Annotated in this window: 52 protein-coding genes and 3 tRNA genes (2 of these 55 only partly in view); 28 read left to right on the top strand and 27 right to left on the bottom strand. The window is 71.5% G+C overall.

Annotation, left to right across the window (positions count from 1 at the left end; translation table 11 throughout):
* Positions 1-544, top strand: the 3' portion of a protein-coding gene (locus M2283_RS16360; protein ID WP_280876935.1) for a fumarylacetoacetate hydrolase family protein. 314 nt of this gene lie to the left of the window's left edge; 544 of the gene's 858 nt are visible here — the last part of the coding sequence; its start codon lies beyond the left edge, outside the window; its stop codon occupies positions 542-544.
* Between the two features lie 114 nt (positions 545-658).
* Here the strand turns inward: M2283_RS16360 and M2283_RS16355 are convergent, their stop codons facing one another.
* From M2283_RS16355 to M2283_RS16345, 3 genes are all read right to left on the bottom strand, one after another.
* Positions 659-1,534, bottom strand: a complete 876-nt coding sequence (locus M2283_RS16355; protein WP_280876934.1) for an LLM class F420-dependent oxidoreductase — start codon at positions 1,532-1,534, stop codon at positions 659-661.
* Positions 1,535-1,675: 141 nt separating this feature from the next.
* The gene (locus tag M2283_RS16350) at positions 1,676-2,179 is read right to left on the bottom strand and encodes a heme-degrading domain-containing protein (protein WP_280876933.1); all 504 of its coding nucleotides are present in this window, start codon (positions 2,177-2,179) and stop codon (positions 1,676-1,678) included.
* On the bottom strand, positions 2,176-3,255 hold the full coding sequence (locus M2283_RS16345) for a Gfo/Idh/MocA family protein (protein ID WP_280876932.1): 1,080 nt from the start codon (positions 3,253-3,255) through the stop codon (positions 2,176-2,178). The genes M2283_RS16350 and M2283_RS16345 overlap by 4 nt, the downstream gene beginning before the upstream one ends.
* 131 nt (positions 3,256-3,386) lie before the next feature.
* Here M2283_RS16345 and M2283_RS16340 point away from each other — a divergent pair, with 131 nt between their 5' ends.
* The 9 genes from M2283_RS16340 (at position 3,387) to M2283_RS16300 (ending at position 11,533) form a co-directional block, all read left to right on the top strand.
* Positions 3,387-4,556 (top strand): ROK family transcriptional regulator, encoded by a 1,170-nt coding sequence (locus tag M2283_RS16340; RefSeq protein ID WP_280876931.1) that lies wholly within the window; start codon positions 3,387-3,389, stop codon positions 4,554-4,556.
* Between the two features lie 192 nt (positions 4,557-4,748).
* The gene (locus M2283_RS16335) at positions 4,749-5,531 is read left to right on the top strand and encodes a hypothetical protein (protein WP_280876930.1); all 783 of its coding nucleotides are present in this window, start codon (positions 4,749-4,751) and stop codon (positions 5,529-5,531) included.
* A 123-nt stretch (positions 5,532-5,654) separates the two neighbouring features.
* Positions 5,655-6,410: a GntR family transcriptional regulator gene (locus M2283_RS16330; RefSeq protein ID WP_280876929.1), complete on the top strand. Its 756-nt coding sequence runs from the start codon at positions 5,655-5,657 to the stop codon at positions 6,408-6,410.
* A 151-nt stretch (positions 6,411-6,561) separates the two neighbouring features.
* Entirely contained in the window at positions 6,562-7,686 is a 1,125-nt protein-coding gene (locus M2283_RS16325; protein WP_280876928.1) for a TIGR03364 family FAD-dependent oxidoreductase, read from the top strand.
* An 8-nt stretch (positions 7,687-7,694) separates the two neighbouring features.
* On the top strand, positions 7,695-8,384 hold the full coding sequence (locus M2283_RS16320) for a phosphonatase-like hydrolase (protein ID WP_280876927.1): 690 nt from the start codon (positions 7,695-7,697) through the stop codon (positions 8,382-8,384).
* A complete protein-coding gene (locus M2283_RS16315) occupies positions 8,381-9,271 on the top strand; it encodes a 2-aminoethylphosphonate ABC transporter substrate-binding protein (RefSeq protein ID WP_280876926.1) in 891 nt (296 codons plus the stop codon). The genes M2283_RS16320 and M2283_RS16315 overlap by 4 nt, the downstream gene beginning before the upstream one ends.
* A 131-nt stretch (positions 9,272-9,402) precedes the next feature.
* The gene (locus M2283_RS16310) at positions 9,403-10,182 is read left to right on the top strand and encodes an HAD-IIA family hydrolase (protein ID WP_280876925.1); all 780 of its coding nucleotides are present in this window, start codon (positions 9,403-9,405) and stop codon (positions 10,180-10,182) included.
* Between the two features lie 134 nt (positions 10,183-10,316).
* Positions 10,317-10,865, top strand: a complete 549-nt coding sequence (locus tag M2283_RS16305; RefSeq protein WP_280876924.1) for a hypothetical protein — start codon at positions 10,317-10,319, stop codon at positions 10,863-10,865.
* 2 nt (positions 10,866-10,867) lie between these two features.
* Positions 10,868-11,533 (top strand): class F sortase, encoded by a 666-nt coding sequence (locus M2283_RS16300; RefSeq protein WP_280876923.1) that lies wholly within the window; start codon positions 10,868-10,870, stop codon positions 11,531-11,533.
* A gap of 262 nt (positions 11,534-11,795) precedes the next feature.
* Here M2283_RS16300 and M2283_RS16295 read toward each other — a convergent pair whose 3' ends face one another.
* Positions 11,796-12,593 (bottom strand): GAF and ANTAR domain-containing protein, encoded by a 798-nt coding sequence (locus M2283_RS16295; protein WP_280876922.1) that lies wholly within the window; start codon positions 12,591-12,593, stop codon positions 11,796-11,798.
* A gap of 159 nt (positions 12,594-12,752) precedes the next feature.
* Between M2283_RS16295 and M2283_RS16290 the strand changes: the two genes are divergently transcribed.
* Positions 12,753-13,769, top strand: coding sequence for a glycoside hydrolase family 6 protein (locus M2283_RS16290; protein ID WP_280876921.1), 1,017 nt, complete (start codon positions 12,753-12,755; stop codon positions 13,767-13,769).
* 30 nt (positions 13,770-13,799) lie between these two features.
* On the opposite strand, the gene M2283_RS16285 is transcribed toward M2283_RS16290, so the two are convergent.
* From M2283_RS16285 to M2283_RS16270, 4 genes are all read right to left on the bottom strand, one after another.
* Positions 13,800-15,737, bottom strand: coding sequence for a kelch motif-containing protein (locus M2283_RS16285; protein WP_280876920.1), 1,938 nt, complete (start codon positions 15,735-15,737; stop codon positions 13,800-13,802).
* Positions 15,734-17,701 carry a glycosyltransferase family 2 protein gene (locus tag M2283_RS16280; protein WP_280876919.1) on the bottom strand — a complete coding sequence of 656 codons (1,968 nt, stop codon included), beginning with the start codon at positions 17,699-17,701 and terminating at the stop codon, positions 15,734-15,736. The genes M2283_RS16285 and M2283_RS16280 overlap by 4 nt, the downstream gene beginning before the upstream one ends.
* Positions 17,702-18,018: 317 nt before the next feature.
* Positions 18,019-18,735 (bottom strand): FadR/GntR family transcriptional regulator, encoded by a 717-nt coding sequence (locus M2283_RS16275; protein ID WP_280876918.1) that lies wholly within the window; start codon positions 18,733-18,735, stop codon positions 18,019-18,021.
* A 65-nt stretch (positions 18,736-18,800) separates the two neighbouring features.
* Positions 18,801-18,874: transfer RNA gene (locus M2283_RS16270), tRNA-Lys, on the bottom strand.
* Between the two features lie 188 nt (positions 18,875-19,062).
* Between M2283_RS16270 and M2283_RS16265 the strand changes: the two genes are divergently transcribed.
* The 5 genes from M2283_RS16265 to M2283_RS16245 all read left to right on the top strand — a co-directional run bounded on the left by M2283_RS16265 (position 19,063) and on the right by M2283_RS16245 (position 24,654).
* Entirely contained in the window at positions 19,063-20,406 is a 1,344-nt protein-coding gene (locus tag M2283_RS16265; RefSeq protein ID WP_280876917.1) for a peptidoglycan-binding protein, read from the top strand.
* 42 nt (positions 20,407-20,448) lie between these two features.
* Positions 20,449-21,576 (top strand): SPFH domain-containing protein, encoded by a 1,128-nt coding sequence (locus M2283_RS16260; RefSeq protein WP_280876916.1) that lies wholly within the window; start codon positions 20,449-20,451, stop codon positions 21,574-21,576.
* Between the two features lie 152 nt (positions 21,577-21,728).
* The gene (locus M2283_RS16255) at positions 21,729-22,334 is read left to right on the top strand and encodes a lytic polysaccharide monooxygenase auxiliary activity family 9 protein (RefSeq protein WP_280876915.1); all 606 of its coding nucleotides are present in this window, start codon (positions 21,729-21,731) and stop codon (positions 22,332-22,334) included.
* 160 nt (positions 22,335-22,494) lie between these two features.
* Positions 22,495-22,959, top strand: a complete 465-nt coding sequence (locus M2283_RS16250) for a DUF3592 domain-containing protein (RefSeq protein WP_280876914.1) — start codon at positions 22,495-22,497, stop codon at positions 22,957-22,959.
* 39 nt (positions 22,960-22,998) lie between these two features.
* The gene (locus M2283_RS16245; RefSeq protein WP_280876913.1) at positions 22,999-24,654 is read left to right on the top strand and encodes a long-chain-fatty-acid--CoA ligase; all 1,656 of its coding nucleotides are present in this window, start codon (positions 22,999-23,001) and stop codon (positions 24,652-24,654) included.
* A 111-nt stretch (positions 24,655-24,765) separates the two neighbouring features.
* Here the strand turns inward: M2283_RS16245 and M2283_RS16240 are convergent.
* Positions 24,766-24,839 (bottom strand) — tRNA-Lys (locus M2283_RS16240).
* 244 nt (positions 24,840-25,083) lie between these two features.
* Between M2283_RS16240 and M2283_RS16235 the strand changes: the two genes are divergently transcribed.
* A complete protein-coding gene (locus M2283_RS16235) occupies positions 25,084-25,866 on the top strand; it encodes a DUF899 family protein (protein ID WP_280876912.1) in 783 nt (260 codons plus the stop codon).
* Between the two features lie 55 nt (positions 25,867-25,921).
* Here M2283_RS16235 and M2283_RS16230 read toward each other — a convergent pair whose 3' ends face one another.
* From M2283_RS16230 to ehuB, 5 genes are all read right to left on the bottom strand, one after another.
* Positions 25,922-26,680 (bottom strand): IclR family transcriptional regulator, encoded by a 759-nt coding sequence (locus M2283_RS16230; protein ID WP_280876911.1) that lies wholly within the window; start codon positions 26,678-26,680, stop codon positions 25,922-25,924.
* A gap of 222 nt (positions 26,681-26,902) precedes the next feature.
* Entirely contained in the window at positions 26,903-27,679 is a 777-nt protein-coding gene (gene ehuA / locus M2283_RS16225) for an ectoine/hydroxyectoine ABC transporter ATP-binding protein EhuA (protein WP_280876910.1), read from the bottom strand.
* A gap of 10 nt (positions 27,680-27,689) precedes the next feature.
* Positions 27,690-28,340: an ectoine/hydroxyectoine ABC transporter permease subunit EhuD gene (ehuD, locus tag M2283_RS16220; protein ID WP_280876909.1), complete on the bottom strand. Its 651-nt coding sequence runs from the start codon at positions 28,338-28,340 to the stop codon at positions 27,690-27,692.
* Entirely contained in the window at positions 28,337-29,059 is a 723-nt protein-coding gene (gene ehuC, locus M2283_RS16215) for an ectoine/hydroxyectoine ABC transporter permease subunit EhuC (protein WP_280876908.1), read from the bottom strand. The genes ehuD and ehuC overlap by 4 nt, the downstream gene beginning before the upstream one ends.
* Positions 29,056-30,003, bottom strand: coding sequence for an ectoine/hydroxyectoine ABC transporter substrate-binding protein EhuB (ehuB, locus tag M2283_RS16210; RefSeq protein WP_432423082.1), 948 nt, complete (start codon positions 30,001-30,003; stop codon positions 29,056-29,058). Before ehuB ends, ehuC begins: the two co-directional genes overlap by 4 nt.
* A gap of 47 nt (positions 30,004-30,050) precedes the next feature.
* Here ehuB and M2283_RS16205 point away from each other — a divergent pair, with 47 nt between their 5' ends.
* Positions 30,051-30,545, top strand: a complete 495-nt coding sequence (locus M2283_RS16205) for a DUF3830 family protein (RefSeq protein WP_280876907.1) — start codon at positions 30,051-30,053, stop codon at positions 30,543-30,545.
* Here M2283_RS16205 and M2283_RS16200 read toward each other — a convergent pair.
* Positions 30,526-31,941, bottom strand: coding sequence for an amidase (locus tag M2283_RS16200; protein ID WP_280876906.1), 1,416 nt, complete (start codon positions 31,939-31,941; stop codon positions 30,526-30,528). The two genes, M2283_RS16205 and M2283_RS16200, sit on opposite strands and share 20 nt — an antisense overlap.
* 67 nt (positions 31,942-32,008) lie before the next feature.
* Complete coding sequence (locus tag M2283_RS16195) at positions 32,009-32,998, bottom strand: D-2-hydroxyacid dehydrogenase (RefSeq protein WP_280876905.1); 990 nt, start codon at positions 32,996-32,998, stop codon at positions 32,009-32,011.
* A gap of 216 nt (positions 32,999-33,214) precedes the next feature.
* Between M2283_RS16195 and M2283_RS16190 the strand changes: the two genes are divergently transcribed.
* The 3 genes from M2283_RS16190 to M2283_RS16180 all read left to right on the top strand — a co-directional run bounded on the left by M2283_RS16190 (position 33,215) and on the right by M2283_RS16180 (position 35,906).
* Positions 33,215-34,003: a maleate cis-trans isomerase family protein gene (locus M2283_RS16190; RefSeq protein WP_280876904.1), complete on the top strand. Its 789-nt coding sequence runs from the start codon at positions 33,215-33,217 to the stop codon at positions 34,001-34,003.
* Complete coding sequence (locus M2283_RS16185) at positions 34,000-34,737, top strand: maleate cis-trans isomerase family protein (protein ID WP_280876903.1); 738 nt, start codon at positions 34,000-34,002, stop codon at positions 34,735-34,737. Before M2283_RS16190 ends, M2283_RS16185 begins: the two co-directional genes overlap by 4 nt.
* An 80-nt stretch (positions 34,738-34,817) precedes the next feature.
* Positions 34,818-35,906, top strand: a complete 1,089-nt coding sequence (locus M2283_RS16180; protein WP_280876902.1) for an LLM class flavin-dependent oxidoreductase — start codon at positions 34,818-34,820, stop codon at positions 35,904-35,906.
* On the opposite strand, the gene M2283_RS16175 is transcribed toward M2283_RS16180, so the two are convergent.
* The gene (locus M2283_RS16175; protein ID WP_280876901.1) at positions 35,885-37,702 is read right to left on the bottom strand and encodes a putative bifunctional diguanylate cyclase/phosphodiesterase; all 1,818 of its coding nucleotides are present in this window, start codon (positions 37,700-37,702) and stop codon (positions 35,885-35,887) included. The genes M2283_RS16180 and M2283_RS16175 overlap by 22 nt on opposite strands.
* A gap of 312 nt (positions 37,703-38,014) precedes the next feature.
* On the opposite strand from M2283_RS16175, the gene M2283_RS16170 reads away from it, so the two are divergent.
* On the top strand, positions 38,015-39,292 hold the full coding sequence (locus M2283_RS16170; protein WP_280876900.1) for a M6 family metalloprotease domain-containing protein: 1,278 nt from the start codon (positions 38,015-38,017) through the stop codon (positions 39,290-39,292).
* Positions 39,293-39,384: 92 nt separating this feature from the next.
* Here the strand turns inward: M2283_RS16170 and M2283_RS16165 are convergent.
* From M2283_RS16165 to M2283_RS16135, 7 genes are all read right to left on the bottom strand, one after another.
* Positions 39,385-39,458 (bottom strand) — tRNA-Lys (locus M2283_RS16165).
* Entirely contained in the window at positions 39,449-40,030 is a 582-nt protein-coding gene (locus M2283_RS16160) for a bifunctional DNA primase/polymerase (protein ID WP_280876899.1), read from the bottom strand. The genes M2283_RS16165 and M2283_RS16160 overlap by 10 nt, the downstream gene beginning before the upstream one ends.
* Before the next feature lie 128 nt (positions 40,031-40,158).
* The gene (locus tag M2283_RS16155) at positions 40,159-40,524 is read right to left on the bottom strand and encodes a hypothetical protein (RefSeq protein ID WP_280876898.1); all 366 of its coding nucleotides are present in this window, start codon (positions 40,522-40,524) and stop codon (positions 40,159-40,161) included.
* A gap of 346 nt (positions 40,525-40,870) precedes the next feature.
* Positions 40,871-42,205 (bottom strand): AAA domain-containing protein, encoded by a 1,335-nt coding sequence (locus M2283_RS16150; protein WP_280876897.1) that lies wholly within the window; start codon positions 42,203-42,205, stop codon positions 40,871-40,873.
* The gene (locus M2283_RS16145; RefSeq protein WP_280876896.1) at positions 42,202-43,803 is read right to left on the bottom strand and encodes a hypothetical protein; all 1,602 of its coding nucleotides are present in this window, start codon (positions 43,801-43,803) and stop codon (positions 42,202-42,204) included. The genes M2283_RS16150 and M2283_RS16145 overlap by 4 nt, the downstream gene beginning before the upstream one ends.
* Positions 43,794-44,954 (bottom strand): hypothetical protein, encoded by a 1,161-nt coding sequence (locus M2283_RS16140; RefSeq protein ID WP_280876895.1) that lies wholly within the window; start codon positions 44,952-44,954, stop codon positions 43,794-43,796. Before M2283_RS16140 ends, M2283_RS16145 begins: the two co-directional genes overlap by 10 nt.
* The gene (locus tag M2283_RS16135) at positions 44,920-45,861 is read right to left on the bottom strand and encodes a phosphatase PAP2 family protein (RefSeq protein ID WP_280876894.1); all 942 of its coding nucleotides are present in this window, start codon (positions 45,859-45,861) and stop codon (positions 44,920-44,922) included. The genes M2283_RS16140 and M2283_RS16135 overlap by 35 nt, the downstream gene beginning before the upstream one ends.
* 195 nt (positions 45,862-46,056) lie before the next feature.
* Between M2283_RS16135 and M2283_RS16130 the strand changes: the two genes are divergently transcribed.
* Positions 46,057-46,653 carry a histidine phosphatase family protein gene (locus M2283_RS16130; RefSeq protein ID WP_280876893.1) on the top strand — a complete coding sequence of 199 codons (597 nt, stop codon included), beginning with the start codon at positions 46,057-46,059 and terminating at the stop codon, positions 46,651-46,653.
* Positions 46,654-46,697: 44 nt separating this feature from the next.
* Here M2283_RS16130 and M2283_RS16125 read toward each other — a convergent pair whose 3' ends face one another.
* Positions 46,698-48,239 (bottom strand): tetratricopeptide repeat protein, encoded by a 1,542-nt coding sequence (locus M2283_RS16125; RefSeq protein WP_280876892.1) that lies wholly within the window; start codon positions 48,237-48,239, stop codon positions 46,698-46,700.
* Positions 48,240-48,539: 300 nt separating this feature from the next.
* On the opposite strand from M2283_RS16125, the gene M2283_RS16120 reads away from it, so the two are divergent.
* Entirely contained in the window at positions 48,540-48,977 is a 438-nt protein-coding gene (locus M2283_RS16120; RefSeq protein WP_280876891.1) for a hypothetical protein, read from the top strand.
* Positions 48,978-49,123: 146 nt separating this feature from the next.
* The gene (locus M2283_RS16115) at positions 49,124-49,993 is read left to right on the top strand and encodes a spermidine synthase (RefSeq protein WP_280876890.1); all 870 of its coding nucleotides are present in this window, start codon (positions 49,124-49,126) and stop codon (positions 49,991-49,993) included.
* Between the two features lie 38 nt (positions 49,994-50,031).
* Here M2283_RS16115 and M2283_RS16110 read toward each other — a convergent pair whose 3' ends face one another.
* On the bottom strand, positions 50,032-50,547 hold the full coding sequence (locus tag M2283_RS16110) for a hypothetical protein (protein ID WP_280876889.1): 516 nt from the start codon (positions 50,545-50,547) through the stop codon (positions 50,032-50,034).
* Positions 50,548-50,644: 97 nt separating this feature from the next.
* Between M2283_RS16110 and M2283_RS16105 the strand changes: the two genes are divergently transcribed.
* From M2283_RS16105 to M2283_RS16095, 3 genes are all read left to right on the top strand, one after another.
* Positions 50,645-51,352 carry a response regulator transcription factor gene (locus tag M2283_RS16105; protein ID WP_280876888.1) on the top strand — a complete coding sequence of 236 codons (708 nt, stop codon included), beginning with the start codon at positions 50,645-50,647 and terminating at the stop codon, positions 51,350-51,352.
* Complete coding sequence (locus tag M2283_RS16100) at positions 51,349-52,752, top strand: sensor histidine kinase (protein ID WP_280876887.1); 1,404 nt, start codon at positions 51,349-51,351, stop codon at positions 52,750-52,752. The genes M2283_RS16105 and M2283_RS16100 overlap by 4 nt, the downstream gene beginning before the upstream one ends.
* Positions 52,753-52,857: 105 nt before the next feature.
* Positions 52,858-54,324, top strand: a complete 1,467-nt coding sequence (locus tag M2283_RS16095; RefSeq protein ID WP_280876886.1) for a glycoside hydrolase family 18 protein — start codon at positions 52,858-52,860, stop codon at positions 54,322-54,324.
* A gap of 108 nt (positions 54,325-54,432) precedes the next feature.
* On the opposite strand, the gene M2283_RS16090 is transcribed toward M2283_RS16095, so the two are convergent.
* Positions 54,433-55,661, bottom strand: the 3' portion of a protein-coding gene (locus M2283_RS16090; RefSeq protein ID WP_280876885.1) for a GH1 family beta-glucosidase. Its footprint extends 199 nt past the window's final position; only the last 1,229 of its 1,428 coding nucleotides appear in the window; its start codon lies beyond the right edge, outside the window — the gene reads right to left on this strand; it ends in the stop codon at positions 54,433-54,435.

The following is a 55,661-nucleotide window of genomic DNA, read 5'->3' as shown; positions in this document are numbered from 1 at the left end:
GGACACGGTGGTCGGGCCTTACGACACCGTGCTCGTGCCACGGGGGTCGGTGAAGACCGACTGGGAGGTCGAGCTGGCGGTCGTCATCGGGCGTACGGCCCGGTATCTGGAGTCGGTGGAGGACGGTCTCGCGCATGTCGCCGGGTACGCGGTGGCGCATGACGTGTCCGAGCGGGAGTTCCAGATCGAGCGGGGCGGGACCTGGGACAAGGGGAAGAACTGCGAGACGTTCAATCCGCTCGGGCCGTGGCTCGTGACGGCGGACGAGGTGGCGGATCCGCAGGCCCTGTCGCTGAAGTTGTGGGTCAACGGGGAGTTGAAGCAGGACGGGACCACGGGCGAGCAGATCTTTGCGGTGGGCGAAGTCGTGCGGTACGTCAGTCAGTTCATGACGCTGTATCCCGGGGATGTCATCAACACGGGTACGCCGGCGGGGGTTGCGCTTGGTCAGCCCGAGCCGAAGCCGTTCTTGCGGGCGGGGGATGTGGTGGAGCTGGAGATCGCGGGGCTGGGCAGGCAGCGACAGGAGTTCAAGAACGCGTAGGCGCTCCGCTGGGGAAGCCGGGGAACTGCGGTGGGTGCGGGTGAGTTTGTCGGCCGCGGGCCGTGCGTGGCTGGTCGCGCAGTTCCCCGCGCCCCTAAAAGACAAAAACCCCGCTCACGTCAGGAGGGCTGCCAGGCGGCGCCATGCTCCCCTCGGCAGACTCTGGCGCGCGTTGCCGTCCACCACCTGGAGGGCCACGTGGTCCGCCCCCGCGTCGAGGTAGGCGTCGACACGGGCCCGGATCGTGTCGTCGTCGCCCCATGCGAACACCGCGTCGACCAACCGATCGCTGCCGCCGTTCACGACGTCGGCGTCAGTGAAGCCGTGGCGGAGGAAGTTGTTGGTGTAGTTGGGGAGGTCGAGGTAGGGGGCCAGGCTGCCGCGGGCGAGGTCGCGGGCCCGGGTCGGGTCCGACTCCAGGACGACCTTCAACTCCGGGGCCAGCAGCGGCGCCGCGCCCAGGATCTCGCGGGCGTGGGCCGTGTGCTCGGTGGTGACGAGGTACGGGATCGAGCCGGCCGCCCGCTCGCGGGTCAGCTCAAGGGACTTGGGGCCCAGGGCGGCGATGAGCCGGCGGTCGGCGGGGACGCCGGCCGCGTCGAGGGTGTCGAGGGTGTCGAGGTAGGCGATCAGCGCGGCCAGCGGGCGGTGGTAGCGGTCCGAGAGCCTGGCGTGACTGACCCCGAGGCCCAGGGCGAAGCGGCCGGGGTGGGCCGCCTCCACGTCGGTGAACTCCGCGGCGGCCTCGGTCGCTTCGGCCTGCCAGATGCTCTGGATGCTGGTGCCGACGGTGATCTTCGAGGTGGCCTCGATCAGCGGCACGGCGTTGCCGACGGTGCTGTTGCCGCCCAGCCAGACGGCGCCGTAGCCGAGCTCCTCCAACTCGGCCACGGCCTCGGCGAGTTCGGCCCGTCGGCCGGGCTCCTCCGCACGCAGGCCGATGCTCCAGATGCCGTGGCGGCCGACGCGGTCCTTCAAGAAGTGGGTCATGGTGGCGGTCCCTCCGGTCGGTGTGCTCTATAGCGGTCCCAACCGGAGGGGGACGCGCGATAGTCCCCGGGCCCCGGACCCGACGGATTGCCGACCCGAACCGAGTGACGCCCCGAACGGAGTGACGCCCCGAACGGTGTGTCAGCGCTTGAGGAACTCCTCCAGCGCCTCCACCACGAGCCGGTGGTCCTGGAGTTGGGGCAGTCCGCTCACCGTCACCGAGCCGACGACGCCCACGCCGTCGACGGTGATCGGGAAGGAGCCGCCGTGCGCCGCGTACTCGTCCGGGTCCAGCCGGGAGGAGTCCTCGAACGTCGTGCCCTTGGCGCGGAAACGGGCGCCGACCAGGTAGGAGGCGCTGCCGTAGCGCTCCACGACCCGGCGCTTGCGGGCGATCCACGCGTCGTTGTCCGGGGTCGAGCCCGGCAGCGCCGCGTGGAAGAGCTGCTGGCCGGCGCGGTGGATGTCGATCGCGACCGGCGCGTGGCGCTCTCTGGCAAGGTCGACCAGCAGCGAGCCGAGCGCCCACGCGTCCTCGAAGGTGAACCGGCTGAAGACCAAGTGGCGCTCCTGCGCCTCCAGTTCCTCCAGCGGCGGGGTGATCTCCGGCTGGAACTTCGGCGTGATCCCGGTGTTGTGCGTCACAGCGTCACCGCCACTCCGTCGCGGGCCGAACGACGCGCCGCCTCCAGTACGTCGAGGGCGGCGGCCGCCTCCAGCGCGGTCACCGGGTTGGCGCCGCCGTCGGTGAGGGCCCTGTTCACGGCCGCATAGTACGCGGAGTAGTCGCCCGGAAGGGTCGGTACGGGGGTGCCGCCGCCGGTCAGCGGGGACTCGCCGGCGCCGAGCCGACCCCACAACTCCTCGGGCTCCGTGCCCCAGTCGGCGGTGGTGTCGGGGCGCTTGCCCTCGCGCAGGGCGGCCTCCTGCGGGTCGAGGCCGTACTTGACGTAACCGGCCTTCGAGCCCAGGACCCGGAAGCGCGGGCCGAGTTGGGCGGTGGTCGCGGAGACGTAGAGGTGGGAACGGACGCCGTTCGCGTGGGTCAGCGCGATGAACGTGTCGTCGTCGGCCTCCGCGCCGTCGCGTCGGATGTCCGACTCGGCGTAGACCTGCTTGACCGGGCCGAAGAGGACGAGGGCCTGGTCGACGACGTGACTGCCGAGGTCGTAAAGCAGACCTCCGATCTCTGCCGGGTCGCCGGACTCGCGCCAGCCGCCCTTCAGCTGCGGGCGCCAGCGCTCGAAACGGGACTCGAAGCGCCAGGCGTCACCCAACTCGCCCTCGGCGAGCAGCGCTTGGAGGGTGCGGAAGTCGTTGTCCCAGCGGCGGTTCTGGAAGACGGAGAGCAGCAGACCGCGCGCCTCGGCCCGCGCCGCCAGCTCGCGCGCCTCGGCGGCCGTACCGGCGACCGGCTTGTCGACGACGACCGGGAGGCCGGCGTCGAGGGCGGCGCCGGCGAGCGGGACGTGCGTCTTGTTCGGTGACGCGATCACGACGAGGTCCAGCTCGGCGGCCCGGGCGAACAGCTCGTCGGGCGTGGCCGCGATGCCGACGTCCGGGAACTCGGCGCGGACCTGCTTCTGCCGCTCCGGGTTCGAGGTGACCACCGTGTCGAGCGTGAGGCCCTCGGTGGCGGCGATCAGCGGGGCGTGGAAGACGGATCCCGCGAGCCCGTAGCCGATCAGGCCCACGCGGAGGGGAGTAGCGGTAGCAGTCATGCCCTCCACTTTCACAACGCTGTTGCCAAAGTGCAAGCGCGGGGGAGAATGGGGGTGTGGACGGGTTGAGGGGCGGCGGAGAGGTGCAGGGCTTGGGCGGCGGTGGGGATGGTTCGGGTTCGGTCGGTGGCTTGTCGGGTGCGGGTAATGGGGTCGGTCGTGGTGGCGTGAACCTGCTCGCCCTGCGCAGTCACAACGGCGCGCTCGTGCTGGACCTGCTGCGCACGTCCGGTGCGGACGGCATCAGCCGGCTCGAACTCGCCGAGCGCACCGGGCTGACCCCGCAGGCCGTCAGCAAGATCACGGCCCGGCTGCGGGACGACGGTCTCGTCACCGAGGCGGGCCGCCGCGCCTCCACCGGCGGCAAGCCGCGGACCGTACTGCGGCTGGTACCGGAAGCGGGACGCGCGGTCGGGCTGCATCTGGACCGCGACGAGCTGCGGGCGGTGCTGGTCGACCTGACGGGGGCCGTGGTGGGGGAGCGGCGCGCGTCGCTGGATCTGGGGGCGGGGGCGGAGGCCGTTCTGGCGGCGGTGGCGCGGGAGGCGGAGGCGCTGGTCGGTGGCGGGGACGGTTCTGTACTCGGCGTCGGCACCGACCCCGTACCGGGTACCGGCACCCGCACCCGCACCGCACTCGGCACCGAGACCCGCCCCGTACTGGGCGTCGGCGTAGCCCTCCCCGGCCCTCTCGATCACACCCGCGGGGTTCTGCACCGTGTCACCGGGTTCCCGGAGTGGGACGGGTTCCCCCTGCGGGACGCGCTCGCGCGGCGGCTCGGGGTGGCGGTCGCCGTCGACAAGGACACGAACGCAGCCGCCCTCGGACTCGCCGTCGGCGGTGAGCGCGGGTCCTTCGCCTACCTGCATCTCGGTACGGGGCTCGGGGCCGGCCTCGTCATCGGCGGTGCCGTGCATCGGGGCGCCCGCACCGGCGCGGGGGAGTTCGGGCATCAGGTCGTTCAGCTGGACGGGCCGCTGTGCAGTTGCGGCAACCGCGGTTGCGTCGAGGCGTTGTGCCTGGGCGCGGTGGCGCGCGGCGACCTCGCGGAGGCGGCACGCGTCCTCGGCACCGGCGCCGGCAACCTCGTCGCCCTGCTCGACATCGACCTCGTCCTGCTGGGCGGCCGTACCGTCGCCACCGCCCCGGACCCCTTCGTACGAGGCGTACGTGCCGTCCTCGACGAACGCGCCCGGCGCGTCGGCGAGCCCCCGGTACCGGTACGCGCCGCCGCCGGCGAGGTGGCCGAGGGCGCCGCCCAGCTCGTACTGGCACCGCTCTTCGGCCGCGCCGACGCGTGACGCGTGCCTCCGGCGGTTGGGCAGGTCTCCGGGCGGTCCGGCACCCCCTGCCTCCGGCACCCGCTGACCAAGCGAGCCCCCGCCAACCACTGATCAAACGGCCCCCCGGCATCCGCTGATCGAGCGGAGTTCCACCGCCCCCCGGAGCGCCGCCGCCCCCCACCCGCCCCCACCCGGCAGGGTCACGTGTCCATGCGACTGTGCACGCCTGTTTCCCTCTGCCTTGCAGCAGCCGCCGCTCTCCTCCCCGCCGGGGCGCCGGCCGCCGCGCTCGCTGCCCCACCTCCCACCTGCGCCGAAGCCTCCCGCTTCCCTCTCACCACCCGGATCCACAACGGTCCCGCCACCTACGAAGCCGGTGGTGGATACGGCCTCTGGGACTTGCAGCTCACCAACACCACCGCCCGGACCTGCACGGACGTCCACCCGGTCGTCGTGATCGTCGACGGGGCGCGGTCGTTGAAGCCGGCGCAGGCTCGGCTGGAGTTCTACGAGGGCGAGCGGCCGCATCCCGTGCGGTTCGAGGTGAGCGACGCGGACGAGTTGGTCGGTGCCTTCGACGACGGGTTCGCGGGGTTCACCGTCGGCCCCCGCGGGACCGTCACCGTCAAGGTCAGGCTCGCGTTCACCTCGGACGCGGCGCCCGACGGTGTCACCGTGAACGCGGCCGTCGTCCAGCGGCACGACGAGGACGGCGCCTGGGTCGGGCAGTCGAACGACTACCGGTTCGAGGTCGAGTCCGATCCCGACCCCGCCGCCTCCGAGCCCACGGCCTCCACCGCCGACCCCGCGTCTCCCTCCGCCCCCGCCACCCGCCGCGACGAAGGCCTCCCCTTCGCGCGGGATGCCGAGGAACTCGCCCGCACCGGCCTCGGCACCCCCCACCGAACCCTCGCCACCCTCGCGACCGCCGCCGCCCTCCTCGTCGCCGGCGGCACGCTGCTGCTGGCCCGGAAGACGTGGCGGCGCCGCTGAAGCCGGCCGGGACGCCGTGCGGGACCGCTGAAGGCCGCCGCAAGTCAAAGAAGGCGCTGCTGAAGCCGGCCGCGTGGCATGGGCACCGCTGAAGTCGGGCCGCCCGTCTGCGACGATCCTCGCGTGGACTACCCGAACGACCAGGCTCCCGGCGCCCCCGTCCGCTCCGGCATCCCGGAGCACGGCCGGATCCCGAAGTACTACGCGGTGAAGGCGCAGATCGACCGACTCGTCGGCGAGCTGGGGGAGGGCGGCCTCATCCCCACCGAGCGTGATCTGTCGGAGCGGTACGGGGTCGCCCGCGAGACGGTCCGGCAGGCGCTGCGCGAGCTCGTGCTGGAGGGGAAACTGCGCCGGCAAGGGCGCGGCACGGTCGTCGCGGGGCCCAAGCTCGCCCAGCCGCTGTCCCTCGCCAGCTACACGGAGGGCGTACGGCGACAGGGCCGCACCCCCGGCCGCAGCCTGGTCACCCTCGACCGCTTCCCCTGCCCGGACGCCCTCGCCGCCGAGACCGGCCTGGAGCGCGGCGAACCCGTCTGGCACCTGGAGCGCGTGCTGCTCGCGGACGACGAACGGGTCGGCCTGGAGAGCACCTACGTCTCCGTCGCCCGACTCCCGCACCTGGACACGGAGTTCGAGCCCGACTCCTCTTTCTACGGCTACCTCCACGAGCGCGGCATCGGCTTCGGCGACGCCGACGAACGCATCGAGACCGTGCTGGCCACCCCCCGCGAGGCCCTCCTCGTCGGCACCCCGCCGGCCCTTCCGATGCTGCTGATCCACCGGGTCTCGCGGGACACCGAGGGCCGCCCGCTGGAGCGGGTGCGGTCGCTGTACCGGGGGGACCGGTTCTCCTTCACCACCCACCTGCGCGGCTGAAGCCAACCCCTCACCATCACCCCCTCGCCCGTCATCACTCCGTCGATTATCACGAATTGATAACGGGTCTAGCCCAAATGTGATGGCTCGTTCAGGCTCTCGTTGTCAGCCGGACCCTTCCGGTTCCCCGTGCGCGAGGAGCGTGACCGACGTGAGAGTGACAGTCGTAGGAGCAGGCGTGGTGGGCACCATGCACGCCTGGCAGGCAGTGGAACGTGGCCACGAGGTCGTGCAGATCGAGCGCGAGGCCGAGGCCCGCGGCGCCTCGCTGCGCAACTTCGGGCAGATCTGGGTGAGCGGGCGTGCGGGCGGGGAGGAACTTGAAACCGCCCTGCGCGCACGGGAGTTGTGGGAGGGGATCGGCGAGCGGATACCCGGGCTCGGGTTCCGGGCCAACGGGTCGCTGACCCCGCTGCGCGGTGCGTGCGAACTCGCCGTCGCCGAGGCCGCCGTGGCCCGGGCCGACTCGGCCGCCCGGGGTCACAAGCTGCTCACGCCCGGCGAGGCGCGCGCCCTCAACCCCGCCCTGCGCGGTGCGTTCGACGCCGCCCTGTACTGCGAGCGGGACGCCGCCGTCGAACCCCGTACCGCCCAACTCGCCCTGCGCGCCGAGCTGTCGAAGTCCCCGAACTACACCTTCCTGCCCGGTCGCGAGGTCCGCGAGGTGGTCGGCCCCGGTGCCGTCCGCGACGACCACGGCGACGTGCACACCGCCGACGCGGTGGTGCTGTGCACCGGCGCCTGGCTCAGCGGCCTGGTGCGGGAGCTCGCCGGGCCCGAACTGCCCGTGCGGCGCGTGCGGTTGCAGATGATGCAGACCGAACCACTGGGCGAACCGCTCACCACCTCGGTCGCCGACGCCGACAGCTTCCGCTACTACCCGGCCTACGCCTCACCGGCCCTGGACGAGCTCAACGCCCGCCGCCCGCAGGCCCCGACCGCCGCCGAGCACCGTATGCAACTGCTGATGGTCCAGCGCGCCGACGGCGGCCTCACCATCGGCGACACCCACGAGTACGAGCACCCCTTCGCCTTCGACACCCTCGAAGACCCCTACGACCACCTCGCCGAGGTCGTCGAATCCCTCCTCGGCCGCCCGCTCCCCAGGGTCCGGCGCCGCTGGGCCGGGGTGTACGCGCAGTGCACCGACCCGGGCCGGGTCGTGCACCGCCGGCGGGTGCGCGACGGGGTGTGGCTGGTCACCGGGCCCGGCGGCCGCGGCATGACCTGCTCGCCCGCCATCGCCGAAACGACCGCGAACGAACTGGGCTGGTGACACCCGACATGACCGACATCACCGATGACATCCGTACGCACGACATCCGTCTCGTCGTCCTCGACATGGCCGGCACCACCGTCGCCGACGGCGGGCTCGTCGAGCAGGCCTTCACGGCGGCGGCCCACCACCTGGACGCCGACCCCGACCAGATGATCGACTACGTCCGCGCCACCATGGGCGAGTCCAAGATCTCCGTCTTCCGGCACCTGTTCGGCGAGGAGGCGAAGGCGCGGGAAGCGAACAAGGCCTTTGAAGCGGCGTACGCGCAACTCGTCGACGGTGGCCGGGTCGCGGCCCTGCCCGGCGCCCGCGAGACCATCGAGACGCTCAAGTCCCGGGGCCTGACCGTGGTGTTGACGACCGGCTTCGCGCGCACCACGCAGGACGCGATCCTGGCCGCGCTCGGCTGGCAGGACCTCGTGCCCCTCACGCTGTGCCCCGCCGACGCCGGGGGCCGGGGGCGGCCGTATCCCGACATGGTCCTCGGCGCGTTCCTGCGGACGGGGGCCGCCGATGACGTCCGTCAGATCGCCGTCGTCGGCGACACCTCGTACGACATGCTCAGCGGGGTCCGTGCGGGAGCGGGCGTGGTCGCCGGTGTGCTGACCGGCGCGCACGACGCGGACGCGCTGCGGGCGGCCGGGGCGACCCAAGTGCTGGACGGCGTGGCGCAGTTGCCCGGACTCCTCGCATGACCAGCGGCATCCGCTTCGACTCCGTCACGGTCGAGTACGTGGAGGGCGGCTCCGGCGAGATGGTGCAGCGCGCCGTCCGGGAGAAGAGCAACCCGCAGGCCGATGTGCTGGTCACCCTCCCGCCGTTCGTCCAGCAGGCCGACGGCAAGGGCCTGCTCCAGAAGTACCGGCCTAAGGGCGCCGAGCTGGTCAGCGGCGCGGACAAGGCCGCCGACGGGACGTGGACCTCCGTCGTCAACAACTACTTCGCCTTCGTCTACAACAAGAAGGAGCTGAAGCAGGCGCCGACGACCTGGGACGAGCTGCTCGACGGCAAGTACGAGAACAAGCTCCAGTACTCCACGCCCGGAGTCGTCGGTGACGGAACCGCCGTACTGATCAAGGCGATTCACGACTTCGGCGGCAAGGACGCGGCCCTCGCCTACCTGAAGGACCTCCAGTCCAACAACGTCGGCCCGTCCGCCTCCACCGGCAAGCTCGTGCCCAAGGTCGACAAGGGCGAACTGCTGGTCGCCAACGGCGATGTCCAGATGAACCACGCCCAGTCCAAGACCATGCCCGACCTCGGCATCTGGTTCCCGGCGAAGCAGGGCGGCAAGCCGACCACGTTCGCGCTGCCCTACGCCGCCGGCCTCGTCGCCAAGGCGCCGCACAGCGAGAACGGCAGGAAGCTCCTCGACCACCTGCTCAGCCGCACGGCCCAGCAGCAGGTCAGCGAGATCGGCGGCGGCTTCAGCACCCGCACGGACGTCAAGGCCGTCGACGCCAACGCCGTCGCGCTGACCAAGCTGACGGACGGCGTCGAGATCTTCTCGCCGGACTGGAACGACATCGACGAGAACCTCACGTCGTACGTCGAGGACTGGAAGTCCGCGACCGGCAGCTGACGAGGGCGGCGGCTGACAGGGTCGCCGGGACAGCGTCCCGACGTGCGGCAAGGCCTAGGCTGGGGGCGTCGGCACGGCGCGGTTCCGGCGCCCTCAGCTCACGCCCGTACGCAACGCCAGGAGACACGCACATGGCAGACCGCAGGCCCATCGAGTCCTGGCTCACCGACATGGACGGTGTGCTCATCCACGAGGGCGTGCCGATCCCCGGCGCCGACTCCTTCCTGAAGAAGCTGCGCGAGTCCGGCAAGCCCTTCCTGGTGCTCACCAACAACTCGATCTACACCCCACGCGACCTGCACGCCCGGCTGCGGCGGATGGGCCTGGACGTGCCGGTCGAGTCCATCTGGACCTCGGCCCTGGCCACCGCGCAGTTCCTGGACGACCAGCGGCCGGGCGGCTCGGCGTACGTGATCGGCGAGGCGGGCCTGACCACCGCCCTGCACGACATCGGGTACATCCTCACCGACCACGAGCCGGACTACGTCGTCCTCGGCGAGACCCGCACCTACTCCTTCGAGGCCATGACCAAGGCGGTACGGCTGATCGACGCCGGCGCCCGTTTCATCTGCACCAACCCCGACGAGACCGGCCCCTCCGCCGAGGGCGCGCTGCCCGCGACCGGCGCGGTGGCCGCGCTGATCACCAAGGCGACCGGCAAGCAGCCCTACTTCGCCGGCAAGCCCAACCCGCTGATGATGCGCACCGGGCTCAACGCGATCGGCGCCCACTCCGAGACCAGCGCGATGATCGGCGACCGCATGGACACCGACGTACTGGCCGGCATGGAGGCCGGGATGCAGACCTTCCTCGTGCTCACCGGCCTGACCCGGCCGGAGCAGATCGAGGACTTCCCGTACCGGCCGTCCAAGGTCGTCGACTCGATCGCGGACCTCGTCGACCGGATCTGACGAGAACTGACAGGACACGACCGGATCCGAAACCCCTTCGGGGGCGAAAGCGACCCGTTCGGAGCAGCGAGAGCCTCCTGAGGATGCGGGGGCGGGGCCCGCGGGGGAGTCTCCAGGTATCTGGAGGTTTCACGATGGGTTCACTTCGTCTCACTCTCTGTACGGGATTCCTGGCCGGCGCCGCCCTCTTCCCGGCGGCCCACGCGTACGCGGCGGACGGCGGTGACGTCTCGGTGATCCCGTCGTCCCCCGCGCCGGGCGCCGACGTCGCGCTGCGGGTCACCGGCTGCTCCGGCAAGACGGCCACCGCCGTCTCGGCCGCGTTCGTCGCGGACGCCAGACTGGCCGGCGCCGACGGCACCCTGGCCGGCGACACCCGGATCGCCTCCTCGGTGCGGCCCGGCTCCTACGACGTCAAGATCACCTGCGCCGACTTCCGGGTGAAGGGCAAGATCACCGTCGTGGCGCGGTCGCAGTCGCACCCGTCGCAGGTGCCCACCGCGCCCGCGTCCCCCGTCGCCCCCGTCCACGCGGGCGGTGGCGGTACCGCGCACCTCGCCGCGGTGGACGCCCGTGCCGCCGGGCCCGGTACGGCGCAGGCGGTGACCGGGCTGGTACTGGCCGGCATCGCCGTCGCGGCCGTGGCGCTGCTCGGCGCCCGCCGGAGCCGCGGAACGGGCTGACCATGTCCGACCACGAGCGTTCCTCCGGCTCGGGGCGCCTCCTGATGGGCGTCGCCTGGGCGATGCTGCTCCTCGGGCTGTGGCTGTGGGGACGGCAGGTCACCGACATACGCCAGGGGATATCCGCGCCGACCACCGGCGACATGGCCGCCGTCGGACGGCCGCCGGAGGTCGAACTGCCGCCCCCGGCAAGCCCGTTGGGCGACGCCCTGCCGCAGCGCGTGGACATCCCCGAACTCGGTGTGCAGGCACCGGTCGTGGCCCGCGGCCTCGACGGACAGGGCGCGATCGATCCGCCGCCCTTCGACCAGGCGGGCGTCGTCGGCTGGTACGCGGCCGGGGCGGCACCCGGCGCCAAGGGGGCCGCGCTGCTGGTGGGACACGTCGACACGGAGACCCGGCCCGCCGTCTTCTACAAGCTCAGCGCCCTCAAGCCCGGCGAGACGATCCGGGTGATCCGCGCCGACGGCAAGGTCGCCGAGTTCACCGTCGACGACGTACAGGTGCTGAACCGGACCGGCTTCGACGCCCAACAGGCCTACGGACAGCGGGAGTCGGGCCGCGCCGAGCTACGACTGATCACCTGCGGCGGCACCTTCGACCGGACCAGCCGCAGCTACACGGCCAACGTGATCGTCTCCGCGTATCTCACCGGGACCGGTCTCTGAAGGCACCGGCCCCGGCCTCTGGAAGCACCTGGCCCGGTCGACGACCCGCTCCCCCCGAAAAAGCCGTCGACCGGGCTGGTCCTCGACCGCGTGCGCACGGGCTGCGGGAGTAGCCCGGCGACGCCGCGGGAGGCTTGGACCGACCGGGGGCTGGGGCCGTCTGAGAAGACTCTAGAACGGATGAGCGCCTGGGCCTAGAGGCGATTCGACGCCAAGTCGCCCACCGGTGGCTCTCGGTCATCCACGCAGGTGGTACGAGCTTCTACAACCGCCCCCGCCCGGACGGGCCCCGGGCCTTCGCGCGCAGCTCCGCGTCGTCCACCACTCCGTCGACGACCCCGCTCGCGACCTGGTCCAGCGGCAGCCGCCGGCACCGCGCGTACCGCCGCAGCGCCGTGAACGCTTCCACGGTCCCGGTGCTCCAGCGCTCGGCGAGCATCCCCTTGGCCTGCTCGATCCGGACCCGGCTGGACAGCGCCTCCTGCAACTGCGCCGACAACGTGCGGTATTGCGTGTACCCGCGGTGGTTGGCCAGCCCGACGGCCACGGCGTCGGCGAGCGCCTGCGCGACCGACAGCTCCGGCCCCCAGCCGGCCGACACGCCCTCGCCCCCGTCGCCCCTGTCGTCCCCGTCCGCCGCGAACACGTTGAGCGCGCCGAGCGCCGTCCCGTGCCGGCGCAGCGGTACCGCGAACGTGGTCGTGATGCCGTGGCCGAGCGCGGCGCCGGTGAAGGCGGGCCAGCGGGCCTCTGCATGCGCCGCCCGCACGGAGACCGGCGCGACCGGCCGCCCCGAGCCGTAGCTCTCCAGGCAGGGCCCGCCGTCGGACTGGGCCCGCAGCAGGTCGAGCGCGACCTCCCGGGCCCCGCTGCTGCCCGCCAGCGCCACCGCCCGCTCCCCGTCGACGAACATGATCCCGGCCGCCCGCGCGGCCAGCAGCTCCACGCAGTGGTCCGCGACCCGCCGCAGATGGACCGTCGCCTCGAAGTCCTCGGTGAGCGTGTCCGCGGCCTCCACGAGCGCCGCCGCCAGCCGGAGTTCCCGGGTGGTGTCGTGCATGACCGCGCACTCCCTTTCCCTGAACGTCCGCCCCCATTGCACGACTACCCCACCACGGGTGCTGTAACAGCTCCCCGACAAGGCTCGGGCGATCTCGTGGCCGAGGCGGCCCGTATGTCAGGATTGAGACTTGGAACGGTGCACCCAAGGGGGAGTTGGATGTACGGCAGCAGGGGGGCCGGAGTGAGGGCTTCCGCGACAGTGCTGGGGGCGGCACTGATCATCGCGGGATGTTCCTCCTCATCGGACGGCGGCGGGCAGGACGACGCCGGCGCGACCATCACTCAACAGCCCAAGGAGAGCGACCCGTTCTGGGTCAACCCCGACGGCAACGCGGCCCAGCAGGTGGCCGCCTACGCGAAGTCGGGGAAGGACACGGACGCCGAGCAGATCCGCAAGATCGCCGAGCAGCCGACCGGTGAGTGGATCGGCCCGGAGAACCCGAAGCAGGAGGCCCAGGGCTTCACGGAGGCCGCCGACAAGGCCGGCCGCACCGCGCTTCTGGTCCTCTACAACATCCCGCACCGCGACTGCGGCCAGTACTCACAGGGCGGCGCCGCCGACGGCGACGCCTACCGGGACTGGATCGACGGGGTCGCCGCGGGCATCGGGGACCGCCCGGCGACGGTCGTCCTGGAGCCGGACGCCCTGCTGCACCTGGTCGACGGCTGCACCCCGGAGGAGTTCCACGAGGAGCGCTACGACCTCCTCAAGGGCGCCATCACCAAGCTCAAGTCCCTGAAGTCCACGAAGGTGTACCTGGACGCGGGCAACGCGGGCTGGGGCCACCCCGACCAGATCTTCGAGTCCCTCCAGTGGGCGGGCGTGGACCAGGCCGACGGCTTCGCGGTCAACGTCTCCAACTTCTACTCCACCAAGGACTCCATCGCCTACGGCAAGCAGCTCTCCGCCAAGGTGGGCGACAAGCCCTTCGTCATCGACACCAGCCGCAACGGCAACGGCCCCTACACGGGCGGCGACGAGGACGAACGCTGGTGCAACCCGCCGGGCCGGGCCCTGGGCGAGACACCGACGACGAAGACGACGGACGACTTGGTGGACGCCTACCTCTGGGTGAAGCGCCCGGGGGAGTCGGACGGAGAGTGCAAGGGCGGCCCGAAGGCGGGCCAGTGGTGGGCGAGTTATGCACTCGCCCTTGCCAAGGGCAGTGAGTAGCCGTCCGGTGGTTGAGCAACTACCGGACGGCTACGGAACCTTGACCCACTGTGCTTCGCTCGGCGTTCCCTGATCGTCGTCCACGAACACCATGTACCACCCCGACTGAACAAGGTTCTTGCCCTTGGGGACGGTCACCGTGATCTTGTTCCCGGACGTCTTGAAGTCCAGCGCGATCGACCGCTGATCCACATCGGTCACGTGGGTCGACGCGCTGGGCCTGATCAGCCGCACCTTCTTGATCGCCGAGGCCTGCGGAGACGTGAACGTCCCCGACGCGCCCCGCGCGATCGTCTGCGGACCGCCCGAGAGCGACGGACGGGAGTCCCGGTACAGATACGGCGGCGTATAGATCTCGATCCGCTGCTCGAACTTGCCCGGCTTGGTGTCGGCCTTGTCGGCATACAGCGAGTCCGAGCCGAAGAACATCACGCGCCCGTCGGGCAACAGGAGCGATCCGGAGTGGTAGTTGCGGCCCACCAGCGGGTCGGCGACCCGGTCGAACGTGTTGCTGTCCGGGTGGTACATCCGCGCCTGCAGGATGTTGGAGTTGCCGCGCCCGCGGTAGTCCTGAGAGCCGCCCGACACCAGCACGCTGTCGTCCGGCAGGATCGAGGCCTGCGGATACCGCGTGCCCTTCTCCAGCGTCGGCCCGTCCTTGAACACCGGGTTCTGGTCCTTGAGGTCGATCAGCCGCGTCTTGTTGCTGGACTCCTTGGACTCGCCGACCCCGCCGCCGCCGATCACCATGAACTTCTCGTCCTGCGCCGGCGGCAGCAGCACCGTGCCGGACGTCTCCATCTCCTTGTCGTCGCTCAGCCCCTGCAGCTTCGTGAACTTGTTGGTGTCCACGTCCCAAATGCCCGGCTCACGGCCCACGTTGTCCGGCCCGTACCCCGCGTTGGACCCCGAGTAGAAGATCTTGCCGTTCTGCATCAGGAACAGCGCCGGGTAGGTCGGGAACTGCCGGACCGTCTTCAGATACGTCCACTTCTTGGTGGCCGGATCGAAGGTCTCGTTCTTGCCCGGCACCAACTGCCCGATGTCGTCGAGCCCGGAGACGCTGAGGATCTTGCCGTCGCTCAGCGTGGTGAGCGTCGGGTACCAGCGGGCCTCGTTCATCGGGTCGACCTTGATGTACTTCTCGGCCACCGGGTCGAACTCGTAGGCGTCCCTGATCCCCTGGAAGTCCTTCTTGTCCAGGGCGAGCTTCTGCGCGATGCCGTAGGTGTTGCGGGCCTCGGTGCCGGTCAGGCCCTGGATGCGGTAGTTGTCCTGGGTGCCGGTCTCGTACTTGGTGCCGCTCTGCTTGGCCTCGACGTAGATCCGGCCGAGCCCGGGGTCGTTGCGCAGGAAAGCGCCGGTGTTCTTGTCGAAGACCTTCTTCGCGCGCGGCACGAGCACCGGGTCCTTCGACACGAAGGTCTTGCCGTTCTCCTTGCCGGTGAACTTGGTGCCCGCGGGCAGCGTGATCGGCGCGTCCGGGTTCTCGTTGTGCACCACCATCAGGCCGCCGGCCTTGGTGACATCACCCTTCAGCTTCTCGTACCGCTTGGTGCCGCCGGCGATCAGCAGATTGCCGTTGGAGAGCTGCGTGTGCCCGGTGCAGAACAGGTCGGCCGGGGTGGGCACCTTCTTGATGGTGCCCTTGACCGGGTCCCAGATCCGGGTGTCGAACTTCTTCGCGTCGAAGTTGTCCTGGTTGTTGCCCGAACCGGCGACGAGCAGCACCTTGCCGGTGCGCAGCAGCGCCGCGTGGATGGTGTTCAGGCGGTACTTCTCGGGGAAGTCGACGATCTGCCAGTGGCCGTTGTCTGCCTTGTACTCGGGTCTGTTGATCTTGTACTGGTGGTATTTCTCGGTCCCGAAGCGGTACAGCCACGGCCCGTTCATCCCGGCCAGCGCGAGCACCACCACCGTGCCGATCGCCAGTCGACGGGCCCGGCGGTGGCCTGCACGGTCGTTCATTCCTTACGTCCCCCGAGTCCACCGAGTGCGATCTGCATGGTCTGGTCGTTGCCACTGCCGGAGGCGGCCCAGCTGGGCTTCTGCCCGGTGCCGTGCGGCGCGTGCTGCGCGGGCAACGGCTGTGGCTGGTACGGCTCCGGGGGCGCCGGCTGCACTGGCGCGGGCGGCCGCTTCTTCGTCTGCCGCAGCTCGTACCGCCACGCGATGATCGGCGAGGCGGTGATCAGCAGCGCGAAGGTGGCCCAGACGAGCATCGCCGGGTGGCCGTGCCCGAGGGTGAGGCCGGCGGCGATCGAGGCGCCGAAGACCAGGATGAAGAACAGGTGGATGCGGAAGGTCCCGAACAGCGTGTCCGGGCTGGCCGAGTCGCCCTTGGGCGTCACCACGAACTTGCTCTTGCGGCGCAGTACGGCGTCCATCAGCGAGCGCGCGTATATCGGCGCGGACAGCGCCGACATCACCATGCCCGCCACTCCGCCGGAGCCCTCCGGCTCGTGCGGGGAGACGTTGTGCCGCCGGTTCCAGACGTACAGGCCGATCTGCAGCGCGGACGCGTTGCCGTACAGCATCAGCCAGACCGTCGGGTCGATGTTCACGCCCGAGGCGCCCAGGCCCAGGAACAGCGCACAACTCAGCGCCGCCAGGATCCAGTTGAGGGCCGACATCGGGTAGAAGATGATCATCATCGTGTAGTTGAAGAGCTTGCTCGGCGGAAGCGAGTACCAGCCCTTCCAGTACTGCTTGAGAATCGTCTCGTACGTGCCCCGCGACCAGCGCAGCTGCTGGGTGAAGAAGTCCGTCCAGGCGCCCGGGCCCTCACCGACCGCGAGCACGTCCGGCGTATAGACCGACCGCCACTTCCTGCCGGTGACCGGGTTCTTGGCCCGGTGCATCTCGAAACCGGTCGCCATGTCCTCGGTGATCGAGTCGTACAGGCCGCCGATCTGCTTGAGGGCCCTGATGCGTACGGCGTTCGACGTGCCCACGAACATGGGTGAGCCGTACCGGTTGCCCGCCCGCTGGATGAGGGCGTGGAAGAGGAACTGCTGGGACTCGGCGGCCTTGGTGATGGGGTTGTCGTAGTTGCCGTACACCTGCGGGCCGATGACGAAGCCGACATCCGGGTCGCGGAAGAAACCGAGCATCCGCTCCAGGTAGTTGGGCAGCGGCACGTGGTCGGTGTCGACGGAGGCGAAGAAGTCGTACGCGTCGCCGTGCGCGTCCAGCCAGGCGTTGTAGTTGCCGTGCTTGGTCTTGGCGCGGTGCGGGCCCTTGGCCTGGTTCCACTGCGCGACGCCCTTGCGGGAGAAGTGGTGCACACCGAGCCGGGCGCAGACCGCCTTGACCTCGGCGTCGTCGCCCTCGTCCAGGAGCCAGATGTGCAGCAGACCCCGGTGCCGCAGCCGGACGGCCGCTTCCAGGGTCTTGGTCACCATCTCCAGGGGTTCCTTGCCGGGCACGTAGGTCGTGATGAACGCCACTCTCGTGCCGGTCTCGGGCACCACCGGGATGGGGTCGCGGGCGACCAGGGTGGCGTGCGCGTTCGACAGCACGTTCATGCAGCGGAAGAACTCGATCAGGCCGATCGAGACGAGCATCACTATGTCCAGGGCCGGCAGGAAGGCGAAGGCCGGGTAGTCGCGCTCCGTCCAGTGCTCCGGCTGCAGCAGCCAGCCGAGCAGGACCAGGGACAGCAGCGGCGCGGCGCCCAGCATGAGCGCGGCCCGCAGCCGGTGCGGCTCCTGCGACAGCAGCGAGCGGTACTGCACCTTGTACGGCTTGCTCGGGTCGGGCTGAGTGAGGGGACCGGCCAGCCGGCTGTAGTGCTCGTAGTCGTATCGCGGCAGTGTCTTCTTGATCCGGCGGAACTGGCCTGTCTGGCTGTTTCGGTGCGAAGGCACCCTGAGCTGGGTGGTTTCTGACGGGTCGAAGTTCTGCCGGGCGCCCGTCGGCGTCGACGTCATGAGTCATCCCCCCACACGCAGGTAACCGCGTGTTGTGTTGGTTCCTTACCGTCCGCGGCGAGTCCCCCTCGACCCTTCGCGCACGTGTCAGTGGCGGGCCACAGTCACCACACTTTGCACACTCTCAGACATGGAACTGTGCCCTTCCGGTTGCATGATGCCCCCCTCGGCATCGCCTCGTGAACGGGGCCCCTCTCCCCGCAGACCCGGCAACCGGTTACTTGTTCCCCCAACTGCCGCGTATCCGCAGCATCTTGAAAAACAGGGTTCTACGGCGTCCATCATGATCGCAAGATGCGAAACGCGGTGTTTACCGGTCATACGCGTTCATTGTGGCGCCTGTGAGGGTCTTGTGGATCGGTTGTGGACAGCCGGGCGCGGATGTTCCCGAAGTGCTCCCTTATCGCCTCCTCCGCCCGTATCGCACCGCCCGACCGCACCGCGTCGAGGATGTCCCGGTGCTGCCGACAGGTCACCTTCGGGTCCTGCGGCGCGCCCCCGAGGTCCGTGTGCACCCGGTGGAAGGCGTCCCAGAACGCCTCCAGGACCTCTCCGAGCAGCACGTTGTCCAACCCCCGGTAGAGAGTGGCGTGAAAGGCCCGGTCGGTCTCGGCGAGGCCGTCGCCTCCGGCGGCGGCCTGCTGATCCATACGTGCCACGAGCGCGTCCAGTTCAGCCAGGTCCCGCTCGGGCAGCCGGCCCGCGAGCCGCGAGATCAGTCCCGTCTCCACCGCCTCGCGCAGTTCCAGCAGCTGGAGCAGGGTGTCCTCGCCGCGGTAGTGCCCGGCGACCGTGCGGAAGGCGAGGCCCTCGATCATCGGGGCCAGGGACATCGCGCCGACATAGGTGCCGTAGCCGTGCCGGATCTCCACGATGCCCATCGCCTGCAGCGCCTTGAGCGCCTCGCGCACCGAGTTCCGGCTCGCGCCCAGGTACGCCATCAGTTCGGGCTCGGTCGGCAGCGGGGCTCCGGACACAAGCCTGCCCTCGATGATGAGCTTCTTGATCCGTTCCTGCAGGTCGCGCGCTGCCATGGCGAGAGGGTATCCGGCCATACGAAGAAGGTCCCCCATGTGTATGGGGGACCTTCTTCCGTCCGTGCGCCGCCAGGGACTCGAACCCCGGACCCGCTGATTAAGAGTCAGCTGCTCTAACCAACTGAGCTAGCGGCGCGCGCTGACGGGCCAACTCTACCGGACCTCGGGGGGTGCTCCGGACCACCGGAGCGGCCCGCCGGGTCCACTCCCCGGGGCGCCTTGTACATCATTCGGACCGTCAACATGCGAGTCGGGAAGACAGTTGGGAAACTGATCAACGTGTACACGCGCGGCTATTTCCATCTGGAGTGTGAGGGGCATCGCATGGAGACTCCGGTATTCGAGGAATTCGATCCCGCGAGCGACTGCGACTGCCCCGGATGCGCCCACTGGCGCAGGGTTCTGCCGTATGCGCGAGCGGGCCGGCATCCGGCGGCGCACCGGGTGGTGATCGTGGCGGCCGCCGCGTCCGCTGCCCTCGGCGCGAGCGGTGCGCCGCCCGCGATCGCCGCCCCGCACGCGCCCGCGCGGCCCGGTGTTCCCGCAGGTGACGAGCCCGACACCCCGCAGGGCAGCAAGGCTCCGCTGCACGGCCCGATCGGGCACCCGGCCAAGCCGCCGGCCGCGGTCAAGGCGCCCGCGACCACCCGCTCGGAGATCATCAGGCGGGCCAAGACCTGGGTCGCCGCCCAGGTGCCGTACAGCATGAACGCGTATTGGTCCGACGGTTACCGCCAGGACTGCTCGGGCTTCGTCTCGATGGCCTGGACGCTGCCCGGAAACGAATGGACGGGCAGCCTCGACCAGTACGGCGACCGCATTCCCAAGGAGGATCTGCAGCCCGGCGACATTCTGCTGTTCCACAATCCGTCGAACCCCGAGAAAGGCTCGCACGTCGTCATTTTCGGCGGCTGGACGGACTACACGCACACCTACTACATCGCCTACGAACAGACGCCCCCGCGGGCCCGCCGGCAGGCCACCCCATACGCCTACTGGAGCCACTCGGAGCAGTACGTCGCCTACCGCTACAAGGGCCTCGCGCCGGACACCGCCGGGGCCGAGGCCCCGAGCACGCCGGTCACGCCCGCCAACCCGGCCACTCCCTACCCCGGAGCGGCGTCCTTCGGTCCCGGGGCCAACAACAAGTACGTCACCCAGCTCGGCACGATGCTCGTCGCGCGCGGTGCCGGGCGCTACTACACGACGGGCCCCGGCCCGCGCTGGTCGGACGCGGACCGGCGGGCCACCCAGGCCTTCCAACTGGCCCAGGGCTGGCGGGGCGCCGACGCCGACGGGCTGCCCGGACCGCTGACCTGGCAGCTGCTGGTCGGCGGGAAGGGCAAGAGCGTCACGGCCGGGGCGGCGGGCCCGCCGGCGCCCTCCCCGCACGGGGCGCCCCCCTCGCACGGACCCTCCTCGCGCGAGGTCCCCGCCTATCCGGGCCGGGCGGTGTTCCGGCCCGGCGCGAACAGCGGCTACGTCACCCAGCTCGGGAAGCAGCTGGTGAAGAAGGGGTTCGGCAAGTACTACACGACCGGTCCGGGTCCGCGCTGGGGCGAGGCGGACCGACGCAACGTCGAGGCCTTCCAGCGCGCCCAGGGCTGGCGGGGCGGCGCGGCCGACGGCTACCCGGGCCCGGAGACCTGGCGACGGCTCTTTTCCTGACCATCCGTTGTGACGCATCTGGCGCGGAGGCTGGAGGCACCCATGAGTACGACGACCACTTCACACACGCCCGAGTCCGAGGGACCCGCGGAGGGCCAGCAGGCCCGTAACGCGCGGCTCATCCAGAACGAGGCGACCACCGAGATCCCCGTCCACCTGCTCTTCCGTGACGAGCCCGACCCGGTGGCGGTGCCGCTGAAGCCCGCCGTCGTGGGGCGGCGCCAAGGCACCGGCGAGCAGCCGCGCTTCCGGCGCCCCGCGCCCGTCAAGCCGCGCCCCGCCCCGCAGGTCGACCCCGACCTCGCGGAACGCCCGGCCCACGTCCTGCCCGCGACGGTCGGCGTCCTCGCCGGGACCTGCGGAGCGGCCGGCTGCCTGGCCGCCTCGTGGTGGGCCGGCGTCCTGCCCCCGCTCGCCGTGGAGGCACTGCGGCTGCCCGAGTACGCGGGGGCCGGCCTCGGTCCCCTCCAGTGGGCGGCGTACGCGGGCGCCGGGGCGCTCGCCCTGTTCGGCTACGGCGGTCTTGCCCGCGGGCGGACCGGACGGGCCTGGGTGCTCGGGCTGTTCGGCCGCTACCGGGGGACCGTCCGGCGCACCGGCCTGATGTGGGTCAACCCGCTGCTGCTGCGCCGCCGGGTCGACGTACGGCTGCGGCACTGGCGCAGCGAGCCGATGCAGGCGGCCGACGGCAACGGGGTCGCGCTGCGGGTGGTCGTGCTGGTGGTGTGGCGGGTGCGGGACACCGCGCGGGCCACGCTCGGGGTCGAGGACCACGAGACGTATCTGCGCGAGTGCGTGGAGGCGGCCCTGGCCCGGGTGCCGGTGGAACTGCCGGGCGGCGCGCGGGGGTCGGGCGACGCGGCGGCGGAGGCGCTGACCCGGCTGGTCGCGGCCGACGCGGCGCCGGTCGGCCTGGAGGTGTTCTCGGTCCGTCCGGTGCGCACCGAGTACGCCCCCGAGGTGGCCGCCGCGATGCACCGCCGCCGGATCACCGCGCTGGACGCCCAGCACCGGGCGTCCATGCTGACCTCGGTCGTCGACTCGGTGGAGGACACGGTGACCCGGCTGACCATGCGGGGTCTGGTCGAACTGGACGACTACGAACGCAAGGCACTGGTCAAGGACTTGACGGTGGCGTTCTGCGCGGGACGGGGTGAGACAGGGCAGTGAATCGCCCCGGTATCGGCGAGCACCCCGGTATCGCCCGGAAATTGACCCCCACGGTTGGTATGGACATGTTCAACTAACGGCAATAACCTGACACTTGGTCTAGACCTGCACGCCTCACGGACCTTCCCCCACGTTCTCCAGGGAGCGGCAGCATGCGCAAAAAGACCAAGTTGTCCGCAGTCGCGGTGGGTCTCGCCACCACCGGAGCCCTCGTGCTCTCCTCCGGCGGTGCGAGCGGCCACGGCTACACCGACCTCCCCATCAGCAGGCAGAAGCTCTGTCAGAACGGCACCGTGACCAACTGCGGCGACATCCAGTGGGAGCCGCAGAGCGTCGAGGGCCCCAAGGGCTTCCCGGGCGGCGGCCCGGCCGACGGTCAGATCTGCAACGGCGGTGTCAGCAGGTTCGCCCAGCTCAGCTCGTCGAAGACCCCCTCCGGCGGCGCCTGGCCCACCACCAAGGTGACGGGCGGTCAGACCTACACGTTCCGCTGGCAGTTCACCGCCATGCACGCCACGACCGACTTCAAGTACTACGTCACGAAGTCGGGTTGGAACCAGAACCACAACCTGGCGCGCTCCGACCTCAACACCACACCGTTCCTGACGGTGCCGTACAACAACCAGCGTCCCCCGTCCACGCTCTCCCACAGCGGCACCCTGCCGAGCGGGCTGAGCGGCCACCACGTGATCGTCGCGGTATGGACGATCGCCGACACGGCGAACGCGTTCTACGCCTGCTCCGACGTCACCTTCTGACCCCGGCCCCGCCGGAGCCCGTGTGCGCCGGGAGGCTCGGTCCCGGCGCACGCGTGGCCCCAGATCTCTGAGCCTTACTTGAGCGAAACGGGCCTCACCTGCGGGTACGTTCCCCATCACACCGGCCACTGAGGCGGGTGCGCGGAGTTCGGGGGACCCCATGGAAGCGTTCTTCTACATCGTGCCGTCGCTCATGCTCGCCGTCGTGCTCCTCGGCGCCGCCACGGTGACCGTCCGCGCCCGGCGGGTCGACCGCGCCTGGACCAGCGGCCTCACCGCCGAGGCCCGCTGCCTGCGGACGTACACGACGACCAGCGGCGGCGGTGACAGCATGGTGCGGACGACCCTCCACCACGTCTACGAGTTCACGACCCGTGAGGGCCGCGTCGTCCGCTTCGAGGAGGGCGGCGGACCGGGGACGGTCCTCGACGGAGACATCGTCACCGTGCGCTACCCGGCCGACCGTCCCGACCGCGCCACGGCGAAGCCCCCAGCCCGCGGCAGGCTCGCGGCGGGCACGGGCTGCCTGTTGACGTTCCTGGGCGTCATGGCCGCCTTCTGCATCGCGTTCATGATCGGTGTCCACGAGGCCTTCTCCCTGGCGGGCGACTACCTCCAGCCGTAGTCTCCACATCTGACGGTACGTCAACTACCGTGCGCCCTCATGGAGTCGACAAGGCCTACCGTCGCCGAACTCGTCCAGGCCCGCTGGGGCGACCACCGCCCGGGCCTGTGGTGCGAGGACCTGGTCCTCACCCACCACGAGGTGGCCGCCGGCGCCGCCGCCCGCGCGGCCCTGCTGACCGACCTCCTGCCGCCCGGCGCCGAGCCCCACGTGGGCGTCCTGCTCGACAACACCCCTGAATACCCGCTCTGGTTGGGCGCGGCCGCCCTCGCCGGAGCGGCCCTGGCCGGCATCAACCCCACCCGCCGCGGCCCCGAACTGGCCCGCGACATCCTGCACACCGAGTGCCGCGTCCTGCTCACCGAACAGACCCACCTCCCCCTCCTCGCCGACCTCCAACTCCCCGGCGTTCGCATCCTGGTGACCGACACCGAGGAGTACGAGAACCTGCTCGCGCCGTATACGGAATCCGAGCCGGACGCCTCCCGCGCGACCCCCTCGGACCACCTCCTCCTCTACTTCACCTCCGGTTCCACGGGCGCCCCGAAGGCGGCGATCTGCTCGCAGGGCCGGCTGGCCGCCGCAGGGCGTTCCCTGGTCGACCAGTTCGGGGTGGGCCAGGGCGACGTGCACTACATCTGCATGCCGATGTTCCACGGCAACGCGGTGATCGCCGACTGGGCACCCGCGCTGGCGGCCGGCGCGGGCATCGCGCTCAGGCGGCGCTTCTCGGCCTCCAACTTCCTTGCGGACGTACGCCGTTACGGGGCGACGTACTTCACCTACGTGGGCCGGGCCGTGCAGTACGTCCTGGCCACCGAGGAGCGGCCCGACGACCGCGACAACCCGCTCCGGCTGGGCTTCGGCACGGAGGCGGGGGCGGTGGACGCGGCGGCCTTCGAACGGCGCTTCGGCGTGCGGCTGGTGGAGGGATACGGGTCCTCGGAGGGCGGCGCGGCGGTGCAGTGGTCGCCGGGGACACCGACCGGGGCGGTCGGGCGGACCCGGCCCGGACTCGTCGTACTCGACCCGGAGACCCAGGCCGAGTGCCCTCCCGCCGTCTTCGACTCGGCGGGCCGGCTGCTCAACGGCGACGCGGCGATAGGGGAGTTGGTGAACCGCGCCCCCAACCCCTTCGAGGGGTACTGGCGCAACCCGGAGGCCGACGCCGAGCGCCGCCGCGAGGGCTGGTACTGGACCGGCGACCTCTTCTACCGCGACCGCGACGGCTACCTCTACTTCGCCGGCCGCGCCGACGACCGCCTCCGCGTCGACAGCGAGAACCTGGCCGCCGCCATGATCGAGAACATCCTCGCCCGCTACGGGGGTGCCGACGCCGTCGCCGTGTACGCGGTGCCGGATCCGGTCACCGGTGACCAGGTCATGGCGGCCGTCGCCGGCGAGTTCGAGCCGCTCGACTTCGCGGAGTTCCTGCTGGCCCAGTCCGATCTGGGCACGAAGATGGCGCCTCGGTTCGTGCGGGTGGTGGAGCGGATGCCGGTCACGGCCACGAACAAGATCCACCGGGCCCGGCTGCGCCGCGAGGGCGTCCGCTGCGCCGACCCGGTGTGGTGGCGCCCGCCGGGGGAGTCGTCCTACCGCCGCCTGACCGAGGAGGACGCCGAAGGGCCCCTCGTCGGAACGAGAGGCCCTTCATCGGTGCGCCGCCAGGGACTCGAACCCCGGACCCGCTGATGCTGCATCTCCCGGGGGACAACCCCCGGACCCCCAGCCGCCCGTGCGGAGCCGGCGAGAGTCCGTACCAACGACGAAGGCCCCCCGCGTCTGCGAGAGGCCTTCGATATGTGCGCCGCCAGGGACTCGAACCCCGGACCCGCTGATTAAGAGTCAGCTGCTCTAACCAACTGAGCTAGCGGCGCATGACTCACGCCGACCGCTGGATCTGTGTCTCGCGGTCGGCGACAGGAAAATAGTACCTGGTCCGCGGGGGTGCTCCGGACCACGCGGGGAGCCGCCCCGGGACCATCCCCGGGACGCCTCTCGGGATCTTTCCCGGGACCCTTCTCGGGCGCGATGAGTTCCGGTCGGATCGGGAGTCTGTTCACGTGAGCGTCGGGGCACGTCCTGCGGCGCTGCCCGGCATCCGACAGCACGGAGGACACCATGACGAGCACGCACGGCGACGCGAGCAGTGACCTCACCGGCAAGCCGCCGATCGTCGATCTGGCCACCTGGCAGGCGGCGCGCGAGGAACTGCTGGTCCGCGAGAAGGCGCACACCCATGAGGGCGACGCGATCGCCGCGGCCCGGCGGCGGCTGCCGATGGTCGAGCTGGACGGGAAGGTCGAGGTCACCGGCGCCGAGGGGCCGGTCCCGTTCCTCGACCTGTTCCAGGGGCGCGACGAACTCGTGGTGTACCAGCACATGTGGTACGACGGCGCGCCGCACCAGGGGCAGTGCGAGGGCTGCACCACCACCGCCTGGCACCTGAAGGACGCGGTCTACCTCAACGCCCGCGGTGTCTCTTACGCCGTGCTGACCACCGGCCCGTGGGAGGAGGTGGCGCCCTTCGTCGAGTTCATGGGCTACACCGAGCCCTGGTACTCGGTGCGGGGCCTGGACGCGCCGATCGGCGGGCAGATGGGGCACATCGTCGCCTTCCTGCGCGATGGCGACCGCGTGTTCCTCACCTACTCCACGACCGGCCGCGGCAACGAACCGGTCAACGGCTCCCTCACCCTGCTCGACATGACGCCCTACGGCCGCAGCGAGGAGTGGGAGGACCACCCCGAGGGCCGGACCGTGGCCGGCGCGGCCTGCTGGTACTGGCGCTCGGACGCGGACAGGAACGCCACCTGGGGCCCGACCGGCCGTCCCGTACCGCAGTGGACCCGCCCCGGCGCGACCCCCGTGGACACCCTCGGCCGGCACGGCGACCACCACTGACCCGACCTCGGCCCGGCCGTCGCCGCACCCGCGATCTCGGTGCGCGGACGTCCTCTCAGATCGTCAGCGACAACAGCAGCGGTGTCGCGCTCCGGTTGAGCGTGTCCGCCGCCTGACGCAGTCGGTGGGCGTGCTCCACCGGCAGGGAGAGGGCGAGGCAGCCCACCGCGGAGCCGGCCGTGATGGGGACGGCCGCGCAGACCGTGCCGACCGCGTACTCCTGGAGGTCGAGGTGGGGCACGGTGGGCGGCTGGGTCTCCAGGCGGGAGAGCAGGAGCTTGTCGTTGGTGATGGTGCGCGAGGTGAGGCGGGCCATCCTGTGCCGGGAGAGGTGCTCGCGGCGGCTGTTGTGGTCGAGCTGGCCCAGCAGGCTCTTGCCGATCGCGGTGGCGTGCGCCGAGGAACGGAAGTCGACCCACTCGTGCACCACCGGGGTCGTAGGGCCGTCGGCGTACTGCGAGATCCGCACCTCGCCGTCGACGTACCGGCTGAGGTACACGGCCGCGCCCACCGAGTCGCGCAGTCGGTCCAGGGTGCGCTGGAGCTGCTCGCGCAGCGCCTGTTCGCGGCCCTCGGTGGAGCCGAGCTTGGTGAGGGCGTCGCCGGTGACGTACGCGCCGTCGGTGGTCTGCTCGACGTAGCCCTCGCGGCGCAGCATCCGCAGGAGCGTGGTCAGTCGCTCCGGTTCGAGGCCGGTGTGGCGGGCGAGCTCGGTGTCGGTGACTCCGGAGGTGTGCCGCGCCACCGTCTCCAGGACGCGCAGGGCGTCCTGGGCCGAGTGGTACGGCGCGGTCGGCTCGTGCTTCAGCGCCACGGTATTTCCCCCTGCGCTCGCTTGTTCGCACTGCTACTGGGCCGTAACCGGACAGCGAATCCTCTCCACGATAGCCGCCAAGAGGCCTGTTGTGAGCGGCTGTTGACGAGATTCCGACCCCGCCCGCACCGCTCTCAACAGGGACAAAGGCACTCTGGCATATGCCGCTGTCCTGATCCACCGCCTGGACCTCGCAGATTGAACGTCATTCAATATCCGAGGTCACAGCACCGCGCTCAGAAATTCCCGGGTCCGCTCCTGTTCCGGCTCGCTGAAGATCCGCTCCGGCGGGCCCGCCTCGATGATCCGGCCCGAGTCGAACATCAGGACCTGGTCGGAGATGTCCCGGGCGAAGTTCATCTCGTGGGTCACACAGAGCATCGTGATGTCGGTGGTGCGGGCGATGTCCCGGAGCAGATCCAGGACGCCGGCCACCAGCTCCGGGTCGAGCGCGGAGGTCACCTCGTCCAGGAGCAGCACCTGCGGGCGCATGGCCAGCGCCCGGGCGATCGCGACGCGCTGCTGCTGGCCGCCGGAGAGCTGCGTCGGGCGGGCGTCCCACTTGTCGGCGAGGCCCACCAGCTCCAGCAGTTCGCGGGCCCGCTGCTCCGCCTCCTCCTTGGACAGACCGAGGACCGTCACGGGCGCCTCGGTGATGTTGCGGAGCGCGCTCATGTTCGGGAACAGGTTGAACTGCTGGAACACCATCCCGATGTTCTTGCGCAGCTCGCGGACCTGCTTCTCGGGCGCCGGGAACAGCTTCTCTCCGCCGACCGTGATCGTGCCCTCGTCCGGCTGGGTCAGCGTCATCAGCAGCCGCAGGATCGTGGTCTTGCCGGAGCCGGACGGGCCGATCAGCGTGACGTGCTTGCCGGACTCGACGGAGAAGTCGAGCCGGTCCAGGACCGTGTTGGAGCCGAACCGCTTGGTGACCGTGTCGAACCGGATCAGTTCGCTGCCGTCCACCGGCGGGTTGGCGTGGGAGTCGGGATCTTTCATGAGGGGGGCGTCAGTGGACAAGACGTCGCTCCAGAGCTCGCAGAAGAAGGGAGGCCAGATAGGAGATGACGATGAAGGCGACGCCGATCACCGTCAGGGGCTCGGTGAACTGGAAGTGCTCCTGGGAGTAGAGCCGCGCCTGGCCGAGCATCTCCAGCACGGTGATCGCCATCAGCAGCGGCGTGTCCTTGAGCATCGCGATCACGTAGTTGCCGAGCGCGGGAATCACGCGCCGGATCGCCTGCGGCAGGATCACCACCTGCCAGGTTCGGACCCGCGGCAGGTTCAGCGCCGTCGCCGCCTCCCACTGGCCGGCCGGCACCGCCTCGATGCCGGCCCGGTAGACCTGCATCGTGTACGTCGAGTAGTGCAGCCCGATCGCGAAGACACCGGTGGTCAGCGCCGAGAAGGTCACACCCCACTCGGGCAGCACGTAGAAGAGGAAGAACAGCTGCACCAGCAGCGGGGTGTTGCGCACGAACTCCGTGACCACCCCGACCGGCCAGCGCACCCAGCGCGTCGGCGTCCGCATCAGCAGCGCCCAGACCAGGCCCAGCGCGAACGAGATCAGCGAACCGAGCGCGAGCGCCTGCAGGGTGACGAGCAGGCCGTCCCAGAAGTGCGGCATGAAGTCGCTCACCGCGTTCCAGTCCCACTTCACGCGACACCACCTCCCGAGACGCCGGTCGTCTCGGCGCGCTTGAGCTCATGCGCGGCCACCCCGCGCTGCGGCGCCTTGCCGACACCGGCCTTGAGCTTCTTCTCCAGACCGCGCATCACCCGCGTCAGCAGGAAGGCGATCACGAAGTAGATGAGCAGCAGATACGTGTAGATCTCGGCGCTCTCCTGCAGCGCGAGCCGCACCAGGTTGCCGCTGAACGCCAGGTCGCCCATGCCCATGACGGACACCAGCGCGGTGCCCTTGAGCAGCTCGATCAGCAGGTTGGAGAACGGCGGGATCATCTCCGGCACCGCCTGGGGCAGCAGGATCAGCCGCATCCGCTGCCAGGGCGTGAAGCTGAGCGCGATCCCGCCCTCCTGCTGCGCCGGGTCGACCGCCTTGAGCGCGCCGCGCACGATCTCGGAGCCGTAGGCCCCGTACGTCAGCCCGAGCGCCAGCGTGCCCGCCCACATCGGCACCAGCTGCCAGCCGAAGGCCGGGGGCAGCACGAAGAACACCCAGAAGATCATGACCAGGGCCGAGGTCCCGCGGAACACCTCGGTGTAGAAGCCCGCGAGGAAGCGGACGATCCACCGGCGGTGGGTGCGCGCGACGCCGACCACGAAGCTGACGGTGGCCGCCAACAGGGCGCTGAATACGAGGAGTTGGATCGTGGTCCAGATGCCTTTGAGTACGAGGTCCCACAGTCCCGAGGTCATCCGCTCGCCCCTTCCCCGCACAGCTCCTTCGCGGTCAGGTCGGTCATCTCGGCCTTGGTGAACCCGAAGGGCCGCAGGATGCGGAACAGTTCGCCGCTCTTCTTCAGCGCGTGCAGCTCGACGTTGAACGCGTCGCGCAGCTTGGTCTCGGTCGGGCGGAAGGCGAACGCGCCGCCGTCGACATGCGGTTTGCCGTCGACGAGCGGGGCGAAGGCGTCGGTCGCCTCGGCCTTGCCCGACTTCTTCACCACCTCGCGGGTGGTGAGTGCCGTACCGGCGAACGCGTCGACGCGTCCGGCCTCGACCGCGTTCAATCCCGCGACCTGGTCCGGCACGATCAGGATGTCGCTCTCCTTGTACCCCGCCTCGACGGCGTACTGGATCTCCGCATAACCGGTGCCGGTCGCGAACTTGGCCTTCTTCGCGACGATGTCCTTGTAGTTGTGAAGGTCTTTGGGATTTCCCTTGCGCACGATGAAGGAATCGAGCATCTGATAGTCGGGATCGGCGAAGATCACCTGTTCGCAGCGTTCGGCGTTGACGTACATTCCGGCCGCCACGACGTCGAACTGCTGTGAATTCAGGCCCGGGATCAGCGAACCGAACTCGGTCGGCACGGGCTGCACCTTGTCCACCCCGAGCCGCTTGAAGATGACCCGGGCGAGTTCCGGCGCTTCGCCGGTCAGTTCGCCGTCCTTGTCGATGTAGCCGAACGGGATCTCGCCCGCGATACCCAGCCGTACGACACCCGCCGCCTTGAGCCGGTCGAGGAGGTCGCCGCCGTCCGTGGTCGACGCGGTGGCCACGCGCGTGCAGCCCGCCGCCCCCAGCGCACCGAGCGCCGCCACCCCCGCGAGCAGCGATCGGCGGGTGGTCCCGGCGGTGGACCCGCCGACTGTGTCCGGCTTGTTTGTGCCTCTGTCGTTCCGAAGTGGTGGAGCCATGGCGGCGCGGCTACCCGAGACGATGCGATGTATGCACCATGGAGGGCATGACCGACCGCTATATCGAAGTCTCACTGGTCAAGCGCGGAATCACCGGCACGGCAAAACTGCTGGACGACCGCGCCCCTCTCACCTGCGCGGCGGTGTGGGACGCCCTGCCACTCGGCAGTGACGTCTATCACGCCAAATACGCGCGCAACGAGATCTACGCCCTGTTCCCGCCCTTCGCGGAATCGGAGCCGCCGCTGGAAAATCCGACAGTTACCCCAATTCCCGGAGATCTCTGCTATTTCTCCTTCGCCGGATCGGAACTCGGCACCAAGGCCTACGGCTATGACCGCGAGGTCCGCGCCGGTACGACGGTGGTCGACCTGGCCCTGTTCTACGAGCGCAACAACCTGCTCCTGAACGGTGATGTGGGCTGGGTGCCCGGCATCGTCTGGGGCCAGGTCGTCGAGGGGCTCGCGGAGCTGGCCGAGGGGTGCAACGACCTGTGGCGGACCGGGGCGGCGGGGGAGACGCTCAGCTTCCGGCGGTTGTGAGACCGGACGGGACGGGCGCGGCGATCCCCGCCTCGTAGAGCGCGTGCGCCGCGCGCAGCACCAGATCGTCCCGGTGCCGCGCGGCCACGATCTGCAGCCCGATCGGCAGCCCGGCGCCGTCCGTGCCGATCGGCACGGTCGCCGCCGGCTGCTGGGTCAGGTTGAAGGGGTACGTGAACGGCGTCCACCCCGTCCAGCGGCGCAGCCCGGAGCCCTTCGGCACCTCGACGCCCGCCTCGAACGCCGTGATCGGCAGCGTGGGCGTGACGAGGACGTCGTAGGACTCGTGGAAGCGGCCCATCCGGCGGCCCAGTTCCATCCGGACGTCCACCGCGGCGAGATAGTCGAGCGCGGACAGGCGGGCGCCGGTCCGGCAGATCTCCCTGAGCCCGGGGTCCAGCGACTCCCGCTGCTGCGGGCCCAGTTGCTGGGTCACCCGGGCCGCCCCCGAGAACCACAGGGCGTGGAAGGCGTCCACCGGATCGGTGAAGTCGGGGTCGGCCTCCTCGACGTACGCGCCGAGCCCGGCCAGCCCCTGCACCGCCTGCCGTACCGCGGCGGCGACCGCGGGCCGCACCGCGACCTGCCCGCCCAGCGTCGGCGAGTACGCGACCCTGAGCCCGCGCACCCCCTCGCCGAGCCCCGCCGTGAACGACCCCGGCGGCGGGCCGAGCGCCGACCAGTCGCGGGCGTCCGGCACCCCGATGACGTCGAGCATCAGCGCCGCGTCCGCCGCGTCCCGGGTCATCGGCCCCACGTGCGACAGCGTGCCGAACGCGCTCGCCGGGTACAGCGGCACCCGGCCGTACGTCGGCTTCAGCGCGAAGATCCCGCAGAAGGCCGCCGGGATACGGACACTGCCGCCGCCGTCGGTGCCGAGCGCGAGGGGACCGGCCCCGAGCGCCACGGCCGCCGCCGCGCCGCCGCTGGAGCCGCCCGCGGTGCGCGTGCGGTCGTAGGGATTGCGGGTCACCCCGGACCGCGGTGAGTCCGTGACGCCCTTCCAGCCGAACTCCGGGGTCGTCGTCTTGCCGAGGAAGACCGCGCCGTGCTCGCGCAGCCGGGCCACGGAGGGCGCGTCCTCGTCCCAACTCCCCTGCTCCGAGATCGTCCTGGAGCCCCGCAGGGTGGGCGAGCCGCGCAGCAGCAGGATGTCCTTCACCGTGACCGGCACGCCGTCCAGCAGGCCCGACGGCTCGCCGCGCCGCCATCGCCGGGTCGACTCCCGGGCCCGGGCGAGCGCTTCGTCGGCCAACAGGCGGACGAACGCGTTCACTTCGGGCTGGATCCGCTCGGCCCGTTCCAGGGTCGCGCGGGTGGCTTCCTCGGGGCTGAACTCGCCCTTGCGGTAGCCGTCGAGGAGTTGTGCGGCGGTCAGCTCGGCGAGGTCCGTCATCTGCCCTCCAGCGTCCGGGGGTTGGAAGTCCGGGTGTTCGGAGTCCGGGTGCTCGGCGTCCAGGTCTTCAGCGTCCTGGTACGTACCCGCGTTTCTTGTCGACCACGTTCAGCAGCGGCCGGCCGGCTTCCCAGCGGTCGTACAACTCCACGAACTGCCTGCCCAGTTCGTCCCGCCAGCCGATCGTGTCGCCGCTCATGTGCGGGGACACGATCAGGCCCGGGGCCTGCCACAACGGGCTGTCGGGGGTGAGGGGTTCGTGCTCGAAGACGTCGAGCGCGGCACCGGCGATCCAGCGCTTGGCGAGCGCCCGGGCGAGCGCGTCCTCGACGACCAGCTGTCCGCGTCCGACGTTGATGAAGCGCGCGGAGGGCTGCATCACCCCGAAGCGGCGCTCGTCGAACATGCCGCGCGTCTGCTCGGTGAGCGGGGCGGCGGCGATCACCCAGTCGGCGCGGGCGATCAGCCGGTCCAGGTCGTCGGGGCCGTGGATGCCGGTGTGCGGGGTGCGTCCGACCAGCGCGGTGGTGATGTCGAGCGCCTTGAGCGTGCGGGCGATGGTCCGCCCGATCGGCCCGGAGCCCACCACGCACGCGCGCGTGCCGGCCACCCGCTGCGTCTCGCGGTGCCGCCAGGTCCGCTCCCGCTGGAACTCCAGGGTCCGAGGCAGGTCCTTGGCCATGCCGAGGACGAGCGCGGCGACGTACTCGGCGATCGGCTGGTCGAAGACGCCCCGCGCGTTGGTCACCACGGTGTCGGACGCGGCGAGTTCGGGACACATCAGGTGGTCCACGCCCGCGCTCGCCGTGTGCACCCAGCCAGGCCTTGGCCCCTCGCCCGGCCACGCGGACCGCACCGTACGCGAGGCGAAGTCCCACACCAGCAGCACATCGGCGTGCGGCAGCCGCTCGGCGAGCGTCGACTCGTCGGCGTGCTCGACGCGGGCGCGTCCGGTGAGACTGCCGAGCCGGGGGAGCGGTTCGGTGTCGAGGACCAGGAGGGTGGGTGTGGAGGCCGGGGCGGGGACGGGGGCGCTGGGGTCGCTCAGGTCACGCATACGGAAATTTTTCTCCGGTGACGATCGGCCGACGGGGGTGTCGCACCCGCTGCGACGTGGTGTGACGCGGCAGGTGACATGGGCGGAACGCGGGCTTAACACAGGCGTCGACGGCGGCGGATTGACCACGCTCGCACTCGAACCTACCTTCGTCAACACGGACGTTAAGCACGGTCCGTTGCTGACCCCTTTCTCCTCGTGAGGGCGGTGCCCGCCATGGACCTGTCGTTTCTCGGTGGCCCCGTTCCGCAGCGCGGTGTCGGTGTCGTGGCCCCCTTCGACTTCGCACTCGACCGCGAACTGTGGCGCTGGGTACCCGACGACGTCTCCCTGCATCTGACCAGAACGCCGTTCGTGCCGGTCGAGGTCAGCCTCGACCTGGCCCGCCTCGTCAGCGAGCACGAGACGCTGGAGGACGCGGTCCGCACCCTCAACGCGGTTTCCCCGGAGGTCGTCGGCTACGCCTGCACCTCGGGCAGCTTCGTCGGCGGGATCGCCGGCGAGCGGGCGATGTGCGAGGCGATGACCCGGGCCGGCGCGGTCCCCTCGATCACCACCTCGGGCGCGCTCCTGGAGGCGCTGATCGAGCTGGGCGCCCGCCGGGTGGCCCTCGTGACGCCGTACACGGTGTCGGTGACACGGGCCCTTGAGGAGTACGTGGCCGAGGCGGGCGTCACGGTCGCCGGGTGCTCCTTCATGGGCCTGACCCGGCACATCTGGAAGGTCCCGTACCGCGAGGTGGCCGACATGGCCCGCACGGCCGTCCGCGGCGACGCCGACGTCCTGTTCATCAGCTGCACCAATCTCCCGACGTACGACGTCATCCCCCAACTGGAGGCGGAACTGCGCATACCGGTGATCTCGGCCAACCAGGTGACGATGTGGGCCGCGCTGCGCCGACTGGGTACCCGGGCGGTGGGGCCGTATCAAGCGCTGATCGATCCGTCGGCGCGCACGGGCCCCGTGCTACCGGCCGAAGAACAGCAGCAGGAAGGCTCACCATGACGTCACTCGGATTCCTCTACCCCGGCCACTCCGCCGAGGACGACTATCCGCGCATCGAGCAGTTGCTCGGCAGCGACATCCGCCTGGACGTCGTCCACACCGACATCGGCGAGGACGCGCACCGGGTGGACGCGTTGCTGGAGATGGGCTCGGCCGACCGGCTCGCGGCAGGCGTCGGCGAGCTGCGGATGGGAGGTGCGGACTCGGTCGTCTGGGCCTGCACCAGCGGCAGCTTCGTCTACGGCTGGGAGGGCGCCCACGAGCAGGTCCGCGCCCTCGCCCGAACGGCGGGTCTGCCGGCCTCCTCGACGTCCTTCGCCTTCGTGCACGCGGTCCAGGAACTGGGCCTGCGGCGCGTCGCCGTCGGCGCGACCTACCCGGACGACGTGGCCGAACTCTTCGCGGAGTTCCTGCGCGCCGGCGGCGCGGAGGTCACCGGCGTCCGAGGCGCCGGCATCATCACCGCCGCCGAGGTGGGCACCTGGGACGAGAAGGAGGTCCACGCCCTGGCCCGCGAGGCGGATTCCCCCGACGCGGACGCCGTCCTCCTCCCTGACACGGCCCTGCACACCGCCGCCCACATCGAGACCCTGGAACGAGAACTGGGCAAGCCGGTCCTCACCGCCAACCAGGTCACGGTCTGGGAGGGCCTGCGCCTGGCGGACCGCAGGGTGAACGCGCCGAGGCTGGGTGCGCTGTTCACGAGGGAGCCCCTCGTGCAGGCGTCTTCCTAGCAGCCCCGGGGAATAAAGCGGAGAGTGCCTCCTGTTATCGCCGGACGTACAGCCACGGCCAAAACCAGGAGGCACTCACCGTGACGGCAGACGAGATCCGGGGCACAGCACAGGGCACCGCCCCCGTACCCCTCTCCGTACTGGACCTGGTCACCGTCGGCGCGGGCCGCACAGCCACCGACGCCCTGAAGACCAGCGTCGAGATCTCCCGCCTCGCGGAGCGCCGCGGCTTCCACCGCTACTGGGTCGCCGAGCACCACTCCATGCCCGGCGTCGCCTCCACGTCCCCCGCCGTGATCCTCGCCCACCTCGCCGCCCACACCGACCGCATCCGGCTCGGCTCGGGCGGCGTCATGCTGCCCAACCACGCCCCGCTGGTCATCGCGGAGCAGTTCGGCACGCTGGAGGCGATGGCCCCCGGCCGCGTCGACCTGGGCCTGGGCCGCGCCCCCGGCACGGACGGCGCCACCGCGGCGGCCCTGCGCCGCACGGACCGCCTCAACGAGGGCGCCGACGACTTCCCGGAGCAGCTCGCGGAGCTGACCCGGTTCCTGGACGACGACTTCCCCGACGGCCACCCCTACCGCCGTATCCACGCGGTCCCCGGCCCGATCCAGGCGACCTCGCCCGGCGGCGTGCAGTCCGCGCACCGCCCGCCGATCTGGCTGCTCGGCTCCTCCGGCTTCAGCGCCCGGCTGGCCGGAATGCTCGGCCTGCCCTTCGCCTTCGCGCACCACTTCTCGGCGCAGAACACCGTCCCGGCCCTCGACCTGTACCGCGAGTCCTTCCGCCCGAGCGCGGTCCTGGACGCCCCCTACGCCCTCATCGGCGTCTCCGCCCTCGCCACGGACGACGAGAAGGAGGCCCGCCGTCAGGTGCTGGCCGCCGCGCTCAACATGGTCCGCCTGCGCACCGGCCGCCCGGGACTCGTCCCGACCCCGGAGGAGGCCGAGGCCTACGAGTTCAGCCCGATGGAGCGCGACTTCATCGACTCCTGGAACGCCAACGTCATCCACGGCACCGCCGACGAGGTCCGCGCGGGCCTCGACGACCTGCAGAAGCGCACCGGCGCCGACGAACTGATGATCACGGGCAACGCCCACGGCGGTGACGTACGCCTGCGCAGTTACGAACTCATCGCGGACGCCTACGGGTTGCCGACCACCTGATCCCCGGAGCGGTCCCGGGGGCGCAACAGCTCGGAGATACGATCCGGCGACACCGGCCGTGAGTACAGCCACCCCTGGCCGGTGTCGCAGCCGATCCGACGCAGCCGCGAGGCCTGCGCCGAGGTCTCCACACACTCCGCGGTGACGGTCAGCCCGAGCCGGTGGGCGAGCTGGATCATCGCCTCCACGATCACCTCGTCGGCGGGGTTCGGCGGCGCGGCCGTGTTGTTGTCGCTCTCGTACTGGAAGCCGCGTACGAACGAGCCGTCCAGCTTCAGCACCGACACCGGCAGCCGGCTGAGGTAGGCGAGGTTCGAGTAGCCGGTGCCGAAGTCGTCGATCGCGATCCCGACGCCCATGTCGCTGAGCGCCTGCAGCACCTGGAGGGGCCGGCCGGCCGAGCCCATCACCGCCGACTCGGTCAGCTCCAGCTGGAGCAGATGCGGCGCGAGGCCGGTGTCCGCGAGGGTCTTGGCCACGTCCGCGACCAGGTCGGAGTCCCAGACCTGACGGACCGCCACGTTGACGCTGACGAACAGCGGCGGCTCGTCCGGGTTCTCCAGCTGCCAGCGGCGGGCCTGCCGGCAGGCGGTGACCAGCACCCAGCGGCCGAGCTGCACGATCGAGCCGTCCTCCTCGGCCAGTGTGATGAAGCGATTCGGCGTCAGCATGCCGAACTGCGGGTGGTTCCAGCGGACCAGGGCCTCCACCCCGCGCAGCCGCCCGTCCTCCATCCCCACCAGCGGCTGGTACTCCAGCGCGAACTCGCCCCGCTCGACGGCTGGGCGCAGCGAGGAGGACAGCGCCTGGCGGGTCATGCGGTGGGCGTTGCGCTCCGGGTCGAAGAGCGTCCAGCGGGCCTTCCCGTCGGCCTTCGCCCAGTACAGCGTCGTGTCGGCGGCCTGCATCAGGGCGGTCGCGGTGGTGCCCGCCGCGTGCCGCTCGACGACGCCGATGGACGCCGACACGGACACGCGCTGACCGCCGAGGTCGAACGGGGCCTGGACCGCCTCCAGGACGGACTCGGCGAGGTCGGCCAGTTGCTCGGTGCCGGTCGAGTCCTCCACCAGCAGCGCGAACTCGTCGCCGCCGAGCCGGGCCACCAGCGTGGCGCCCGCCCTGCCCTGCCCGACCTCGTCGGCGCAGCGCGTGAGGCGTTCGGCGACGGCCGACAGCAGCCGGTCGCCGACGCGGTGGCCGAGCGTGTCGTTGACGGCCTTGAAGCCGTCCAGGTCCAGGTAGCACAGCCCGATCCGCCCGGTGCCGCCCTCGGCGTAGGACTCCGCGTCCAGCGCGGCCGTCAGGCGCTCGAAGAACAGGGTGCGGTTGGACAGCCGGGTCACCGGGTCGTGCATCTGCAAGTGCCGCAGCCGGTCCTGGAGTTCGTGCTGGGCGCTGATGTCGGCGACCGACAGCAGGATGCCCTCCCCGGGTGCCGGTAGGGGCGCCACCGCGATCTGCGCCCACACGGACTCCCCGTCCGGCCGCTTCAGCCGGCGGGTGCAGCGCAGTCTGGCCTCGCGGCCGCGCAGCACCTCCCGGTAGGCGTGCCAGGTACGCGCGTCGGACGCCAGGTCGACGAGGTCGGCGGCGACCCGGCCGGTCAACGCGTCGGGCGCGCTGCCGAACAGGGCGCCGAAACCGTCGTTGGCGCTGACGACGAGACCCTCGCGGTCGACGACAGCCATCGCGAGGGAAGCGGTCCTGAAGACGGACCGATAGATGGTGTCACTCTCTGTGACGGCGGACCGATCGAGGTCTGCCGCGGGCGCCGGCCCTTCGGACGTTCCGCTCACCGCTCGCTCCCGCAGTGCGTTCGATCTCTGTCCGTGCAGGAAAGTGTGCCGATCATAGAGGCAGACCCAAGGGCCTTCCAGCCACTGTCCAGTGTCCAGGATCGGGCGACCGTTCTGACAGATCGTTTCTGCCCGCACCTGGACGTGTTCATCTGGCCTCCGACCAGTTGTGACGTTCCGTGAGCGATTCGGGGTGTCGTCTCTGACGGTCTTTCGGCTGACTCACTCTTCTGGTGCAGACAAACAGGGCGTAGTACGACAATCTCCAAGAGGCTGGGTGCGGTGTCCCGTGATCCGCTCCCGGAGGTTCAGTTGCCGCGTCCGTTCCCCCGGCCCCGACTGCGCAGCACCGCCGCCGTGTTCACCACCCTCTCGGCACTCGCGGCGACCTCGCTCTTCACCGGGCCCTCGGTCGCCGAACCGTTCTCGGCGGCACCGTGCGCCCTCCAGCGCACCGACGCCCACCACTCGGAGGGCGTCGACACCTGGAACGCCGCGTATCCGCGCCCGGCCCGCCGACTGGACGCCGTGATGGTCTTTCTGTCCTTCCCGGACGCGGCCCCCCGAACCACGCCGGCCCAGCTCACCGCCGACCACTTCCCGGTCACCAGCCGGTTCTTCGAGCGCGCTTCCTACGGCAGGTTCACGCTCCGCCCGCATCCGCTGAACCACTGGATCCGGATGCCGCGCCCGTCGACGGCGTACGCCATACAGCGCGACTGGAACGCCGCGGACCGGGCCGCCTACCTGCGCGACGCGCTCGTCGCGGCCGATTCCGAGGTCGACTTCTCGCGCTACGACGTCGTGTACTTCGTCGCCGATCCGGACGCGCCCGGTGTGGACTCGGACGCCACGAAGGTCGTCAACATGGACACCCCGCTGCGGGCCGACGGCACGGACATCCGGCGGGTCGTCACGGTCTTCGAGAAGCATCCGCCGGACCGGCTGGTTCTGGCCCACGAGACCGGACACGTCTTCGATCTGCCGGACCTCTACCACCGACCGGTCGACGGCAAGGGCGACTGGGACACGTACGTCGGGGACTGGGACCTGATGGGCAGCCAGTTCGGCATGGCCCCCGACCTCTTCGGCTGGCACAAGTGGAAGCTGGGCTGGCTGGAGCCGCGGCAGGTGGTGTGCGCGCGGGGCCGGGGCGCCACCCGGCTGACGCTGGAGCCGCTGGGCGCCGGGCCGGGGCTGCCGGTGACGGGCGCGGCCGGGTCGCCGGCCTTCGGCCTCGGGCGCGGCACCAAGCTCGCGGTGGTGCGCACCGGTCCCGACAGCGCGCTCGCCTTCGAGGCGCGCGGGCCGGTCGGCAACGACACCGCCGTGTGCCGCTCCGGCATCCTCGTCTACCGCATCAGCAGCGGAGCCCAGTCCGGCGACGGCCCGATCCAGGTCATCGACGCCCACCCGCACACCGAGGCCTGCTGGGAGAACTCGGTCTATCCCCCGCTCGCCGACGCTCCGGTCGCCCTCGGCGAGAGCTTCACCGTGCCGGGCGAGACGGCCCGGGGCGCGAAGGTGCGGGTGGAGGCGGAGGGACGGACGGCTTCGGGGGCGTGGACGGTGAAGATCACGGCCGGGTAGTGCCGATGCCCTTGTGGGCCGGTGTGCTTGTGGGTCGACGCGCTCGGGCATGCGAAAAGCCCCTCGCGATCGCGAGGGGCTTTCACTGTCTGTGCGCCGCCAGGGACTCGAACCCCGGACCCGCTGATTAAGAGTCAGCTGCTCTAACCAACTGAGCTAGCGGCGCCTGCTGACGTCGTAGACCTTAGCATCCTGATCGGCGGGAGGAAAAATCGATATCCGCACCGCTGACCGGGCCGCACGGACGGCCGCCCAGAGCACGATCTCGGGGCCCGGGAGCCACGGGTGACGGGTGTCCGGGGCGACGAGCCAGCGGGAGGTCGGGGCGCCGGCCAGCGGGGCGGGCACGGTCACCGCGTCGCCGTTGCCGTGGCACAGCAGGGGCGGGATGGCGCCCGTGCGGCCGAACTCCTCCCAGCGCAGCAGCGACGGCAGCCGCTGGGCCGTACCGGGCGCGGAGAACAGCAGCATCCGGCCGCGGAACACCGCCACCGGCCCCGACCCGGGCCCCTCCTCCCACAGCCGGTCGAGCATCCGGCGCCCGAAGACGGCGGGCACGCTGACGACGTCGAAGACCGGGCCGCACGGTAGGACGACAGGGGCGTCCGGCCGCTCCTCCCAGAGGGCGAGCGTGCTCCGCGGATACGTTCCTGCCGAGGCGAGCCAGGCCGCGCCGTCCCGGGTGAGTCCGTAGACGTCGCAGCGGTCGGAGAAGGGCTGGTCGGGTTCGCTGCTCATGGCATCTACATCTACCGGCTGTGAGCGTTCCGTTTCTGAGGGTTGCCGGAAACCGGGACAGGAGGGGGTGGGACGGGGTATCTTGCCCGCCTGGCATATGCCGCGGCGAGCGGGCGGGGACCCTCGCCTCAGACCGGGTCGGGGCCTCCGGCGCCCTCCGCGCCGCGCATCAGGCGCTGCCCGTACTCGACCATCTTCTTGGCATAGTCCTCGGTCCACTCGGCCCGCTCCGCGATGTCCGCGGGCGTCAGCCGGTCGAACCGCCGCGGGTCGGCGAGCTGCGCGGCCGCCATCGCCTGGTACTCCACCGCCCGGTCCGCCGCCGCGCGGAACGCCTGCGCCAGCTCCGTCGAGCGGGCCAGCAGCGCGCCCGGGTCGTCGATCGACTCCAGGTCGAAGAAGTGCTCCGGATCGGCGGCCGCCTCCGCGGGCTCGAAGAGCAGGGGCGCGGGGCGTAGCCGCGGTTCGTTCCGACGCGGCGTGGGCTCCGCCATGTCTTCTCCTCCTCGTTCATACGTCGCGGGCGACCCGTTCTGTGACCGGGCCACCGTCCATTGTCTCGTGCCCGCGCAAGACCACCCGCGGTATCAGGGTGACCGGGGTGCGTGATGTTTCCGACGGATTGGCGATGAGCGAATACGCGACCGTTCACGTCAGCCGGTCAGGGTCCCTGGTCAGGGCCGCCAGCTCACCCGGTGTTCCGCGAGGCGGGCCAGCACCGCGTGGTTCGCCTCCCACCCGTCCGGGCTGTATTCGTTGGCCGTCTCCGGCGGCGTGCCGGACTCCGTCCGGCGAGGGGCTGCGTGCGGCGAGGGGTGTCGGCCGGTCGGGGAGGCCCGCTCACGGCCGCCAGCTCACCCGGTGTTCCGCCAGGCGGGCCAGCACCGCGTGGTTCGCCTCCCACCCGTCCGGGAACTTCACCAGCGTGCCCAGCTGGACCGGTTCCGTGGACGGGTAGTCGTCCAGGAGGTCGGTCACGCCCGCGCGGCAGACCACGATGCAGGCGTGGCGGTGGCGGGAGGCGAGGACGCAGAGGCGGCCCGTCTCCAGGTGGAAGGCGGTGGCGTCGGGGCGGCCGGAGAGCGGATGCAGGACGACCGTGACGTCGTACTCGCGGCCCTGGAGGCGGTTCGCGGTGTCCACGATGACGTCCGTGACGCCCAGTTCGGTGAGGGCCGCCCGGACCGATGCGGCCTGGTCGCGGTGGGCCGTGCCGACGGCGATGCGGTCGGTGGTGAGCGGGGCCGGGTCCGGCGAGCGCTCCGAGGTGGCCGCGCCGCCCCGGTCGAGCAGCCGTCGTACCACCGAGGCCACCGCTCGCACCGCCTCCGGATCCGTCCGAGGGGTGTGCCGCGCGGGCAGCTCCAGCAGGCCCCAGCCCGCCACGGCGGCCTCGTCGATCACCCGGTCGGGACCGGAACCGTCCGAGGGGACGGCGAAGGAGAGCCGCCGGTCGTCGTGGCCCGTGCCGCTGCGGAACGGTGTGTACGGGTAGAACGCGTCGGAGACGAGGGGCGCCGCCGATGCCGGGAGGCGCCAGGACACCGGGAGGCGGTGCTGGGGCAGCTCGGGGTTGTGCGCGAGGAGCGTGGTCACGGCGGAGGCCGAGGGGTCGTACGACAGACCCGCCCACTGCTCGCTCCCGACGATGGAGAACGGGTCCAGCTGGCCCGGGTCGCCCACGAACAGGGCCCGCTCGAACAGTCCGGCCACGGCGAGCAGCGAGTCCGAGCGCATCTGGTAGGCCTCGTCCACGATCGCGTGCCGCCACGGCTCGTCGACCTTCACGTGCGCCCACTTGGCGGCCGTGGAGATGACGACCGACAGCCCGGCCAGGTCCCCCGCCTTCGCCGACTTGCGTACGTTCGGCAGGTCGTCGAGCGCCTTGTCGTACGGGTCGGCGTCGCTGCTGTGCAGCCGGCCCACGGGGAGTTCGGGGTTCTTCTCGGCGAGCCGCAGGACGAGGTCGTCGACCTGCGCGTTCGTCTGCGCGACGATCATCAACGGGCGCCCCGCGTCGGCCAGTTCGAGTGCGGCGCGCACGACGAGCGTGGACTTGCCGGCGCCGGGCGGGGAGTCGACGACCACACCCCGGTGGGTGCCTCGCAGGGTGTCGTGGAGGATCGCGTCGGTCGCCCGGGTCGCCGCGGCACCGGGATCGAAGGCGGCGGTCACAGGACGTCCTCCGGGGTCAGGGGATCGGCGGCCTCCGCGGCGGCCTCACCGGGCGGCCCGCCGTGCGTCCACGGTGTCGCCTCCGGGTCGGGCAGCTTCGGGCCGCCCCGCTGCTCGTGCTCGAACAGCGTGAAGCAGAGCCGGTCGCCCTTCTCCGGCACGGAACCGCTCTCGGGCTCCTTGCCGCGGCCCATCTTGTCGAGGACCCGCAGCACGATCAGCACGTCACCGGCAGGGGAGTCCTCGTGGCCGACGTACTCCGCCGCCTGTGGCTTGCCGCCCAGCGACCGGAACACCTTGGCCCGCTCGCCCAGGTGCGGCCGGTCGTCCGTGCGGACGGTGACCAGCGGGCGCGGGCTGGGGCGCCTGCCCTCGCTGTATGCCATGACCACGTCCGTCACCTCGCCGGCGAACGCCTCCCCGGACAGCCGCCGCCCCGCCATCACCAGCGGGTCGTCCAGGGCCTCCTGCGCCTCCAGGCGGGCCTGCTCGCGCTCGCGCGCGGCGAGTTTGTTGGCCGCGGTGACCGCGTCGTCGCGGCGCGGCTGCGGGGGCTCGCCCGCGACGATCCGGTCGCGGTGCGCGGTGAACGACCAGCGGTCCCGGGTCCACCGCTCCTCGACGCGCCCGCCCTCGGGCAGCGCCCGCACCAGGTCGAGCCCGCGCCACACCGCGTCCCAGGCGGGCCGGGTCCGGCTCTCGACCAGATCGCGGATCTCCCGCTCGGCGGCGGTGAGTTCACCGAGCCGGTCGTCCGCCTCCAGCCCGTCCTCGGCGGCGGCGAGGGCGGTACGCGCGCGGTAGTGGCGATCCAGGGCGGGGGCCAGCAGCCTGTTGTCGAAGGCCGGGTCGGTGGCCGGGCCGGCCGGCGGGCAGAGCAACTGGCCCTTCGCGTCGCGCGCGAGCTCGGCACGCAGCGCGGCCTCCGCGCCGGTCGCGCCCTCCGGGGGGTCGATCCAGGCGAGCAGCGCGCCCAGGTGCTGGTCCTCCAGGGTGGACTGCCCGGTCGCCCAGTGCCGGCCCAGGACGTCCGTCATCGCCAGCAGCAGCGAGGAACCCGGCACCCGGGACCGCTCCCCGTAGTGGGTCAGCCACCGGCCGAGCAGCGGCACGCGCGGGGGCGCGGGGTACGGCGTCTCCGGGTCCTGCTCGGCCGTACGGCGAAAGCGCATGGAGCGGCCGAGCAGCCGGACGAAGTCGAGGCCCGCGCGGCTGGGCACGATCAGCTGCGGGGCGTCCGCGCACAGCTCGACCTCGACCTTGACGCGCTTGCCGGTCTCCGGATCGGTCTCGTTGCGCTCGGCGGCCTCCACATCCTCGGCGTACCCGTCGACATACGGCAGCACGATGTCCGCCAGCTCGGCCAGGAACGCGAACCTGAGGTCGCGGTCCCGGGGCTGCGCCACGACCAGCAGACGCGGCGCGTCCCGGTCCGTGCCCACCAGCGCGCCGAGCGGTGCTCCGGCCTCGCCCGCGGTGGTGAGCGGCACGAACACCAGGGGGCGCTCGGACAGATGCCGGTGCCGGACGGTGGCGGCGGGCTGGGCGCGGCCGGTGCTGACGGCTTCGAGGCGGGCCAGGGTGGAGATCAGCGACACGGGGCGCCCTCCGCGGCGGGGAGGAACGGCTGGGGCGGGACGGCCGCCAGGCGCGCTCCCGCCAGGGCCTCCGCCCGCAGCGCAGCCGCCCTGCGCAGGGCGGCCACCGCCGGGTCGTCGGGGTCGCCGGCCTCGCCCCGGGACGCCGCCAGGACGTCCTCGACCGTCGTCAGGCCGCCCAGTTCGGCGCGGACCGGGCGGCCCAGGGTGGTCACCGCGCCGGCCGCGCGGGAGTGGTCGCGGCAGTGGAAGGCCAGCTCGCAGGCGGACAGGCACTCGGGCGCGTAGGCCGCCGGCACCGACTCGACGGCGGCCGTCAGTTCGGCGGCGGGCAGTTCGGGGGAGAAGCAGGTGTCCTCGGGGAGGGCGTCGGCGATGTCCTCGATGCGGGTGAGGCGGGCCAGCTGGCGGGCGGTGACCGCGCGCTGCTTGCGGACGTCCACGGCGGAGGCGGTGGGCCGGTTGGAGAAGTCCTTCGGGCACACGAGCAGCACCCGGTGGCGTACCGACGGGGGCGGGTCGAGACGGGCGGCTACCTGCTCCAGGGCCAGCACGTACACCGCGGCCTGGCGGGCGGCGGCGCCGACCTTCGCCGGGTCCGCTGAACCGTCCAGCATCGGGAAGGACTTGATCTCCACGACCGTCCAGCTGCCGTCCGGGTGCACCACCACGGCATCCGGCTCCAGGAAGGCGGGGGAGCCCGCCACGTCCAGCGCCAGCATCGGATGGTCGAGCAGCGTCCAGGCGCCGGGTGCCTCGCCGGCCTCACGCAGCGCCAGCGCCGTACGGGCCGCGCGGCCCTCGGGACCGATCGCGGCGAGATCGGGCACGCGCGCGTCGGCGGGCGGCTCGGCCTCCGCGTCCAGCCGCTCGTGCACCAGCCGCAGCAGCTCCGCGCCCCCGTCCGCCTTGACCTTCGCCTCGAACGCGTTTCCCCGCGTGATCGCGAACTGGGACTGGCCGAAGGCCGACGGGGAGCCCAGCGCCCCGGCCACCGCCGTCTTGTCCACCCCGGCACCGTCGAGGATCGCGCGCCGTCTGCATCCGGGGTTGGCCGCCAGCGCCGCGAGGGCGCGGGCGTCGAGTGCCTTGGCCGGTACGCCGGGACCGCGCAGCTCAGCGAGCCGCTGCCGCAGCGCCTTCTCCCGCATCCGTGGAAGAGGCGTCTGGCTCGGCTCCGGATCCGATCCGGGACTCGCGCTGCCGTGGGAATCGCTCACCTGCGGAAGTCTGGCATCCGGCACTGACAATTGGGGAACCTGCGCCGGGAGAGGGCGCTGCGGCGAAGGGCAGCAGCTTCCGGATCCGGTTCGCGACCCGCATCACGTACGGCGTCAGCAGGAAGCCCGCGCCCATCACGGCCGCGCCCGCCACCGCGTCGAGGAAGTAGTGGTTCGCGGTGCCCATCACGACGATCGTCGTCAGCAGCGGGTAGGCGACGGCGGCGGCCTTCGTCAGCCGCGAGCCGCCGAACCGCCACAGCACGACCCCGCACCACAGCGCCCAGCCCACGTGCAGGCTCGGCATCGCCGCGTACTGGTTGGTCATGCCGCCCAGGCCCCGCGGGGCGCTGGCGTCGCCGCCCCACCAGCCGTACGAGCTGTACTGGGCCATCGTGTCGACGAAGCCGTGGCCCCCGGACAGCAGCCGGGGCGGGCAGGTCGGCAGCAGGGTGAAGCCGATCAGACCGATGAAGGTGGACGTCATCAGCCAGGTGCGGGCCGCGCGGTAGCGCACCGCGCGCGACCTGAACAGCCAGATCAGGATCATCGGCGTGACCAGGTAGTGCAGCGACGCGTACCAGAAGTCGGCCGGCACACCGAGCCACGCCTCGCGCGTGAAGAGCCGGTTCAGCGGGTGCTCGGCGTTGAGGTGCAGGGCCTTCTCGATGCGCAGGATCGTCAGACCGTGGTCGACGGCGCCGGTCACGTCACCGCGGGCGAGCAGTCGGCCGGCCGAGTAGCACGCGTACACCAGCAGGATCAGCGGCAACTCCGTCCACCAGCGCAGCCGGGTGCGCGAGGCCGTCTCGGTGCCTGGTGTCTCGGTCATCGGCATCCGATCGCCTCCCCCTTCTCTCGCGCGGCGCCCGGTGGATCCGGCCGTGCCACTTTACGGCGTACGCGCACGCCCCCGTGGCGCGGCCCCCGGCCCTCAAAGACGCAGAGATCGGCCCTCGGGTTGCCCTCCACCAGGGTGCGGGATGATGGATCCGGTCCGCCTCTGGTTTATCCCGGAAAGGTTTCCTCACCCATGGCTCCGCGCATCCTGCTGGCCCGCCACGGACAGACCGAGTGGTCGCTGTCCGGCAAGCACACGGGCAGGACCGATGTGCCGCTCCTCGAGGAGGGCCGCCGGGGCGCCAAGCTGCTCGGCGAGCGCCTGCACCGGGCACCGCTCGACGGACTGCCCGACGTCGAGGTGCGCACCAGCCCGCTGGCACGCGCGCGTGAGACCTGCGAACTCGCCGGGTTCGGCGAGCGCGCGCAGTCCTGGGACACGCTCATGGAGTGGGACTACGGCGCCTACGAGGGCATGACCCCGGACGACATCCAGGCCGTCCGCCCCGGCTGGTTCATCTGGCGCGACGGCGTCCCGGACGGCGAGTCCCTCGCCGAGGTCACCGCCCGCGCCGACGAGGTGGTCGCCTGGGCCCGCGCCGAGGACCGCGACGTCCTCGTCTTCGCCCACGGCCACATCCTGCGCTCCATCGGCGCCCGCTGGCTCGGCCTCCCCCTCGACTTCGCGGCCCGTATACGCCTCAACCCGACGTCCTTCTCCACCCTCGGCTGGGCCTACGGCGAACCGGCGGTCGAGAGCTGGAACGACTTGGGGCACTTGACGAACTGACGGCGCGCAGGGCTCCGCCGGTACGCCCCGCACCCGCGCCCCCTTCACGCCGTCCGGGGCCGCGAAGCGTGTCGCTCCAGGAACGTCGATACGCCCGACGCGCGTCGGTGCGGCAGCAGCACGCGCGCGGTGGTCGCGAGCATCGTCTGGACGCGGGAGGACTGGACCTGGTCCAGGAGGTCCATGACGCGCAGGCCCGCCGTCGCGGCCTCGTCGGGGTGGCCGCCGCGGGCCAGGTCGTCGGCGAGTTCCGCGGTGTAGAGGGCGATGTTGCGGGTGAAGTGCGGGTCCTGGAGGTGGGCCGCGCGGCGCGCGTGACGGGCGGCGCGGGGCCAGTCGCCCAGCGTCGACCAGCACTGCGCCTCCAAGCCCTCCAGTTCGGCCTCCCCGTAGAAGCTCATCCACTCGGGGTCGGTGTCCGAGGGGCCGCGCTCGTAGAGGGTCTGCGCGCGGGCGAGCGCCTGTTCGCAGCCGGTGCGGTCGGCGAGCCCGGCCCAGCCGCCCGCCTCGCGCAGCGCGAGCAGCGACATCAGGCGGGGCGAGCCCAGGGGCCGTCCGACGCGTTGCGCGGCCTGCGCGGCCCGGACCGCCTCGCGTGGCCGGCCAGCGTCGCGCGCGAGGAACGCCGTGTTGCAGAAGGCGTGCGCCTCCAGGGCGTCGTCGCCGGTCATCCGGGCGGTCGCGAGCGCCTCCGCGTAGTGCGAACGCGCGTCGTCCCAGCGCCCCGAGTCGTGCGCCAACCAGCCCACCGAGATGGCGAGTTCACCGGCCCCCGAGTGCAAACGGTCGGCGGTGGTCTGCCGGGTCGCGCCGGCGTCGAGCAGCGCGTAGGCGGCGCGCAGCGGAGCCGCCGCACGCCGGTAGAGACCGTCCGCGCCGTGCCGGTCGTCGAGCAGCCGGATCCTGCGGACGGCTTCTTCCAGGGCGCCCGCGTCGCTCGCCCCGGCCCGGCGCACAGGACGTTCCGCGGCCGACGCGTCGAAGGCGAGCCCGAAGGGGCCCATCGAGGCGGCGGCCACCGTGGCGCCCCCGCCGGTCATGAATGCGCGACGTAGCACGTCGCTCTCCTCGTTTTTCTCGGCGTTCTCGTGAAGCTCGGCGTTCTCGTGGAGCTCACGGTTCTCGTGATGGTCGGGCGGGTCGTACGCGTGCGTGCCGTACGGGTACCCCTCATGCGGCTGTGTGTCCTGCGGCTTCTTCGTGTCATACGGCTCGTGCGCCCCCTGCGTCTCACCTGCGGCGCGCGCCCGGCTCGTGGTGGGGTCGGGGGGCGCGTCCTCGGCACTCCGCGCCCGGCGCCCGCGTACGGACGAGCGGGGCGCGAAGCCCAGGTCGGCGAGCGTGCGGCCGGGGAACATGTGCAGGAACACCCGTTCGTACGCGTAGTTGGGGCACCGGATCTCGCCCGCCTCGACCCGGCCGACATAGCGCGCGTCGCAGCTCACCCGCTCCCCGATCTCACGGGCCGACCGCCGTACCGCCGCCGCGAACTCGGCCGGTGAACGCCGGTTGCGCAGCTGTCGGAAGGCGAGATTCGGCCGTGGTGGGCGGGCGGGCTGGGACGAGGTCACCTTTGACGACGCCATGGCCGGGTCCTCTCGTGCGAACCGTCGAACCAAGCCGGATTTCGGGCGACTTGAGCTGGTTGTCAACGGGATCGCCCTTGATTTCCGGCGGGCATGAACGTACCCGCTGTCACCGACCCGGCACGCAGGGTTTGGCTACAAACGGGATATCTCATCCGGGATCCGCCATGAACTGCCATCCTTTGCGGCGGATTTCCGCCGTAGCCGTTGACGCGGCGGCGCGTTGAACCCCGTAGGACCGGGAGCCGCCCGACTCCCGAGCCGCTTCGTTCAAGGAGGGGTTCCGTGGTGGAGTCCTGGATGCAGACCAGGCAGAGCAGCGATCCTCGTACGACGGTGACGCCGGTGAGGTTCACGCCGGTGCCGCCCGGCGGCGCACCGCCCGGCGCGGACTCCGGCTGCGACCTGGTGACGGTGCCGACGCGGCACGGTCTGGAGGCGGTCGACATCCTGCGCCGGGGCTCCTGCGACGCGATGGGGCCCGTACTCCACGACGACGGCTGCGGCACCCTCGGTTTCGTGGTCCCCTCCGGCACCGCGGCCGCCTGGGACGTGCCCGGCTCCATCTGTACGGAGACCGACGGCCGAGGCCTGCGCCTGCCCCCCGAGCCCCCCGTCGAGGGCTCCGACTGGCTCCTCCCACCCGGCGAGACCGACCTCGCGACCGACCCGGCGGTCCTGCGCCAGGCGCTGGGCGAAGCGGCCCGTCTGATCGAGGCGGCCGACAACTGCCGGTGACGTTGCCTTCGGCGAGCTGCAGGGACGCCGCAGTCGGGCGTTCCACGCGTGCGTGACCGACCGGCACCGGCACCGCCCAAGCCATCCCGCGATGCCCACGCACGCGTGCGCAGGCGGCACCTCTCGGCGCCGTCGATAATGGCGCCATGGGAAAGTCCAGGAACGCCCGGCGCGGGCCGGCCGTCGCCGAAGCCGTCGTCGAGGCCGTCGACGGTGGGCTCGCCGAGCTCATACCCGACCGGGACCGGGCGCGGGCCTGGACGTTGTTGATCGACGGGGCGCCGCAGTCGCACGTCGACCTGGACGATCCCGCGTACCTCTCCTTCGAGTACCAGCGCCGGCTCGGGCACGTCGTCGATCTGGTCGCGCCGGCCGGCAAGCCCGTGCACGTCGTGCACCTCGGGGGCGGTGCGCTGACCCTGGCCCGCTATGTCGCCGTCACCCGGCCCCGGTCCACCCAGCAGGTCGTCGAGTGGGACGCCTCGCTCGTCCAACTGGTGCGCCGGCAGCTGCCGTTGGACGCGAGCGCCCGGATCAGGGTGCGATCCGTCGACGCGCGTGAAGGGCTCGCCAAGGTGCTCGACGGCTGGGCCGACCTGGTCGTCGCGGACGTCTTCAGCGGGGCCCGCACCCCCGCCCACCTCACCTCGACCGAGTTCCTGGACGAGGTCCGCCGCGTACTGCGCCCGAGCGGTTGCTACGCCGCCAACCTCGCCGACGGCCCGCCGCTGGCCCATCTGCGCGGCCAGATCGCCACCGCCGCTGCCCGCTTCCCCGAACTCGCCCTGATCGCCGACCCGACCGTGCTGCGCGGCAAACGGTTCGGCAACGCGGTCCTGGTCGCCTCCGACACCCCGCTGCCCCTAGCCGAACTCACCCGCCGCGCCGCCTCCGACCCGCACCCCGGCCGCGTCGAACACGGCCGCGCGCTACTGGACTTCACTGGCGGCGCAGCCCCGGTCACGGACGCGGCGGCGGTGGCATCGCCGGCCCCGCCACCCTCGGTGTTCCGCTGACAGTTGTCGACCAGCAGCTCTCAACCACCGGTTCGCGACTAGTAGTTCTCGACGTCCACTTGTGGCGGCCCGTCGTGCCACGTGCAGAACACCGACACCCGGTCCGCGCCCGAGGCGAACTCCAGCCGGATCCACGTCTCCGTCTTCCACACCTGCATCGACCAGCCCGGGCCCGGCGTCGCCGACACCAGCGTCGCGTAGGTGTCGGTGAGGTCGAAGACCACCCGGCCGCCCTCGGTGTCGTAGCTCTTGACCTGGCCGGCGGCCGAAGTGGTGGGCGACGGGCTGGTGGTGGGGGTCTTCGAGGGGGTCGGCTTCGGCTCGGCGGACGTCTTCGAAGGCGTCGGCTTCGGCGTGGGAGTCGGCGTGCTAGGCGTCGCGGACGCCAGCGGCTTCGACTCCTGCGTGGTCGCGTGGCCCGCCGTGATGGGCAGGGCGCGCGGCGGGTCGTAGGCCGTGCCCGCCATCACCGTGTGGACGCCCCACCACGACAGCGTGACCGCCGCGCCCGTGGCGAGCAACCAAGCCAGTACGTGTGCGAGTCCTCTGAGCATCGCGGCCATACTGCCTCACACGCCCCACAGGTGTCGCCCCTCCGAAGTTATCCACAGGCCCGGATCCGGCTCGCCCGGATGGCGTACGGTGCGGCGCATGGCAAGTGTGCTCGTGGTCGAGGACGACCAGTTCGTGCGTTCGGCGCTGATCCGGCACCTGACCGACGCCGCGCACACGGTGCGCAGTGTCGGGACGGCGCTGGAGGCGCTGCGCGAGGTCGCCCATTTCCGTTTCGACGTGGTCATCCTCGACCTCGGTCTGCCCGACCTGGACGGGTCCGAGGCGCTGAAGATGCTGCGCGGCATCACGGACGTGCCCGTGATCATCGCCACCGCGCGCGACGACGAGACGGAGATCGTCCGGCTGCTGAACGCGGGCGCGGACGACTACCTGACCAAGCCCTTCTCGGTCGAGCACCTCTCGGCGCGGATGGCGGCGGTGCTACGACGCTCCCGGTCCGCCGCCGGGGAGGCACCGCCGTCCAGCGTCCTGAGCGTCGGCGGCCTGACCGTCGACCCGCTGCGCCGCCAGGCCGAGTTGGACGGCGTACGGCTGGACCTCACCCGCCGCGAGTTCGACCTGCTGGCCTTCCTGGCCGGCCGGCCCGGTGTCGTCGTGCCCCGCAAGGAACTGCTCGCCGAGGTGTGGCAGCAGTCGTACGGCGACGACCAGACCATCGACGTCCATCTGTCCTGGCTGCGCCGTAAGTTGGGCGAGACCGCCGCCCGTCCGCGCTATCTGCACACCCTGCGCGGCGTCGGCGTGAAGCTGGAACCACCCGGGGGAGCGGAGCCGCCGCGATGAGATGGGCACTGGTCAAGGTCTGCCTGGCGGTCACCGCCATGGTCGTGGTCGCCTTCGCGGTCCCGCTCGGGCTGGTCATCAAGGAGATGGCCCGGGACCGCGCGTTCTCCAACGCCGAGCGGGAGGCCGCCGCCGTCGCCCCGGCGCTGTCCATCACCACCGACCGAGACCAGTTGGAGAAGGTCGTCGCCTCCGCGGGCTCCGACTCCGGGATGGCCGTGCACATACCGGCCGTCGAGGGCGGCAAGGCCGTCGACATCGGGCGGCGGCGTGCGGCCGACGACGCCATCGCGACCGTACGGAAGCTGGGCCGCGCCTCCACCACCGAGGTCGCGGGTGGCTCCACACTGCTCCAGCCGGTCGCGCTGAGCTCCGGCGCGATCGCCGTCGTCGAGGTGTTCGTCCCCGACGCCGAGGTCCGAAACGGCGTGGGCACGGCCTGGGCGGTGCTCGCCGCGGTCGGCGTCGCGCTGATCGTCGGCTCGGTCGCCGTCGCCGACCGGCTGGGCGTGCGGATGGTGAAGCCCGCCCGGCGGCTGGTCGAGGGCGCGCACGAACTGGGGGAGGGCAAGCTGGGGGCGAGGGTGCCCGAGGACGGCCCGAGCGAACTGCGCCTGGCCGCCGTCGCGTTCAACTCGATGGCCGACCAGGTCGTCCAACTGCTGGCGAACGAGCGGGAGTTGGCGGCCGACCTGTCCCACCGGCTGCGTACGCCGCTGACCGTACTGCGGCTCAACGCGGCCTCGCTGGGCGACGGACCGGCCGCCGACCAGACCCGGGAGGCCGTAGCCCAGTTGGAGCGCGAGGTCGACACGATCATCCGGACCGCCCGGGACGCCAAGCCGCAGACCGCGGCGGCCCTGCCAGGGGCCGGGTGCGACGCGGCCGAGGTGGTCCGGGAGCGGATGGTGTTCTGGTCGGCGCTCGCGGAGGACGAGGGCCGTAAGTGGCGGGTGGCCGGCGCCGACCGGCCGGTGCGCATACCCGTGGCCCGGGCCGACCTCGCCGCCGCGCTCGACGCCCTGCTCGGCAACGTCTTCCGGCACACCGCCGAGGGCACGGCCTTCGCGGTCGACGTGCACAACGGCGAGGACGCGGTGATCGTCCTGGTCTCCGACGCGGGCCCCGGCATCACCGACCCCGTGGCCGCCATGGCCCGCGGGCGCGGCTCGGGCAGCGCCGGCTCCACCGGTCTGGGCCTGGACATCGTGCGCCGGCTCGCGGAGTCGACCGGCGGGGACGTACGGATCGGGTCGTCCGTCCTGGGCGGGACCGAGGTGCGGATCTGGATCCAGGTGGACGGACGGGAGCCGGAGCGCCGAGGCCACCGGGGGTCCGTGCGACGGCGGCGGCGCGGCAGATTGGTCTCTACCTTTAACCGCTCCCGATCCCTTCCTTAAGCGCACCCTAAGATCCGCAACCCCCGCCCGGATCAGGCACTTTGCCCGATTCCAGGTCGCTAGCGTGCTGCCGCACCCCACCCCCAGAACGAAGGCAGGCACGCGATGACCACGCACCGGCGCAAGGTGAGCGGCAGAAACAAGGTGATCGGCGGTGTGGTCGCCGCGGCCGTGGTCGGCGGTGGCGCGGTCCTGCTCACGGGCACCGCCCAGGCGGCCGGCATCGGCGCCGCCTACACCAAGACCAGTGACTGGTCGACGGGTTACACCGCGCAGTACGTCGTCACCAACAACAGCGGTGGGACCGAGAAGGCCTGGAAGCTGGAGTTCGACCTGCCCTCGGGCACCAAGCTCAGCTCGCTGTGGAACGCCGAGTCGAGCGTCAGCGGGCAGCACGTCACCGTCACGCCGCCGAAGTGGGACACCGACGGGCTGGCCGCCGGCAAGTCCGTCACCGTCGGCTTCGTGGTCAACGGCACCGCGAACCCGACCGCCTGTCTCATCGACGGCGCCAAGTGCTCGGCGGACGGCACCGCCACGCCCGAACCGACCGGCCGCCCCACGGGGACCACGACCCCGAAGCCCACCCCGACGCCGACCTCCACACCCATCCCCACCAAGACGGCCACCCCCACGCCGACGCCGACCCCCACCAAGAGCTCCGGCACCGGCACCACGGCGAGCGCCGGTTTCGCGCCCTACGTCGACACCTCGCTCTACCCGGCCTTCGATCTCTTGGCCAGCGCCGACGCGACCGGCGTCAAGAACTACAACCTCGCCTTCATCACCGACGGCGGCGGCTGCACCCCCAAGTGGGGCGGCGTAAGCGACCTCGGCACCGACGCCGTGGCCGCACAGATCGGCGCCCTGCGCGCCAAGGGCGGCGACGTCCGCGTCTCCTTCGGCGGCGCCTCCGGCTCCGAACTGGCCACCACCTGCTCCTCGGCGGACGCGCTGGCGACGGCGTACGGCAAGGTCGTGGACGCGTACCAGCTCACCAAGGTCGACTTCGACGTCGAGGGCGGCGCGCTGCCCAACACCACGGCGAACACCAACCGCGCCAAGGCCATAGCCAAGCTCCAGGACCAACACCCGGACCTGGACGTCTCCTACACCCTCCCGGTCATGCCCGAGGGCCTCACCCAGGACGGCGTCAACCTCCTGTCCAACGCCAAGTCCAACGGCGTGAAGATCAACACGCTCAACATCATGGCCATGGACTACGGCCCCGCCTACAGCGGCGACATGGGCACCTACGCCGAACTGGCCGCCACCGCCACCCAGGCCCAGGTCAAGAGCGTGCTCGGCCTCTCGGACGCCGCCGCCTGGAAGACCGTCGCCGTCACTCCGATGCTCGGCGTGAACGACGTCGCCAGCGAGATCTTCAAGGTCGACGACGCCACCCAACTGGTGAACTTCGCCAAGTCCAAGGGCCTCGGCTGGCTCTCGATGTGGTCGGCCACCCGAGACAAGCAGTGCGCCGACGGCACCAAGCCCTCCGCCGACGCCACCTGCAGTTCGATCCTCCAGGACAAGTTCGCGTTCTCGAAGGCGTTCGGCGCCTTCAACTGACGGGTGACGTCCGACGGTTGACGGTTCCCCGCGCCTCACAGGGGCGCGGGGAACTGCGCGACCAGCCACAACGGCGCCGCACTCGCCCGACGGCGCACCACAGAACGCTCAGGCGGCATCCGTGACACCGGGCAACGCCCCCGACCGAGCCGCCTCCCCGTACCACAGCGCACTCGACTTCGGCGTCCGAGCCAGCGTCGCGTAATCCACGTACACCGCCCCGAACCGCTTCTCATACCCGTACGCCCACTCGAAGTTGTCCAGCAGCGACCACAGGTAGTAGCCCCGGACATCCGCGCCGTCCGCGATGGCGCGCCGCACCGCAGAGAGGTGCCCGTGCAGATAGGCGATCCGCTCCGGGTCGTGCACTCGGCCGTCCGGGTCCGGCTTGTCGTCGTAGGCCGCGCCGTTCTCCGTGATGTAGAGCGGCAGCCCCGGGGCCTCGCGGGTGTAGCGCATGATCAGCTCGTGCAGGCCGGTCGGGTCGATCGTCCAGCCCATCTCCGTACGCTCGCCCGGGGTTTGGAAGAAGGCGACGTCGTCCGCGCCCGGCCACGGCGAGTGCGCGCTCGCGCCGTGGCCGTCGGCGCGCGGACCGGTACCGGCCCACTCGGCCGCCGAAACCAGCGTAGGCGTGTAGTAGTTGAGCCCCAGCGCGTCCAACGGCTGCTGGATCGCCCGCAGATCACCGTCCAGGACGTACGACCAGTCGGTCACCGACGAGGTCGCCGCCAGCAGCGTCTCCGGGTACGCGCCGTGCAGGATCGGGCCGTGGAAGACGCCGTTGGCCAGGTCGTCGATCTTCCGGGCCGCCGCCAGATCCGCGGGGTCCTGCGAAACCGGCCTGACCACCGACGAGTTGAGGCTCAGCGCCACCGAGTTGCGGGCCGGCATCGCCGCCCGCAGGGCCGTGGTGCCCAGCCCGTGCGCCAGGTTGAGATGGTGCGCGGCCCGCAGCGAGGCCTCCGGGTCCGTGCGACCCGGCGCGTGCACGCCGGACGCGTAGCCCAGAAACGCGCTGCACCAGGGCTCGTTGAGCGTGATCCACTGCTCCACCCGGTCGCCCAGCGCCTCGCCGACGATCTGCGCGTACTCGGCGAACCGGAACGCCGTGTCGCGGGCCGGCCAGCCGCCCGCGTCCTCCAACTCCTGCGGCAGATCCCAGTGGTAGAGGGTGACCGCGGGCTTGATGCCGTGCGCCAACAGCTCGTCCACCAGCCGCCGGTAGAAGTCCAGGCCCACCTGGACCGCCGGGCCCCGGCCCGTCGGCTGCACCCGCGACCAGGAGATCGAGAAGCGGTACGCCGTCAGGCCCAGGTCGGCCATCAGCGCCACGT

It is taken from the genome of Streptomyces pseudovenezuelae, assembly GCF_029892565.1.
GTDB lineage: Bacteria > Actinomycetota > Actinomycetes > Streptomycetales > Streptomycetaceae > Streptomyces > Streptomyces pseudovenezuelae_A.
This window is presented reverse-complemented; position numbering and strand designations above follow the sequence as displayed.

Excerpts from the sequence above, each read along its gene's own strand:
- M2283_RS16355 (WP_280876934.1), bottom strand. The coding sequence starts at position 1,534 with ATGACCCACTTCTTGAAGGACCGCGTCGGCCGCCACGGCATCTGGAGC.
- M2283_RS16345 (WP_280876932.1), bottom strand. The coding sequence starts at position 3,255 with ATGACTGCTACCGCTACTCCCCTCCGCGTGGGCCTGATCGGCTACGGG.
- M2283_RS16335 (WP_280876930.1), top strand. The coding sequence starts at position 4,749 with ATGCGACTGTGCACGCCTGTTTCCCTCTGCCTTGCAGCAGCCGCCGCT.
- M2283_RS16320 (WP_280876927.1), top strand. The coding sequence starts at position 7,695 with ATGACCGACATCACCGATGACATCCGTACGCACGACATCCGTCTCGTC.
- M2283_RS16315 (WP_280876926.1), top strand. The coding sequence starts at position 8,381 with ATGACCAGCGGCATCCGCTTCGACTCCGTCACGGTCGAGTACGTGGAG.
- M2283_RS16310 (WP_280876925.1), top strand. The coding sequence starts at position 9,403 with ATGGCAGACCGCAGGCCCATCGAGTCCTGGCTCACCGACATGGACGGT.
- M2283_RS16305 (WP_280876924.1), top strand. The coding sequence starts at position 10,317 with ATGGGTTCACTTCGTCTCACTCTCTGTACGGGATTCCTGGCCGGCGCC.
- M2283_RS16300 (WP_280876923.1), top strand. The coding sequence starts at position 10,868 with ATGTCCGACCACGAGCGTTCCTCCGGCTCGGGGCGCCTCCTGATGGGC.
- M2283_RS16295 (WP_280876922.1), bottom strand. The coding sequence starts at position 12,593 with ATGCACGACACCACCCGGGAACTCCGGCTGGCGGCGGCGCTCGTGGAG.
- M2283_RS16290 (WP_280876921.1), top strand. The coding sequence starts at position 12,753 with ATGTACGGCAGCAGGGGGGCCGGAGTGAGGGCTTCCGCGACAGTGCTG.
- M2283_RS16285 (WP_280876920.1), bottom strand. The coding sequence starts at position 15,737 with ATGAACGACCGTGCAGGCCACCGCCGGGCCCGTCGACTGGCGATCGGC.
- M2283_RS16280 (WP_280876919.1), bottom strand. The coding sequence starts at position 17,701 with ATGACGTCGACGCCGACGGGCGCCCGGCAGAACTTCGACCCGTCAGAA.
- M2283_RS16275 (WP_280876918.1), bottom strand. The coding sequence starts at position 18,735 with ATGGCAGCGCGCGACCTGCAGGAACGGATCAAGAAGCTCATCATCGAG.
- M2283_RS16265 (WP_280876917.1), top strand. The coding sequence starts at position 19,063 with ATGGAGACTCCGGTATTCGAGGAATTCGATCCCGCGAGCGACTGCGAC.
- M2283_RS16260 (WP_280876916.1), top strand. The coding sequence starts at position 20,449 with ATGAGTACGACGACCACTTCACACACGCCCGAGTCCGAGGGACCCGCG.
- M2283_RS16255 (WP_280876915.1), top strand. The coding sequence starts at position 21,729 with ATGCGCAAAAAGACCAAGTTGTCCGCAGTCGCGGTGGGTCTCGCCACC.
- M2283_RS16250 (WP_280876914.1), top strand. The coding sequence starts at position 22,495 with ATGGAAGCGTTCTTCTACATCGTGCCGTCGCTCATGCTCGCCGTCGTG.
- M2283_RS16245 (WP_280876913.1), top strand. The coding sequence starts at position 22,999 with ATGGAGTCGACAAGGCCTACCGTCGCCGAACTCGTCCAGGCCCGCTGG.
- M2283_RS16235 (WP_280876912.1), top strand. The coding sequence starts at position 25,084 with ATGACGAGCACGCACGGCGACGCGAGCAGTGACCTCACCGGCAAGCCG.
- ehuA (WP_280876910.1), bottom strand. The coding sequence starts at position 27,679 with ATGAAAGATCCCGACTCCCACGCCAACCCGCCGGTGGACGGCAGCGAA.
- ehuC (WP_280876908.1), bottom strand. The coding sequence starts at position 29,059 with ATGACCTCGGGACTGTGGGACCTCGTACTCAAAGGCATCTGGACCACG.
- ehuB (WP_432423082.1), bottom strand. The coding sequence starts at position 30,003 with ATGGCTCCACCACTTCGGAACGACAGAGGCACAAACAAGCCGGACACA.
- M2283_RS16205 (WP_280876907.1), top strand. The coding sequence starts at position 30,051 with ATGACCGACCGCTATATCGAAGTCTCACTGGTCAAGCGCGGAATCACC.
- M2283_RS16200 (WP_280876906.1), bottom strand. The coding sequence starts at position 31,941 with ATGACGGACCTCGCCGAGCTGACCGCCGCACAACTCCTCGACGGCTAC.
- M2283_RS16195 (WP_280876905.1), bottom strand. The coding sequence starts at position 32,998 with ATGCGTGACCTGAGCGACCCCAGCGCCCCCGTCCCCGCCCCGGCCTCC.
- M2283_RS16190 (WP_280876904.1), top strand. The coding sequence starts at position 33,215 with ATGGACCTGTCGTTTCTCGGTGGCCCCGTTCCGCAGCGCGGTGTCGGT.
- M2283_RS16185 (WP_280876903.1), top strand. The coding sequence starts at position 34,000 with ATGACGTCACTCGGATTCCTCTACCCCGGCCACTCCGCCGAGGACGAC.
- M2283_RS16160 (WP_280876899.1), bottom strand. The coding sequence starts at position 40,030 with ATGAGCAGCGAACCCGACCAGCCCTTCTCCGACCGCTGCGACGTCTAC.
- M2283_RS16155 (WP_280876898.1), bottom strand. The coding sequence starts at position 40,524 with ATGGCGGAGCCCACGCCGCGTCGGAACGAACCGCGGCTACGCCCCGCG.
- M2283_RS16140 (WP_280876895.1), bottom strand. The coding sequence starts at position 44,954 with ATGCGGGAGAAGGCGCTGCGGCAGCGGCTCGCTGAGCTGCGCGGTCCC.
- M2283_RS16135 (WP_280876894.1), bottom strand. The coding sequence starts at position 45,861 with ATGCCGATGACCGAGACACCAGGCACCGAGACGGCCTCGCGCACCCGG.
- M2283_RS16130 (WP_280876893.1), top strand. The coding sequence starts at position 46,057 with ATGGCTCCGCGCATCCTGCTGGCCCGCCACGGACAGACCGAGTGGTCG.
- M2283_RS16125 (WP_280876892.1), bottom strand. The coding sequence starts at position 48,239 with ATGGCGTCGTCAAAGGTGACCTCGTCCCAGCCCGCCCGCCCACCACGG.
- M2283_RS16120 (WP_280876891.1), top strand. The coding sequence starts at position 48,540 with ATGCAGACCAGGCAGAGCAGCGATCCTCGTACGACGGTGACGCCGGTG.
- M2283_RS16115 (WP_280876890.1), top strand. The coding sequence starts at position 49,124 with ATGGGAAAGTCCAGGAACGCCCGGCGCGGGCCGGCCGTCGCCGAAGCC.
- M2283_RS16110 (WP_280876889.1), bottom strand. The coding sequence starts at position 50,547 with ATGCTCAGAGGACTCGCACACGTACTGGCTTGGTTGCTCGCCACGGGC.
- M2283_RS16105 (WP_280876888.1), top strand. The coding sequence starts at position 50,645 with ATGGCAAGTGTGCTCGTGGTCGAGGACGACCAGTTCGTGCGTTCGGCG.
- M2283_RS16100 (WP_280876887.1), top strand. The coding sequence starts at position 51,349 with ATGAGATGGGCACTGGTCAAGGTCTGCCTGGCGGTCACCGCCATGGTC.
- M2283_RS16095 (WP_280876886.1), top strand. The coding sequence starts at position 52,858 with ATGACCACGCACCGGCGCAAGGTGAGCGGCAGAAACAAGGTGATCGGC.